Source organism: Paenibacillus sp. sgz302191 (assembly GCF_057749925.1).
Window position 1 is genome coordinate 1 of sequence record NZ_JBYLHY010000046.1, and the last position, 44,535, is coordinate 44,535.

37 protein-coding genes, 11 tRNA genes, 1 rRNA gene and 1 riboswitch are annotated in these 44,535 nt (G+C 52.0%); of the genes, 11 read left to right on the forward strand and 38 right to left on the reverse strand.

Annotated elements, in window-relative coordinates; genetic code table 11:
• Nucleotides 1-572: 572 nt before the first annotated feature.
• Complete coding sequence (locus AC3G2T_RS35775; protein ID WP_488438437.1) at nucleotides 573-2,036, forward strand: phosphodiester glycosidase family protein; 1,464 nt, start codon at nucleotides 573-575, stop codon at nucleotides 2,034-2,036.
• Nucleotides 2,037-2,048: 12 nt separating this feature from the next.
• Here AC3G2T_RS35775 and AC3G2T_RS35780 read toward each other — a convergent pair whose 3' ends face one another.
• From AC3G2T_RS35780 to AC3G2T_RS35825, 10 genes are all read right to left on the reverse strand, one after another.
• Nucleotides 2,049-2,708 carry a hypothetical protein gene (locus AC3G2T_RS35780; RefSeq protein WP_488438438.1) on the reverse strand — a complete coding sequence of 220 codons (660 nt, stop codon included), beginning with the start codon at nucleotides 2,706-2,708 and terminating at the stop codon, nucleotides 2,049-2,051.
• A gap of 169 nt (nucleotides 2,709-2,877) precedes the next feature.
• Entirely contained in the window at nucleotides 2,878-3,762 is an 885-nt protein-coding gene (locus tag AC3G2T_RS35785; RefSeq protein ID WP_474686807.1) for a C40 family peptidase, read from the reverse strand.
• A gap of 4 nt (nucleotides 3,763-3,766) precedes the next feature.
• Nucleotides 3,767-3,917, reverse strand: a riboswitch (cyclic di-AMP (ydaO/yuaA leader).
• A gap of 96 nt (nucleotides 3,918-4,013) precedes the next feature.
• The gene (locus AC3G2T_RS35790; RefSeq protein ID WP_474686806.1) at nucleotides 4,014-5,666 is read right to left on the reverse strand and encodes a hypothetical protein; all 1,653 of its coding nucleotides are present in this window, start codon (nucleotides 5,664-5,666) and stop codon (nucleotides 4,014-4,016) included.
• A gap of 25 nt (nucleotides 5,667-5,691) precedes the next feature.
• Nucleotides 5,692-7,776, reverse strand: a complete 2,085-nt coding sequence (locus AC3G2T_RS35795; protein ID WP_474686805.1) for an ROK family protein — start codon at nucleotides 7,774-7,776, stop codon at nucleotides 5,692-5,694.
• A 9-nt stretch (nucleotides 7,777-7,785) separates the two neighbouring features.
• Nucleotides 7,786-8,745 (reverse strand): sugar phosphate isomerase/epimerase family protein, encoded by a 960-nt coding sequence (locus tag AC3G2T_RS35800; RefSeq protein ID WP_488438439.1) that lies wholly within the window; start codon nucleotides 8,743-8,745, stop codon nucleotides 7,786-7,788.
• Between the two features lie 91 nt (nucleotides 8,746-8,836).
• Nucleotides 8,837-9,709 (reverse strand): carbohydrate ABC transporter permease, encoded by an 873-nt coding sequence (locus AC3G2T_RS35805; protein WP_488438440.1) that lies wholly within the window; start codon nucleotides 9,707-9,709, stop codon nucleotides 8,837-8,839.
• Nucleotides 9,710-9,740: 31 nt separating this feature from the next.
• Nucleotides 9,741-10,646, reverse strand: coding sequence for an ABC transporter permease (locus tag AC3G2T_RS35810; protein WP_474686810.1), 906 nt, complete (start codon nucleotides 10,644-10,646; stop codon nucleotides 9,741-9,743).
• A 105-nt stretch (nucleotides 10,647-10,751) separates the two neighbouring features.
• On the reverse strand, nucleotides 10,752-12,356 hold the full coding sequence (locus AC3G2T_RS35815; protein WP_488438441.1) for an extracellular solute-binding protein: 1,605 nt from the start codon (nucleotides 12,354-12,356) through the stop codon (nucleotides 10,752-10,754).
• A gap of 1,248 nt (nucleotides 12,357-13,604) precedes the next feature.
• Nucleotides 13,605-15,848: an AraC family transcriptional regulator gene (locus AC3G2T_RS35820; protein ID WP_488438442.1), complete on the reverse strand. Its 2,244-nt coding sequence runs from the start codon at nucleotides 15,846-15,848 to the stop codon at nucleotides 13,605-13,607.
• A 303-nt stretch (nucleotides 15,849-16,151) separates the two neighbouring features.
• Entirely contained in the window at nucleotides 16,152-16,742 is a 591-nt protein-coding gene (locus AC3G2T_RS35825; protein WP_474686800.1) for a permease, read from the reverse strand.
• On the opposite strand from AC3G2T_RS35825, the gene AC3G2T_RS35830 reads away from it, so the two are divergent.
• Nucleotides 16,728-17,042 (forward strand): hypothetical protein, encoded by a 315-nt coding sequence (locus tag AC3G2T_RS35830; RefSeq protein WP_488438443.1) that lies wholly within the window; start codon nucleotides 16,728-16,730, stop codon nucleotides 17,040-17,042. The genes AC3G2T_RS35825 and AC3G2T_RS35830 overlap by 15 nt on opposite strands.
• A gap of 393 nt (nucleotides 17,043-17,435) precedes the next feature.
• Here AC3G2T_RS35830 and AC3G2T_RS35835 read toward each other — a convergent pair whose 3' ends face one another.
• Together AC3G2T_RS35835 and AC3G2T_RS35840 are read right to left on the reverse strand one after the other, a co-directional pair.
• A complete protein-coding gene (locus tag AC3G2T_RS35835; protein ID WP_488438444.1) occupies nucleotides 17,436-18,302 on the reverse strand; it encodes a hypothetical protein in 867 nt (288 codons plus the stop codon).
• 124 nt (nucleotides 18,303-18,426) lie between these two features.
• A complete protein-coding gene (locus AC3G2T_RS35840; protein ID WP_488438445.1) occupies nucleotides 18,427-19,323 on the reverse strand; it encodes a LysR substrate-binding domain-containing protein in 897 nt (298 codons plus the stop codon).
• A gap of 168 nt (nucleotides 19,324-19,491) precedes the next feature.
• Here AC3G2T_RS35840 and AC3G2T_RS35845 point away from each other — a divergent pair, with 168 nt between their 5' ends.
• From AC3G2T_RS35845 to AC3G2T_RS35865, 5 genes are all read left to right on the forward strand, one after another.
• The gene (locus AC3G2T_RS35845) at nucleotides 19,492-20,490 is read left to right on the forward strand and encodes an ABC transporter ATP-binding protein (protein WP_488438446.1); all 999 of its coding nucleotides are present in this window, start codon (nucleotides 19,492-19,494) and stop codon (nucleotides 20,488-20,490) included.
• A gap of 151 nt (nucleotides 20,491-20,641) precedes the next feature.
• On the forward strand, nucleotides 20,642-21,730 hold the full coding sequence (locus AC3G2T_RS35850) for an ABC transporter substrate-binding protein (RefSeq protein WP_488438447.1): 1,089 nt from the start codon (nucleotides 20,642-20,644) through the stop codon (nucleotides 21,728-21,730).
• A gap of 8 nt (nucleotides 21,731-21,738) precedes the next feature.
• Nucleotides 21,739-23,415: an ABC transporter permease gene (locus tag AC3G2T_RS35855; RefSeq protein WP_488438448.1), complete on the forward strand. Its 1,677-nt coding sequence runs from the start codon at nucleotides 21,739-21,741 to the stop codon at nucleotides 23,413-23,415.
• Complete coding sequence (locus AC3G2T_RS35860) at nucleotides 23,415-24,710, forward strand: MBL fold metallo-hydrolase (protein ID WP_488438449.1); 1,296 nt, start codon at nucleotides 23,415-23,417, stop codon at nucleotides 24,708-24,710. The genes AC3G2T_RS35855 and AC3G2T_RS35860 overlap by 1 nt, the downstream gene beginning before the upstream one ends.
• Before the next feature lie 405 nt (nucleotides 24,711-25,115).
• A complete protein-coding gene (locus tag AC3G2T_RS35865) occupies nucleotides 25,116-25,763 on the forward strand; it encodes a hypothetical protein (protein ID WP_488438450.1) in 648 nt (215 codons plus the stop codon).
• A gap of 22 nt (nucleotides 25,764-25,785) precedes the next feature.
• On the opposite strand, the gene AC3G2T_RS35870 is transcribed toward AC3G2T_RS35865, so the two are convergent.
• From AC3G2T_RS35870 to AC3G2T_RS35955, 18 genes are all read right to left on the reverse strand, one after another.
• Entirely contained in the window at nucleotides 25,786-26,310 is a 525-nt protein-coding gene (locus tag AC3G2T_RS35870) for a hypothetical protein (RefSeq protein ID WP_488438451.1), read from the reverse strand.
• A 775-nt stretch (nucleotides 26,311-27,085) separates the two neighbouring features.
• A tRNA-Gly gene (locus tag AC3G2T_RS35875) sits at nucleotides 27,086-27,156 on the reverse strand.
• A 5-nt stretch (nucleotides 27,157-27,161) separates the two neighbouring features.
• Nucleotides 27,162-27,235, reverse strand: a tRNA-Pro gene (locus AC3G2T_RS35880).
• Between the two features lie 24 nt (nucleotides 27,236-27,259).
• Nucleotides 27,260-27,336 (reverse strand) — tRNA-Arg (locus tag AC3G2T_RS35885).
• Between the two features lie 4 nt (nucleotides 27,337-27,340).
• Nucleotides 27,341-27,415: transfer RNA gene (locus AC3G2T_RS35890), tRNA-Gly, on the reverse strand.
• Between the two features lie 136 nt (nucleotides 27,416-27,551).
• On the reverse strand, nucleotides 27,552-28,250 hold the full coding sequence (locus tag AC3G2T_RS35895; RefSeq protein WP_488438452.1) for an AIM24 family protein: 699 nt from the start codon (nucleotides 28,248-28,250) through the stop codon (nucleotides 27,552-27,554).
• 13 nt (nucleotides 28,251-28,263) lie between these two features.
• Nucleotides 28,264-28,725: a hypothetical protein gene (locus AC3G2T_RS35900; protein ID WP_474686790.1), complete on the reverse strand. Its 462-nt coding sequence runs from the start codon at nucleotides 28,723-28,725 to the stop codon at nucleotides 28,264-28,266.
• A 174-nt stretch (nucleotides 28,726-28,899) separates the two neighbouring features.
• Nucleotides 28,900-29,409, reverse strand: a complete 510-nt coding sequence (locus AC3G2T_RS35905; protein WP_474686789.1) for a ferritin — start codon at nucleotides 29,407-29,409, stop codon at nucleotides 28,900-28,902.
• Between the two features lie 110 nt (nucleotides 29,410-29,519).
• Nucleotides 29,520-29,771: a DUF1450 domain-containing protein gene (locus AC3G2T_RS35910; RefSeq protein ID WP_474686788.1), complete on the reverse strand. Its 252-nt coding sequence runs from the start codon at nucleotides 29,769-29,771 to the stop codon at nucleotides 29,520-29,522.
• A gap of 1,097 nt (nucleotides 29,772-30,868) precedes the next feature.
• Entirely contained in the window at nucleotides 30,869-31,765 is an 897-nt protein-coding gene (locus AC3G2T_RS35915) for a protein phosphatase 2C domain-containing protein (RefSeq protein ID WP_488438453.1), read from the reverse strand.
• Complete coding sequence (locus AC3G2T_RS35920; RefSeq protein WP_488438454.1) at nucleotides 31,758-32,315, reverse strand: GNAT family N-acetyltransferase; 558 nt, start codon at nucleotides 32,313-32,315, stop codon at nucleotides 31,758-31,760. Before AC3G2T_RS35920 ends, AC3G2T_RS35915 begins: the two co-directional genes overlap by 8 nt.
• Nucleotides 32,312-33,556: a Gfo/Idh/MocA family protein gene (locus AC3G2T_RS35925; protein ID WP_488438455.1), complete on the reverse strand. Its 1,245-nt coding sequence runs from the start codon at nucleotides 33,554-33,556 to the stop codon at nucleotides 32,312-32,314. The genes AC3G2T_RS35920 and AC3G2T_RS35925 overlap by 4 nt, the downstream gene beginning before the upstream one ends.
• Nucleotides 33,557-33,590: 34 nt before the next feature.
• Nucleotides 33,591-34,421 carry a carbohydrate ABC transporter permease gene (locus AC3G2T_RS35930; RefSeq protein ID WP_488438456.1) on the reverse strand — a complete coding sequence of 277 codons (831 nt, stop codon included), beginning with the start codon at nucleotides 34,419-34,421 and terminating at the stop codon, nucleotides 33,591-33,593.
• 13 nt (nucleotides 34,422-34,434) lie between these two features.
• Nucleotides 34,435-35,307 (reverse strand): carbohydrate ABC transporter permease, encoded by an 873-nt coding sequence (locus AC3G2T_RS35935; RefSeq protein ID WP_488438457.1) that lies wholly within the window; start codon nucleotides 35,305-35,307, stop codon nucleotides 34,435-34,437.
• A 33-nt stretch (nucleotides 35,308-35,340) separates the two neighbouring features.
• Nucleotides 35,341-36,693 (reverse strand): ABC transporter substrate-binding protein, encoded by a 1,353-nt coding sequence (locus tag AC3G2T_RS35940; protein ID WP_474686782.1) that lies wholly within the window; start codon nucleotides 36,691-36,693, stop codon nucleotides 35,341-35,343.
• A gap of 203 nt (nucleotides 36,694-36,896) precedes the next feature.
• Nucleotides 36,897-38,423 carry a response regulator transcription factor gene (locus AC3G2T_RS35945; RefSeq protein WP_474686781.1) on the reverse strand — a complete coding sequence of 509 codons (1,527 nt, stop codon included), beginning with the start codon at nucleotides 38,421-38,423 and terminating at the stop codon, nucleotides 36,897-36,899.
• On the reverse strand, nucleotides 38,423-40,252 hold the full coding sequence (locus AC3G2T_RS35950; protein WP_474686780.1) for a sensor histidine kinase: 1,830 nt from the start codon (nucleotides 40,250-40,252) through the stop codon (nucleotides 38,423-38,425). The genes AC3G2T_RS35945 and AC3G2T_RS35950 overlap by 1 nt, the downstream gene beginning before the upstream one ends.
• Nucleotides 40,253-40,532: 280 nt before the next feature.
• Nucleotides 40,533-41,051: a DinB family protein gene (locus AC3G2T_RS35955; RefSeq protein WP_488438458.1), complete on the reverse strand. Its 519-nt coding sequence runs from the start codon at nucleotides 41,049-41,051 to the stop codon at nucleotides 40,533-40,535.
• 125 nt (nucleotides 41,052-41,176) lie between these two features.
• Here AC3G2T_RS35955 and AC3G2T_RS35960 point away from each other — a divergent pair, with 125 nt between their 5' ends.
• From AC3G2T_RS35960 to AC3G2T_RS35975, 4 genes are all read left to right on the forward strand, one after another.
• Nucleotides 41,177-42,133: a helix-turn-helix transcriptional regulator gene (locus tag AC3G2T_RS35960; RefSeq protein ID WP_488438459.1), complete on the forward strand. Its 957-nt coding sequence runs from the start codon at nucleotides 41,177-41,179 to the stop codon at nucleotides 42,131-42,133.
• Nucleotides 42,134-42,309: 176 nt separating this feature from the next.
• Nucleotides 42,310-42,753: an SgcJ/EcaC family oxidoreductase gene (locus tag AC3G2T_RS35965; protein WP_488438460.1), complete on the forward strand. Its 444-nt coding sequence runs from the start codon at nucleotides 42,310-42,312 to the stop codon at nucleotides 42,751-42,753.
• Nucleotides 42,754-42,961: 208 nt separating this feature from the next.
• Nucleotides 42,962-43,222: a hypothetical protein gene (locus tag AC3G2T_RS35970; protein ID WP_474686776.1), complete on the forward strand. Its 261-nt coding sequence runs from the start codon at nucleotides 42,962-42,964 to the stop codon at nucleotides 43,220-43,222.
• Complete coding sequence (locus AC3G2T_RS35975) at nucleotides 43,203-43,592, forward strand: retroviral-like aspartic protease family protein (RefSeq protein WP_474686775.1); 390 nt, start codon at nucleotides 43,203-43,205, stop codon at nucleotides 43,590-43,592. Before AC3G2T_RS35970 ends, AC3G2T_RS35975 begins: the two co-directional genes overlap by 20 nt.
• Nucleotides 43,593-43,668: 76 nt before the next feature.
• Here AC3G2T_RS35975 and AC3G2T_RS35980 read toward each other — a convergent pair.
• From AC3G2T_RS35980 to rrf, 8 genes are all read right to left on the reverse strand, one after another.
• Nucleotides 43,669-43,753, reverse strand: a tRNA-Leu gene (locus AC3G2T_RS35980).
• Nucleotides 43,754-43,763: 10 nt separating this feature from the next.
• A tRNA-Lys gene (locus AC3G2T_RS35985) sits at nucleotides 43,764-43,839 on the reverse strand.
• 18 nt (nucleotides 43,840-43,857) lie between these two features.
• Nucleotides 43,858-43,934, reverse strand: a tRNA-Asp gene (locus tag AC3G2T_RS35990).
• Nucleotides 43,935-43,970: 36 nt separating this feature from the next.
• A tRNA-Met gene (locus tag AC3G2T_RS35995) sits at nucleotides 43,971-44,044 on the reverse strand.
• 66 nt (nucleotides 44,045-44,110) lie between these two features.
• A tRNA-Val gene (locus AC3G2T_RS36000) sits at nucleotides 44,111-44,186 on the reverse strand.
• Between the two features lie 38 nt (nucleotides 44,187-44,224).
• Nucleotides 44,225-44,296, reverse strand: a tRNA-Glu gene (locus AC3G2T_RS36005).
• Between the two features lie 7 nt (nucleotides 44,297-44,303).
• Nucleotides 44,304-44,379, reverse strand: a tRNA-Asn gene (locus tag AC3G2T_RS36010).
• A 5-nt stretch (nucleotides 44,380-44,384) separates the two neighbouring features.
• Nucleotides 44,385-44,501: ribosomal RNA gene (gene rrf, locus AC3G2T_RS36015) — 5S ribosomal RNA — on the reverse strand.
• Nucleotides 44,502-44,535: the final 34 nt, after the last annotated feature.

Consider the following 44,535-nt stretch of genomic DNA (forward strand, 5'->3'; position numbering starts at 1 on the left):
GTCCATGCTCCCCCGGCTTCCACTCGATTTGCACATCCTCCAGCCGGTGAATTGGGTATGCGGTCTTGACCCGGATCTGTTCAAAGCCTGCCATGGCCCTCACCTCCGTTTCCTTTACTCATCCTGTATTGGCTGTTGTTGATAAACGTAATATAGCCTTTGTGACATCATTATTCATTACCTATATGCTATATTTTGTAATATTTTGTCCCTATCGTTCCATATATTACCTTAATATGCAAAGTAATTCTGTGAATAATCTAACATTTTTGTCGGACGCTTGTTGGCAAAATGGCCCAACCCCTTTCGCGGTAAGGGGTTGGGCCATTTTGAATTTTTTTCACAAAGAGGTGAACGAATGCTCGCTGGAAATAAATCGCCAAGGTATGCCGGAAGGCATGCTTCCTAAGAGTCTATCCGATGAACTGTGTAGAAGGTATATGCAAAATGATAGTGTTGATGCAGCATGAGCGGCAGTATATACTGTCATTATTCATTGGGTATGTACAAAAGCAACTTCCGCTCGCCAGACCCCCAGTTATCCCTGCCTAAGAAAGGACGAACTCTTCCAAATGACTATGACTATCAAGCACTGCTCACTCACCGTGAAAATAGGGCTGCTCGGCTGCCTGCTCCTATCCGCAGCCTGCTATCCGGCAGGGGCCGCTTCCGCGGATGACTCCGTTCAATCCGGGAGCAAGACGCTCGCGTACAACGGCAAAACTTTTACAGCCAAGTGGGTTTCGATCGATCTTACGGACCCCACTCTGCGGGTCAAGCCCGTTACGGCCGCCGACGGCATCGGGCATGTCGAATCTTTCAGCTCCATGATGGAGTGCAATCATGCGGCGGCAGGCATCAATGGCGCGTTTTTCGACGCTTATGAAGAGGACGACACGATTCGCTATCCGAACGGGCTGCTCATCGATTCAGGCGATGTCGTGCACTCCGGCACCAACCCGTCCTTGCTCGTCCTCGCCGACAAGACGGTAAGCGTGGGGTACTTCGGAACCGGACACCAAATAAGCGTTGCCCATGCCGGCAGCGCCTACAAGTTCACCGCCTGGGGAGTGAACAAATATTACGGAGATTCCGTAGACGATCAAATCATCTGGTACACGAGAGCTTTCGGGGAACGGATCGATTTTCCGAATTCGACCAAAATCGTCGTTCAAGCAGGTGTGATCACTGCGATCACCGAAGACGGGGCCGCCATCCCTGAAGACGGGCAAGTATGCCTTGTCGGCCGCAGCGCCAACAATCTGGCCCATGTCCTGCCGAACATCCATGTGGGAGACGCCATACGCCTAACGTCAACGCTGGACGGCGGCTCGGGAACCGCTCCCGCGCTGCCCCGGGTGGACGCAGCCGTAGGTGCCGGTCCGCGCCTGCTCACCGGCGGCGCCGTCGATATCGATTACGAGAGAGACGGCTTCACCGATCCGCGAATTACGACACAGTCGAATGTGCGCAGCTTTATCGGCGTTGACGAATCGCGCCGTCTGGTGATGGGCACGATGTCTTCGGCGACGATCGACGACATGGCGCATGTGCTTCAGGACATGGGCTTGACGGATGCCATGAACCTCGATGGAGGCGCGAGCTCCGCCCTGTATGCGGATGGCGTCATGCTCACCGCGCCCGGACGACTGCTCAGCAATGCGCTTGTGGTGGAACGGCTCCGGTATCCGCAAATTCAAGTTGAAGTGAACGGGCAATTCGTGAACGAGTTCAGGGGATATTTGCTCCAGGAGACGAGCATGGTGCCGTTTCGCGGCATTTTGGAGAGGATCGGGGCGAAGTTTGACTGGAACGGGAACACGCGCACGCTAACGGTTCAGTACGGAGCCAACCGCCTGCTCCTGCATCCGGACGATCCCGTCATGCTGTGGAACGACAAGCGGGTAGTTCTGCCCGCCGCTCCCGCCATCGTGGACGGCCACATCTATATGCCGCTTCGCACCGTCATGGAGTCGCTCGGCGGGCAGGTCGCCTGGGACGCTGCGCTGTACCGCGCTTCCCTTACTTTTCCGTAACAGCCGCTCTGATCAGTGAATCCTGTTCATGCGGACAATTCTGTAAAAAAACTGGCCGCCGACTTGCTGCTCGACCTCCAGATACCCTTCCACATGGACGTAATCGCCTGTCATGTAGCCGATTGCGTCGGAAGTGTCGCTGTGAGCCAGAAAAAGCATGGCGGTCTTTTCATTGCTAACGACGAAACCCGTCTGCTCCTTGACCTGGAACTTGTCGGTAATCGTGCCGTGATGAGATCTTGCAATATGATGAAAGCGCCAGGCGCCGTCTTCCTTATTCAAAAAATAGAGCACCCGGTTCCGGACGCTGCCGCTGAATTCCCGGGTAACGCCGACTAGGCAGACGCCGCTGTTCAACATGAGAAATTCATCGATCTCGTAGTGCTTCAAACGCAGGCGCTGCAAGTTTTTATAGTGCAGATAGACTTCCATTTCGTCCACCGTGCTTTGATCGGCCGGGTCCTGCTTCGTGGCATAATACACTTCTCTAATAAAAGTATCCGTTTGGAGGTTCCGCGCGCCTTGAAAATTGTCGTATGTCTGAAAAAAACGACGGATCACGTCCATAATTTCCGGAGGGATCGCAGCGCTTATTTCCGCAGCATGATTATTGTTCATGATAACCGCTGTATTTTTTCTTAAAAACCACCGCTTCAAGACTGCTGTCAGCATGGAGATCGCCGTTCACCCGCTTCCTCTTTCTCCGAACATTTCTTCATTATAGGCGAAAAACGATAAAAATTCGATATAAATCGCAATTTTTCAACACAAAAAAGAAACATCCGTTTTCCGTGGCTTGCACAAAACAGATGTTTCTTTCATTTTTCAGACAGGCTAGCTTCTATATGATTCTCTTGGCGCCAACGTATCTCGCGCCCCAATACTTGCTCGACAAACTCTCGACGGCTACTCCTCTTGAAGAGGTGGATGAAATAAATTGATCATTCCCTAAATAAATACCGACATGATCGACAACACCGCGGCCAAAAAAGACCAAATCTCCCACCTTCAGATCGGATACCGGCGTTCCGGCATCGCTGTACATTTCGGCGGAAGTTCTCGGAAGATCGATTCCTTCCGCTTCAAACACATAACCGACAAGACCCGAGCAGTCAAATCCGCGCGGCGTCGTTCCGCCCCATTTGTACGGGACTCCCATGTAATTGCTCGCCGTCTGCACGATCAGATCGGTCATGGACGGCTGAGGCGGCGCAGGCGCAGGTGCGGGTGCGGGCGGTTCCGGCGGCGCCGTCCAGGCCGGCTTGTGGGGCTTGCCGTCCGCATTCACGATCGCGATCTGATTCGCATCGCTCCACTCGATCTTGGAACCGAACGTTTCCGTAATAAAACGAAGCGGTACGTATGTACTTCCCTGGATAAAAGCCGGGCTGCTCTCCAGGCTGATTTTCTTGCTGCCCACAAGCGCTTGCTGTTCGTCCGTCCTCAGTGAAACGACCTGATCCTTGGTCAACACCGAGACGGCGACCTCGCCTCCTTGCTTCGCCCATTTCACTTCATAGCCCAGTTTGTCGGTTACGGCCCTTAACGGCACTTGCAAATTCCCATTTTTGTCGATAAAAGGCTGCGCGTCCGTAAACTGCACGATGTCGTCGTTGACCTGGACTTTGACTGAAAGCGCTTGAGAAGCTTCCGCTTGGGCAGGCAGCAAAGCAGCGCCGGATACTGCTGCGCCGATAAAAGCGCATGAATAAACAAGACGTTTCAAAAAGATTGCCTCCCTGAGCCTCCGAGGTTAGTTGACGGGTTCGGGAAGAGGAATTCCCTTGACCGGTTCGGACATCCGAACCGATCTTTCACCCCAAATGAAGAAGTCCCCCGTACCGGAGCTTGTGCTGCTCCAAGATTCGGCATTTTTTTTTACTTTGATAGACTAGCATAGAATTCGGACAAATTTCAAATTTTGCGTCGCGGTAAAAATTCCCAAGGCCAAATCAGGCGTTTTGCCTGCTCCCAGCCTTAAGCCGGATCGCGCTCGACGCGGAGCGCAAACCTCATATGAGCGCCGGAAACTTGCGGCCGGTAGCGGTATACCACTTCAACGCGATTGTCAAAAACGTTGATTTCGGGCGCGGGCGCATCGGCCTCTACGCGGCAAGTCAGCCCAGGCATTGTCCACACATCGGGAGCTATGTCGGCGTCGTGAATATGCTTGCCCGCAATTTCGAAAAACAGCTCGATCTCCGCATTCGTCTGAAAATGAACGTCAACCGCGAGCCGGTCCTGCTCCGCTTCGGCATCGAACGCAATGCCTCTCAGATGCGTGTTCCAATGCTTGCCCGCTTCCCGGCGAATCAGCCTCATATAATACTTGTCTCCAGCGCCGGTTCGCCAGTGCATCGTCGCAGGATGCATTTGCCCGTTCGTGTTGCGGCTCCCGGTCATCCCGCCGATCATCAGATTGTCTTCGATCCAGGCCGTCGCCGTGCACAGATTCGAGTTAGCGCCGGGGCGATCCCGTTCGCACAGCTCTCTGAACTGCTTCCGGGCCAGCCGCCGGCCCTGGAACGCAGCCAGCGCCGGTTTAACGGCCGGCGGCACGTCGACCCCGACCAGAGCGATCATCGGGTCATGCTCGGATTCGCAATTGATCCCGGCGAGATACTCGTAGCCTTGGCCCAAAGCCAGATAAAGAAAGACGCCGATCGAGCTGTGGTCTCTCATTTCCATCTCATAGGCGCGCGAGAACGGCCCCGACAAATTTTCCAGATTCGGATTGTAAAATAAAGCGATGTTCGCCCACAGTCCTTGCTCGATCTCGCGGCCGATCCGCCGGAACGCATCCGTCTTGCTGTAGTTCCGCCAAAGCCCCAGCACGGTCAGATCGACGCCGTAATACGTCGTTGTATTGAACTCTGCGAACGACCCGAACTCCGCGAAAGCTTCAATGAACTTGCCCGCCTCCCGGTCGGCATGCCCGATCCAGTCCGCGATGCCGTACCGGTGTCCGAAATAGTGGCAGATGAACATATGCATAAGCTCGATGTTGGTGTTCATCGGGATGGCATCCGACAAACGCCGGTCGATGGACGCTTCCACCGCTTTGCGCATGCAGGAATCCATCCGGGTGACAAGCTCGGCGGGCAGGCTGTCCGCCCAATTTTCCAGGATGACGGCGAACGCACAGGCAATGAATTCCCGCCAGTTCGGATCATAGGTCGTCCAAACCGTCGGCAGCACGTCGTCTACAGCGGTTTGAAACGATTCTCTCGCCGCCGGATCGCCGAGCCGGTCGGATATTTTCCCGAACGTATCGGCCAAAAAGAAGGCGAAGCCCGGCGCAAAAGATTTCCAGGGAAAGCTGCCGGCCGGAGGGTGCGGCACCTGAGGGGCCGTGCGAAACGTGCCGTGATAGATTTCATCCGGACAATCGTACTGCATGTCCATCACCGTAGCGAGAACTTCGCAAGCTCTTGCCAAATCTCCCGGCGCGTTCCGGAGCAGCAGTCCTATCGCATAGTGCGCGCTCCCCCGCGTATAATGAAGCTGCTCATTGTCTTTATCCCGCAGCAGTTTCATTTCCTCATCATAGTACAGATCCATATCCGCCATGGCGTGATCGACCAGATAACGCTGTTCGTCCGTCATGCTTTCCATCATGTTTAAGCTCATACCGTCACATCTTCCCTTCATTCAGTCAGTTCCGGGTTGCAAATAAGGATACGGCCCCCAGCATGCCGGCCTCATTGCCGCAAAGCGCAGGCACGATGCGCGTCAGCCCCTGAAAATCGGCCGTTAAATAAGAGTCTACCTTGGCTGCGATCCGGTCGGTTAAAAACGTTTTTTGCGCGGAGACGCCCCCGCCCACAATAATCAGCCCGGGGTCCAGCACGTAGATGAGATCGGCAATGCCTTTGGCTACCTCGTCCATCCACCTGTCGACAGGCTCGGCCCATGCGGAATCTCCGCTTTTGACCCGTTCGAATATGGACTGGCCATTGACGCCGGCCGCCGCCGTTTCCTCCAGCTGCCTGTCAAGCACGCTCCTGACTAAGGCCGAAGTGGAAGCCCGCGTCTCATAGCTGCCGGTCTGCATACGGCTCATATGCATATAGCCGATTTCCGCAGCGCGGAAGTGCGAGCCTTTGTACAGCCTGGAGTCCAAGACGATAGCTCCGCCGATGCCCGTTCCGAGCGCGATGCAGAAAAACGTCCGCTCGCCTTTGCCGGCGCCCATCCAGGCCTCGCCCAGCGCAGCCGCATTGACATCGTTGATGACCTGCGTCTCCAGTCTCGTGCGCAACTCCAGCTCGCGCTTCAAGTTCACGCCCTTCAGGCACGGGATGTTCTCGATGCCCCCTACGATCGTGCCCGAGTCGTCGACAATGCCTGCCGTGCTAATGGCGATGCCGCTGATCGGGCCCTCTTTTTCGCGAAACCGGCGGACTTCGCTCGTCAGCTTTTCAATAAATGCCTCGCTGTCTTCCGACGCCTGTGTTGCCAAAGATCCGCCCGCCAGCACCTCGCCGGCTTCGTCGACGATCCCGTATTTCACGCTCGTTCCGCCGATATCGAAAGCGATGTAACGTTTCTTCCGCTTTTCCGCTGGCAGCGAACCGGTCTGCTGCCGTTTGAAGCCGTAGGCGACAAATACCAGCATAACAGCTCCGAGCAGCGAGCTCAACGCGCAGACCAGATTCATGGCGGAAGGGCCGCCCTTTTCCAGCAAAAAGCCGTTCAGCATATTGCCCGCGATGCCCGCAAGCCCTACGAACACCATATTGAATACGCTTTGTCCGGTGGCCTGCATCTCTTTATGCACAATCCGCGAGACGTACTCGACGGCGGCAACGTAAAAAAGGCCGAACGACAGCCCCTGCAGCACTTGCACGGCGACCATCACGCTTGGAATCGGGAACATATACTGGATGATCCAGCGCACCATATAGGCCAGCGTCGCCAGCAGCATCGTTTTTTCATTGCCCAGCCGCTTGATAACGAAAGAGGCGGCGAACATCGACGGCACATTGGAAAATGCGGCGATCATCAGCGCGACTCCCGAGAGAGCGTACGAACCGCCTACCATCTGGAACACGACGACAAAATACGTATTGAACGCCGTCAACGTCTGATTGACCAGAAAACAGGCGCCCAAAAACAAAACGAACCGCTTGTTGCCGAACAGCTCCCCGATCCCGTCGATGAAAGGCCGGCTTTTGACATGGTATTCCTTCTGGGCAGGCAGCGCAAGTACGATCATCACGCCCAGGCAGCTGAACAGCATAAACGGGATCCACAATTGATTAGGCATGTAATACGATAAAAAAAAGCCGGCTCCATAGCCGCCCAGCGCATTGCCGACGCTCTGGAAGCTGCGGATCGAGCCGTAGGAGGAGCCTGCGGATCGGGCGGCCGACACGGCGAAAGCGTCGCCGATCGGGGCCTGCGGGGCCGTGAAGACGGTAGCCGCCATATAAGCCGCTATCATCAGAAATACGGACGGCGCCTGATACAGAATCGATAACAGGGCCGGCACGGCCAGGCTCAGGAGCAGGATCGATTTGGTCATCTGGTAGCGGTCCGCTAACCGGCCCCAGAGCAGCTGCGCGCCCAGAATGGCCAGCGAAGCTATCGACATCATGATGCCGATATGGCTTTTGGCCAAACCGCCTTGCACGAAGATGGTCGTCATATAAGGGTTGAGCAAACCGCCCGCAAGCCCTGTGCATAAGTAAAGCGCCCGAAGTTTGAACAAGGTGGACAACCGCGCTCCCGCTTTCATCGGTTCACCTCATCCTTTGGCGGCCGGCAGCTGCGCGATGCGGTTCACAATGAGATTGTGGCTATCTTCAATCGCTTCCGGCTCGCAAAGCGCCTTGAGCTCGTAAACCTTCACAGGCGCCGCCTGAATGACCGGCAGGAACCGGTCAAAAAAGCTCATGTCGCCGCTGTGCACATAGGGGCACCAATGATCGGACAAGCCGATCGTTTCGTGAATGTGAACGCCGACGACACGCTCTTTCATCGCGTTCGCTTCGGCCGCATTGTCGTAGAGGCCCATCCGGTCCATCATCATGCCGTGGCCGATGTCATACCATAAGCCGAGCGCGGCACCCTGCAGCCGGTCGATGATCGCCCCCGCCTCCTGCAGCGTCGGCATCTGGTAGCAGCGGGAACGGGTTTCGATCCCGATGGCGATTTTCCAGCCCTTCTGCGCAATCCGGTCGCAAGCGGTATAGAGGCTGTCGACGATCCTGTTCGTATAGTGGCCGCTCAGCGCTTCCCTGCGCTCCAGCATGTCCCGCCACAGCTTCCGGTACGCCTCCGACTCAGGGCCCTCGTCCTTGTAAATCGCCTTGAGCGCCTCATCGATATTGTAGTCGAACGGCACTTCGCCGGGATGGACGACGACCGCCTCCGCCCCGTAACGGTGCGCGTATTCCGCCGACTGCACGAGCAGTTCGACAGCCTTGCGGCGCTTTTCTTCATCGTCAAAACCGAGCAGCACCGAATCGGTGCCGTAATCCGGATCAGGCGTGTGCGGGAACGTGTTGTGCACGCTGGATACGCCGATTTCCCCGTGTTCGATCATCGGCTCGATCGTCGCTAAAAACTCCCGGTTTACGTTATAGTTCAGTTCAACCCGGCTGAAGCCGAGCGAGCGGATTTCCTCGATCATGTCCCTTCCGTTCGTATGCTTCTTGATGTTCCAGCAGGTCGAAAACGAATATTCGCCTTTCGGTTGATGCATGTTGATTTCCTCCTCCTATGCAAGCATGGAGTCCGGCGGGCGGAGTTACTTTTGTATACCTTCTACGGAGTTCCCCCGCCAGACTGCCAGGTCAGCCTTTCACGGCTCCGACCATAATTCCCGAAACGAAATACTTTTGCAGCCAAGGATATATGATCAAAATCGGCACCGTTGCGAACATAATGCTGGCCGCCTTCAAGCTTTCCGGCAGCACCTGAACGATCTGCGCGCCTTCCATCTGCAATTGGTCGGATATTTGGCTGTTCATAATGAGTTGATACAGCTTGAGCTGCAGCGGATACAGCTTCGGATCTGTAATGTAAAACAACGTATCGATAAAACCGTTCCAGCGGTTTACCGCATAGAACAGGCCCAGCGTGGCGATAATCGGCATCGACAAAGGGAGCATGATGCGGACCAGCGTGCCGAAATGGCTGCTTCCGTCCAGCTCGGCGGATTCTTCCAGACTCTTGGGGATCGAATTAAAAAACGTGATCAAAATAATCAAATAAAACGGATTGATCATCTGCGGAAGAATCAACGACCAGGTCGTATTGATCAAATGCAATTGCTTGACCAGAATGTATTCCGGAATAATACCGCCGCTGAAAAACATCGTGACCACGATCAAATACATGAAAAACTTTCTGCCTTTAAGCTCCGTTTTCGTAAGCGGGTAAGCTGCGGCAATCGTCATGACAATACATACAATTGTAAAAAGAACCGTCAAAAAAATCGAGTACCCCAAAGAATGGAGCATCATCGGATCCATCAACACATGGGAATAAGCTTCAAAATTGAGATCGACGGGAAAAACAGTGACCTTCCCGGTCAAAATCGGCGCATTGGAACTGAGCGAAACCGAAATAATGTGCAGCAGCGGCACCAGGCTCAAAAATAAAAACAGAATCAAAAATGTGATATTGACGATATCAAAAGTGCGGTCTGCCGCTTTGGCGTTCATGCGCTCGCTCCTCCTTTCGAGATTAAAACGTTTAAATAATGCCCTGATCGGTCGTTTTCTTGGAAATATAGTTGGACGCGAGAATAAAGACAAGTCCGACTACCGCCTGGAAAAAGCCCACCGCTGTCGCTACGGAGTACTGGCCGGACTGCAGCCCCATTTTATAAACAAACGTACTGAGCACTTCCGAAAATTCGCGGACCTGCACATTGCCGATCACGAAAGGACGGTCAAAGCCAATCTGCACCATCTCGCCCAATTTTAAAATCAAAAGAACGATAATCGTCGGTTTGATGCCCGGTATCGTAATATGCCAAATTCGGTTCAGGCGTCCCGCTCCATCGACTTCAGCCGCCTCATATAGCTCTTTGCTGATGCCGGTCAGCGCCGCCAAATAAATGATCGTGCCCCAGCCTGCGCTCTGCCATACGCCCGTACCCAAATAAGTAAGCAGCCAATAATATTTATCCGATAAAAACGGAATCGGTCCGATGCCCAAATAACCGAGCATGTGATTGAGAATTCCCGTATTCGTGCTGAAAACCTGGTAGACGATTCCGCCGATAATGATCCAAGATATGAAATGCGGCAAATACAGTATCGTTTGCGAAACTTTTTTAAACCAGACGATTCTAAGCTCATTGAGCATAATGGCAAGTAGGATAGGCGCCGGAAATGAAACGATCAAATCCAGAAAATTAAGCATAAACGTGTTTTTTAACGCTGTGTAAAAATCCTGCATTTTAAATACGGCTCGAAACGTATCCAGCCCTACCCAAGGGCTCCCCGATATGCCTTGAAAAAGGTTGTAGTCTTCGAAAGCGATCAAGACGCCGTACATGGGACCATATTTGAATATAATGAAAAACACGATCGGGAGCGCAAGCAAGGCATACAGCTGCCAATATCTGTTCAAATACACGGAGAAACCTTTCAACTGCTCCACCTTCCTCCACCGTTACTCTCGGATTATCAAGCGCCGCTTCATGCATGAAAGCTCGAACTTGCCCGGACTTCCATGCATGAAGCCAGCTGCCGGAGATTACTTCTTCATATTTTTGTAGGCTTCCGTCCGTTCCTTCAGGATGGCATCGCCGCCGTTCGTCATGTAGTCCTTCAACATGTCGTCATACGTTTTGTCGAAATCGGCGGGCTTGGCCAGCATCGACTTCACGATAAGCTGCTCGTATTTTTCTTGCAGCGCTTTGCCGTATTTTCCTTCGGCTTCGATCGGGCGTTGGAACCTTACAGGCGAGAGGCCGTCCGTCGAGCCGTTTTTGTAGGCCTGCGTCGCATCCTTGCGGTTGGCTTCAATGAAAGCCAGCGACAGTGCTTCCGTATTTTTATCCGCGCTGCCGAAATCCGTTCCGTTCGTAATGATCGTGTAGTCGCCCTTGTTGTAAAAACTTTGCTTCGTATCTTCGTTATCGAGCGGAACGGGCAAGCTGTTAGTCAACGTGTAGTTTTTGCCTTCCTCGCCGTACGTCATCGCGTAAAGCACATCTTTTTGGGACATCCAATCCAAATATTGGATCGCTTCGGCGGCATTTTTGCTCGTTTTCGGAATGATAATGTTCAGTGCCGCAGGAATGTAAGCCGGCTTCGTATGCTTGCCTTCCTCGTTCGTATACGGGTCAAGCGGAGCAAGCTTGGCTCCCGGCACCGTTTTTTGCAGAACGGTATACGTATCGGGAGGGCTGGTCAAGTAAGATTCGCCTGCATCCTCTGCGTACATGCCGACTTTGCCCGTCGCAATGTCCTGGTACATTTTCTTTTTATCTTTATCGAGCGCAAAATCAGGGCTGACCAATCCTTCGTTATAAAGCTTGTTTAGGAAACGGACCCCGTCCTTATGCCCGGGCAGCAGCAGCGTATATTCGCTGGAACCAAGCTGCTGCGTCAGCGTATAGCGCTCTTCTTCGCTTACTTTTTTGATGAAAGACCAAATGATCGGCTCATAAGAAGCGTTCGTCAAGGAGAAGCCGAGCGGAATCGTTTGGTCGCCTCCCGGTTTCTTTTCCTTAAAGGTTTTGAGCGTCTGGTACACCTCATCCGTCGTTTTCGGGGCCGGGAGACCAAGCTTATCGAGCCAATCCTGGCGAATTTCCGAGGAATATTTGCCCAAATAAACCCGTTTACCCGGAATCGCATATTGTTTGCCGTCATAAGTGCCGTAAGCAAGCGTATCTTTGCCCAGGTATGTCTTCAGGTTAGTACCGTACTGATCGAGCAGCGCTCCGATCTCTGCGACTCCTCCCTGCTGTACGTACCTGTAGATGACGTTGGAATCGTAAGTGAACACAATATCCGGCGCATCGCCGCTGGCCATCAGCACGTTCAGCTTCTCAACCTCCTGCGATCTGGGCACAGGCACGAACTCGACTTTGATGTTTGTCTTTTTAGTAAAGTTGTCTTCCACATACTTCGTTAAGTAGTTGTTTGTCACCGACTTGCCCGCCGGCGAGTTGCCCCGGTCGAATACCTCGACCTTGATCGTTACAGGCTTTTTCTCCGCTGTGCCCGCTTCCTTGCCGGTCTGAACCCCCGAATTGCCGTTTGAGCTTGAACAAGCAGACAACACGCTAACGAGCGTCAGCATCATCACTGCCTGTTTGCCGAACCTGCTGTGCACCAACCTCTTCTTCATTGCCCTCAACTCCCTGTCTCCCTGATTTATCGTCGTCCCGCTTCGTCCGGGAACACCTACAGTATGTCACCGCGTCAGCAAATCGAACAATAAACTTGTTTCCGTCATATAAACTGACACAAAACTCACTCAAAACCCTTCGCATGCATCGAAAATATGCAATAAACTTTTTTCTGCGATGATTAATGGCATATTACATAACATAATAAAACAAAATCGCCTCGCAGGCGGCAAACAAATATATCCAATCGGGCTGAAAAATCGTGACTAGAAAGAACACCAAAAAACCGGATAGCCAAGACATAACCAGCCACAAGCCAAAAAACCTGTAAACGCGAGACTGTCTCAGAGAACTTACCCACAAGAGCCGGCGCATCCACTCGACTAATGAGCAGCAAGCCTGCAAATGCGAGACTGTTGGAGAAACTTGTACGTTAGGGGATAGAACATCTACCTGGCGTCACGGAGAAAACCTGCAATAGCCCAGACTGATGAAAAACCCACACGTTAGGGGATAGCACATCTGGCTGGCGTCACGGAGAAAACCTGCAATAGCCCAGACTGATGAAAAACCCGTACGTTAGGGGTAGCACATCCGTTGGCGACACGGAGAAAACCTGCAATAGCCCAGACTGCTGAAAAACCCGTACGTTAGGGGATGGCACATCCGTTGGCGACACAGAGAAAACCTGCAATAGCCCAGACTGCTGAACCCCCCCGTATGTTAGGGGTAGCACATCTGGCTGGCGTCACGGAGAATACCTGCAAATGTGCAGCTTTTTGCCCGTGCATACGCCGGCAACGAAAAATTCCTGCAAATGTGCAGGAATTTCATCAAACACACGGGCTCAGGCCCGTTTTAACAATAAATTCCTGCACTTTCGCAGGCTTTTCGCCAAAACGGGCCACTTTCACGGAAAAAGCCTGCACTTTTGCAGGTTTTCGGTACCCTGCCGTCCCAGGGCTGCAGCCCCAAGCCGACTTCGCAAACAGCGGGGTATTCCGCGCATCTAGCAACACCCCCGCGCACCGCGCGCAGCTCCCAACGCGCCGCGTTCCGCTGCATGACGGCGGTCTTCGACCACATGCGGGGGAGCTTTTTGCGCCTCTTTCATTGCGCCGTCGGGCCGCCGAATTTTTCGACATCTTCCGAAAATGCGAGGTCCGCATGCCACACTGCGCGTTTTAGCGCCGGCAAACAAAAACAGCCTGCTAAACTTCCATTTAGCAAACTGTTTCCCCGGCGAGCTATCGATACAGCGCGTGCTTTTTTCTATAATCTCCAGGCGTGACCCCCACCATGCGCTTAAACATCCGCCCAAACGTAATGGAGTTGGAATAGCCGAGCCGTTGAGCAATGTCCTGCTGCGCCAATTCGGTTTCAGTCAGCAAATGCTTGGCTTTCTCAATTCGCAAATCCATCAGAAAATCGACAAACTTCATCCCGAACGCTTCTTTAAACATGTGGCTTACATTCTTCCCGTTAACGCCGAACCTGTCGCTCAAATGTTTCAACGAGAGATCCGGGTCCTCGAAATGCTCCTCGATATAGCTTCTCATTTCGACAATAACGGCTTGATAGCTGTTTGCCTCACAGACGGATACATAAGTCCGGTACAATTCGCCCATAGAACTCGTCATATTTGCTTCAAGCTCCTGCAGTGTGGCACTCTTCCGAACCATCCCCTGCAAACTCGACCGTTCCCAAGCCAGCCGCATGCTTTCTGACGCACCAATTCCGTTTCCGATCTCCCTCTCCAGCAGTTTGATCATTGTTTCAAGCACCATCGCAATATCTTCGTCGCGCAGCTTATATTGCCTGAAGTCGGCAAACAGCTCGGCTAGCTGCGTTCTCCAGCCGTCATGGGTCAGTCGGAACGCTTTGGCAATATCGGCGGCCTTGGGCCAATAGCCGTAAGTTTCCCCCGCAGGACGGCCTGCCAGGTGATCGACCATAATCAACGCTTTGCGATCGCGCGTCAGCTTGTGGCCGAGCGCTTGCAACGCGGAACTATAGGAATGATGCAGCGCCTCCCAGCTCCTGACGGCAGAACCTCCGGCAAAAACAAAATCAATGCCCATACGCTCTTCAATCCATTGTTGGCTCGTTTCTATCATGTCGACCAGACGGTCCGGACTATGTTCGCAGTCATGCGGCACCGCGTAAATGATGCCCAACCGGCTGCCGCCGAGCCATTCGTTCCAGACAGATAGATGAGCGCCAAAAAATTCCTGCACGATATTTTGCAGCGCAAGCTTGAGCACCGTCTGATCCTCCGGCACATGCTCAGCCGTAAAGACGTCGTACCGCTCCATTTCGGCGACAATAACGCCCATTTCGCGAATCGGCGCCTGCTCTTGAAACGCCGGCACGCCGTCGTTCCATTCTTCTTCCGTAATTTTGCCCGTACCGTTCATGAGCTCGCTAAACAGTTGCCTGCGCCGAATGAGCAGATTGGCATGATGCCGTTGTTCGTAATGCTGCGCCTGCTCGATCAAACCTTCCATAGCTTGCCCTATGAAGGATAAATCATCCACATCCCGGCCTGCGGGAAGAAAGCGGAGCTGAATGGAGTCGAGCTTGTTAATCATCAATTGAATCGGCCTGTAGTTGCGTTTGGATATATAAATCAAGTAGCCGAGAGAAGCAACGATCGTCGCAATGCCGGCGGCAAGCCAAAAGTAAGAAATCAGCGAAACCCAAGCAAACAGTTGGCCGGCTTTTATTCCGCTGTGAATACTCCACCCCGTTCCCGGTATGGGAATATCCGAAATGACCTCCCCCCGGTTCGATTCGGCGTTTCCGACATTCATCGGCTCCGAAGACATAACGACAGTCCCTTGTTCGTTGACCACTTGCATCAAAGTTACCTTGTGGTCGCTGAGACTGTTCAGGTTTTCCTGGAGCGCGCGAACATCGACGTTGATGACCGCAATGCCTTGGCTGCCAAAAGGGAGCGGAAGCTTTTTCACCAAAGAAATAACGGGAATTTCCCGTTCCGAATACGACTCGCGAATGCTCCGCACATCCGACCAACGGTCCGTTTGCGGGTGAGCCGACATCGTTGTAACGAAATCCTTATCAAAGAACGCGTTCAGCGTATCTTTTCGATTTTGCATAATAATTAACCCATCGTCCGCACGGTACAAATAAATTGAATGAATCAGGTGGTTGTTCAACACAAGAGCGTTCAAAGCAGAAGATATGTTAAAAAAAAGCAAACCCTCGTCATCGGCCTGCGGCTTGTCATGCTCGGCGAACAGTTTGATTTTATCGTTAGTGGCCAACTCCTCCAGCAGCGCATACTGAATTTCATTCAGCGACCGCGACATCGTGTCCGATACATACGCCGCAGACAGACCGTTCGCCTTTTTTGTCTCTTTTTGCGAAATGTCCGAAACGACAAAAAGGCCGAGCAGCACCATGATAGAAATGGTTAGCAAAAAAAGCGGAAAATACGAAAGCAGTTGTTTTTTATACCACTTTTTCAATGAAACCGACCCCTTCCCCCATTGACGTCTATGTCAGCTTACATACAATTACTACGATCATACTTGAAATTTGTCGAAATTTCAAAAATAATATAACTTAATATGTAATATTATATAACGCAAATGGGCTACCCCCAAAGAAAAACTATACACAGATTGACGCCCCAAACCGGAAACTCTGCGGCTGCGTGCGGATCTCAGCGCGCGGTGCTGTGCTGCATGACGGAGGCATCGGTCGACCATAACAACGCGTTTAACAAAAAAAGCGAGTCCCCCTCGCTTTCGGGAACCCGCTTTGTACTATCAACCTGCCATATCCAAAATCAATGCCGACACCAGCAGCAGCGCCATCACGCCTCCGGCAATTCCGGCGCGAAGCAGGCTGCTCTTTGCCGCTTGGCGCGCCCCTGCAAGCCTCGCCCTCCGCATCGCCGAGCGGCCGTACATGACCGCGCCCGCCACGATCAGCGCAGCTTCCATCACCGCGCTGACAGCCGGCCATTGCCACAGGCCGAACCCGAGCAGCGGAAACCCGCCCGCATTACCGGGCAGGAGCGGCAAATCAGCCCGATGGACGAGCAGATCCAGAATCCAGTGGCTGAACACCATCCCCGCAATCGTCCATCCGCCCTTCCGCCCCCAGCGGCTCCAGGCCAGCAAGCCAGCGATCAGCGCAATAAGCACCGCACCGGCGAGCGAATGCGTATAGTCCGCGTGAATCACGCCCTCGCCATACCCCGTACCGTGACTGCTATCGATTGTTTCGACACCCGTCACAAAAAGAGGAACAAAAATAACATCAAGAAGCTGCGTGCTCAGCATCAAAGCCCATAACGGCACCTCAGGGCGCTTCGCTTTCACCGCGGCGGCAAGACCAAAATGTCCGGCAAACATTTACATCCCCTCCCCTTTCGCTTTTCTTTCAATCGAAACATCCAACCAGCCGCACAACCCGCAAAACAAAATCATAAACACAATAAAACTCATTCACGATCCCCTGCCTTCGCCAAAAAAACTAATTATATTAGTATTATAACTAACAATATTAGTTTCAGCAAGCACAAAAAGAAAACCGCCCGCTTTCTTTCGAAAACGAGCGGAGGAGAAGAAGAAAAACGCAAACCAAGCCAGATCGCCCATCTGCCTGCCGGCGTGACCGCCTGCTGGCATGGCCGCTCTCGCATGGCTGCGTGAATGAACCCCCTCACGTTAGAGGGGATAGCCACAATTTGCCCGGCTGCACGAAGAAAACCTGCAAATGTACATGAATTTGCACCCCTGATACGCCGGTCGCAAAGAATTCCTGCAATTGTGCAGGCTTTTTGCCGCACACAAGGTCTTAGGTTCATTTTCAGCGAAAATTCCTGCACAATCGCAGGCTTTTCGCCAAAATGAACCTTCTTCCAAGAAAATTCCTGCACTTTCGCAGGTTTTGCCAGACAGGAAGCATCGGCCGCACCACTCACCGCTCGCAGCACTCAGGCTCCCAGCGCGCGGTGCTGCGCTGCATGACGGCGGTCGGTCGCCCCCACAGAGCAGGCCGACCACCCACCATGCGGCGACGCCCCCGAGCGGCTGCGCCTCGAATTAGTAACGGTCCATGATCAGTTGGGTTTTCAGCGAGTCCTGAGGCAGGAACCAGCCTTTGCCCTGCAAGTACGCGATCAAGTCGTCATGCTTTTGCTGAGCGGTAGTGCGGCTCGTCGTTTTGAAGGATGCTTCCACGACATATTCCGTGCCGGTGCCGGACGCATTTTTAATCGGCCAAATTTCTATGTACGTTTTCAGACCGCTCCATGTGCCGATGTAACGCTTGGCGAGCACCGGACCGTAGATGCGGGAAGCGTTCAGCATGTCGGTTCCCCAACCGGTATATACCCATTTGTCCATTTTGCCGGGAACATTATTGACCAGCAGCTTGCGGGAATCGCTGGCGGAAGGCAGATCCATGCCGCTGTAGCCGGATTTGCTGTCGGTTTTCACTCTGGACAAGCTGAGCGTCTGATTTTGATAGCCCCATTCGATCTGAGCCTCGTAGTTCGTATCGCTGGAATCGAAGCCTTCCAGATTGGCTGTAGTTAATGCCGCATCGATGTTGCCGTTTGTAATCGGGTAACGCTTTTTGTAAGTCAGTTCAAAATCTTTCTCGCCCTCTGTTTTGCGGACACGGGCAACCCATCCGTTGTCGTAGATGTCTTTAGCGTTCGTGTCCATGAACTGCACGTTCATTTTGGTGACGGTTTCCGGCATGCCGAAGGCGGTGCGGACCGTGCTGTTCAGCTTGTGGTCGGAGTCAAGCACGACGCTTGGGTCGAGCAGCAGCTTAACCTCATAATCGGGCACCATGTTGCTTGCCGCCTTAGCCGACACAGGCGCACCCAGGGATACTGCCAGCAGCGCCGTACATGCCGTAGCCGCCAGAACGCCGATCCATTTGCTTCTTTGTCTCATCATTGACATCTCCTTCAAAATTGGAATGTGCTTACAACGTAGACTATAGAGAGCAATTGTAATCTTAATGTTCGTGTGATGTGTTGTTTTTGTAAATAAATGGACGCACTCACCCCCTCCGTTTGTGTTAACCGGACAACGCACTGCGCAGATGACCGATAAACCCGTCCATCAGAGCCGACTGCCGGCGATCCAGATTGTATGCGCAGTACACGTAGCGATTATACACATTTTGCGGAATTTGCCGGGTCAGCAGTTCCCCTCGCTCCACTTCCTTGCGGACGGCCAAACTGGATACGAAAGAAACCCCTTCGCCCAACATGACCGTCTGCTTGATCGCCTCCAGCGAGTCCAGCTCCATATGCGCATTCAGCTCGATGCGGTTGCTCTGCGCCCATTTTGCCGTCATTTGGCGCGTGCTCGATTCCGGACTGTGCAGCAGGAACGGAACCTGCTCCAGTTGATCGGGATACAGTTGGGCATACCGGGCCAACCGGTGGCGCGGGGACAAAATGAGCACCAGCTCGTCCTCGCACAGCGTCTCAGCCATCAACGGCGGCATCTGGAACGGCTCGCTGGAAATGACCCCGAGATCGATCTCGTGATTGAGCAGCATGTCCTTGATGACGGGGGCGGTTTTGACCATCAGCGACAGGCTTATTCGCGGGTAAGCTTTGGCGAACTCGCTTAAAATACGCGGAAGAATGTAGGTGCCCGGCACATAGCTTGCCCCGATTTTCAAAGAGCCTCTGCCGAGCTGATCGAATTCTTTGACGACCCTGACGGCTTCCTGCGCCAAGGAGTTGATTTTGACCGAATAATGGTGCAGCGATTTGCCCGCCTCCGTCAAATGCACCTTGCCCGCGCGGGATTCGAACAATTGAACGCCCAGCTCCTGCTCCAGGCTTTTCATATGAAAAGTGACCGTCGGCTGTTTCAAACCGAGCACATCGGCCACCGCCGTAATTTTTTCATGCTTCTCCAACAGCTCGACAATTTGCAACTTCAGTAAATTCATGTTCATGGCCCTCACCCTTGCCTCCAGAGATCGTTACGGAACCAGTATAGAAAAAATCTATGGAGTTGAATAGATAGCATTGATATTTTTAACAAATATTTTACTTGGCGATAATATTTCCCTGCATTTCCGCCTGTACACTGAGGCTAGATTGGCAGATGGGAAGGGAAGTTCATGGACGTCGTAATTCAAGGCTTGCAAAAATCGTTCGGACAGGTACAAGCTCTGCAGTCCACGGATCTGCGGATTCGCAAAGGCCGCTTCACCACACTTCTGGGGCCTTCGGGCTGCGGCAAAACAACGCTGCTGCGCATGATCGCCGGCCTGGAGACGCCGGATCGCGGCGAGCTGTTCGCGGGCGACGAGTGCATCTTTTCGAGCGAACGCCGCATCGACAAGCCGGCGAACCGCCGCAGCTTCGGGATGGTGTTCCAGGATTTCGCGCTGTGGCCGCATATGACGGTGTTCGAAAATGTAGCTTTCGGGCTGCGCGCAGCGCGGAAGACGAAAGATCTGAAGCGCCAGGTGCAGGAGGCGATCGACACGGTAAGGCTCGGCGGGATGGAGGACCGCTATCCGCACCAGCTTTCGGGCGGACAGCAGCAGCGGGTCGCCTTTGCCCGGGCGGTCGTGACGCGGCCGCAGCTCGTCCTGTTCGATGAGCCGCTTAGCGCTCTCGATGCTTTGCTTCGGGACGAGATGAGGCTGGAGCTCATCGCGCTGGTGCGGGACATCGGCTTGACCGCGCTGTACGTCACGCACGATCAGACCGAGGCGATGTCGATGTCCGACGAGATCGTCGTCATGAAGGAAGGGCGCATCCTCCAGATCGGACAGCCGGAGCAAATATACGGCGCGCCGGCGCACCCTTTCGTAGCGCAGTTTATCGGCAAGTCGAACTGGCTGGAGAAAGACCGTCGCATGTTTCGTCCGGAACATATCCGGTGGAAGCAAGGCAGCGACATCGGCAGCAGCAGCCCCACCGGGTCAGAGTCCGGGTACGAGACGTACACGGGCACAATCCGCAGCATCAGCTATTTGGGCGACCGCTACGAAGTGCAGTTGGACATGGGGGCCAGGGGCATATGGACGGCGTATCACCATATCCGCATGCCGGTCGGACAGCAGACGGAGATTTACATATCGCCGCAGCATATTCATCAAATTTCATGAGATAAACCTCTATCGAAGTCTATTCGAAGATGAGCGACCGCGTTCAGAGGTAGGTTTATTCGCCAATAAGAATGCTGTTCTACGCGCTTTAGCGCTGTAAAGAACTTAATCATTCTTATGTGGTAACAAATTTTAGGGAGGCTTTTTATCAATGAAAAAGGGAACAGGGTTAAAAAACGGAGCGTTACTGGTACTTACGGCCATGGTCGGTTTCGGAATCGCAGGCTGCGGAGCCTCGCAACAGACAGCAGCACCGGCAAACAGCCCAGCTCCAAAGACGGAGCAAACCGCACAGCCCGCTAAAGAGACAAAAACAGAAGAAAAGAAACTTAGCGGCAAACTTGTCGTATACAGCGCAGGCCCCAAAGAGCTGGCCGAGAGCATCCAAAAAGGCTATGAAGCCAAAACCGGCGTAAAAATCGAGATGTTCCAGGGCACAACGGGAAAAATTTTGTCCCGGATGGAAGCCGAAAAAGCCAATCCGGTAGTCGACGTAGTTGTGCTGGCTTCGCTGCCTTCCGCACAGGGCCTGAAGAAAAGCGGGCTTACCCTGGAATACAAAGAAGCGAAAAATGCCGACAAATTAATTCCGGAATGGTCGGATAAAGACGGCAGCTTCTTCGGTTACAGCGCATCGGCGCTCGGTATCGGCTACAACACGAAACTGGTGAAAAACCCGCCGAAGGAATGGGCCGACCTGACGAAGGAAGAATGGAAAGGCAAAGTGAACATTCCTGACCCGGCATTGTCCGGCTCTGCGCTGGATTTTGTGACAGGCTATTTGAGCACCAAAGGCGACGCCGGCTGGGATCTGATCGATCAATTCAAGAAAAACGGCGTTGCGATGGCCGGCGCCAACCAGGAAGCTCTCGATCCGGTCATTACAGGCTCCAAAAGCGTTGTGGCGGCAGGCGTCGACTACATGACTTACCAGGCCAAAGCCAAAGGCGAGCCGATCGATATGATTTATCCTGCAAGCGGCACCGTCATCAGCCCTCGTCCCGCAGCCATTATGAAATCGAGCAAAAACGTGGACAACGCCAAAGCGTTCATCGACTACCTGTTGTCTGACGAAGCGCAAAAAATGGTTGCCGAAACGTACCTGCTGCCAGGCCGCAAAGACGTAGCTCCTATCAACCGTCCGGGCATCGATCAAATTCCGCAAATGAAAGTGGACTGGAACTGGATGGATAGCAACGGCGATGCCGTCACGAAGAAATTTACGCAGTTGTTCAAATAGAGGCTTGCATGTACAATACACAGACAGTTTCTTATAAAAAATTAGGGATGACGCTTGCCTTGCTGATCTTGGCGATGCTGGTGGTCGTCCCGCTTTTTTTCATTTTTTTAACGAGCGTGCACTCCGGAGAGCAGTTGGATTTGCTGGCTCCGCTGCGTACGATTATGGAAAATGAGCTCGGAGAAGTGTTCTGGAACTCCATCCGGCTCGGTCTGTACGTCGTCGCAGGGACGACAGTGCTGGCGCTGCCGCTGGCCTGGATATTGTCCAGAACGGAATTGAAAAAGCATACCTGGCTCGATATCGTTCTGTTGATTCCGTTCATGACTCCGCCTTACATCGGCTCTATGGGCTGGATTTTGTTCATGCAGAAGAGCGGCTTTATGGAGCAGCTGCTGCCTCCCGCGGCCGGGTTGACGCCGGTCTTTTTCAGCGAGTTCGGCATGATTGCCATTATGAGCCTTCATTTATTTCCGTTTTTGTACCTGATTCTCCGCAACGCGCTCGTGCAGATCGGCGGCAGCAAGGAAGAGGCGGCAAGCGTTCACGGCGGCGGCTTCCTGTACAGCTTCAGGCGCGTCGTGATGCCGCTGCTGCTATCCAGCTATGCGATGGGAGCGCTGCTCATCTTCGTCAAAACGATTGCCGAATTCGGCACGCCGGCCACGTTCGGCCGCAAAATCGGTTTCTATGTGCTTACTTCGGAAATCCATAAGTACATTTCGAGCTGGCCGATCGACTTCGGCAAAGCGACGGCGCTCGCTTCGATTTTGCTGAGCACCTGCCTGCTCATCTGGTATATCCAGACGCTCGTCAGTCAGCGGTTTACGTACTCGCTCGTCGGCGGCAAAGGCTCCCGCGGCAAGGTGTACCGCCTGAACGGCTGGACGCGCACGCTTGTATGGCTGTACGTGCTCGGTTTGATCCTGCTGTCCATCGGCGTGCCGTACTTCTCGATCATTTCGGCGTCGTTGATGAAGCTGCGCGGCGTCGGCCTCGCGTGGGGCAACCTGACGCTGCACAACTACGCAGAGCTGCTCACTTGGGGCTCGAAAAGCATGCTGGCCATCTTGAACAGCTTGGGCTTGTCGCTGGTGGCGGCAACTTTGTCCGTCATTCTCGGCACCTATTTCGCCCTAATGATCGGGCGTGCCAAATCGTGGCCGCAGCGCTTGACCGACTTGTTCAGCCTGCTGCCGAATACGGTGCCGGGCATCGTTATCGTCGTCGGTCTGATCCTGCTATGGAATGCGCCCTGGAATCCGATTCCGCTGTACAATACGTACGGCATGGTCGTCCTGACGTATACCGTCTTTTTCCTGCCTTACACGGTACAGTATGTCAAAGCGAATTTCGCCCAGCTGGATGAATCGCTGTTTCAAGCCGGCCGGGTGTTCGGAGGGAGCGCCGCGTACATTTTCCGGCGGATTTTGCTGCCGCTCATCATACCGGGAATGGTCGCCGGATGGATGATGACCTTCACCATCTCGGTACGCGAACTGGTCGCATCTCTTATGATTCTTCCCCCATCGATGGAAACGTCGGCGACGTACATTTTCTCGCAATTCGAGCAGGGCAAAGTATCGCTGGGCATGGCGATGGCCGTAGTATCCGTCGGACTGACGACGCTCATGCTGCTCGGCATCAACATCTTGAGCGCAAACAAAAAGTGGAGTGTGAAATAATGCAAGCAACCGTATGGGGCGGAGCCGGAGAGCACGGCCGCTCCAGCTATCTGATCGAACATCTTCAAACCCGCGTGCTGCTCGATTGCGGGGTCAAAAAGGAAGGCACCGGGGAGTACCCCTCCTTATCCGAGCAGACCGTAGCCGCACTGGATGCGGTTTTTTTGTCCCACGCCCATGAGGATCATTCGATGGCCGTTCCTACGCTGTATAAGCTCGGCTATCGCGGCAAAGTCTGGACGACGCGGGCCACGGTCCGGCAGCTGCCTGCCTACTTCGGCGCATGGAAGCAGTACGTCGCTTCCCGCGGAGGCAGCCTGCCGTACGAGGAGCGGCATATCGAGGCGGTTCAATACGCCTATATCGAAGAAGCGGCCGCTCCGGGGGAATGGCTGGCGATCTCGCCGAAGCTGCGCGTCTGTTGGGGCCGCAGCGGCCATCTGCCGGGCTCGATCTGGCTGCTGCTGCAGCTGGAGGACCGCCTCGCCTTCTTCTCCGGGGACTATACGGCGGAGTCGGCGCTGCTCGCTGCGGATCGGCCCGCGCTGCCTCCGGCAGCGGAGCGGCGCAATATGCCGCATCTCCCCATCGATCTGGCGATCGTCGATGCGGCCTATGCAACGGACCCGGATACGCAAGCTCAAAAGCTTGAGCAGCTAAGGCATGCGACCAGCGAAGCGATCGCGCGGGGAGAAACGGTGCTGCTGCCGGTGCCGACCTACGGCAGAGGCCAGGAGCTGCTGCTGTGGGCGCAGGAGACGTTTGCGGACACTCGCATCGTCGTCGAAAAAGAGCTCGTCGACGCGCTCGGCCAAATGCTGCAGTGGACAGAGTGGCTGCAGGAAGGCGCTGCAGCGCGCATAGAGCGCGGACTGCGCCATGGGCGCATGGTCACGGTAGACCATGAGGCGCAGCGCGTACAGGCGCTGGGCGGCGCGGAGGGCGCCATCGTGTTTACGAACGACGGCATGATGCAATCGCCGCGCTGCCTCTGGTACCACGAAACGCTGCGGCAGCGCGGCGGTTACCGCGTCATTTTGACCGGCCACCTGGCCCAGGGCAGCTTGGGCCGGCGCTTGCTGGACAGCGGCGACCCTTGCGCTAGCTTCGTCCGGTACAAGGTGCACCAAGGCATGCCGGACGTAAAATCGATGTTGGCCGCACTGCCAAGCAAACAGACGGCGCTTGTCCACGCGCGCAAAGCATCTACCGACGCATTGTGCGGCATTTTAGCCGCGGAGGGGTATGCGGGGCTGCATTCCCTGGTTATCGGAGATACGTTGAGTGTAACCTGAACAAAAACGGCCAGCGCGCGATCGCTCTGGCCGTTTTTTGTTTGCTATTTTTGCTGAAGCAAGCTCATTCATGAAGTAATTCCTGATCGCTTATTGGTATGATATCACCATTTGATCCTCCAATATGAAGGCAGCGCCAGCTTACAGAGGGATTATATGAATTACAGATTGAGCTAAATATTTGAACTGATGGTGCAACGCTGGACTAGGTATTCACTCGGTAGACAAAGTCACTCTTTATAAAAATATCATCATTAAAAACTCTAATTAACAGGTGCCGGGGCATCTTGGAAATGGGCATCAGTACAAACTCATATTTTCCGATTAGGCATAGACTATTATCATCTGCAGTATCCACACTACCTACGTGGATTAGGAATAAGTGGTAAAAGGAGAAGGAAAAAGTTGAACAATGAAAGTGAACTTGCTATGGAATGGCGGCGGGTACATTTTACGAATTTTTGTGTCGGTGATTGGTCACGGCTCAGGCTGGATCGAACCGGTGAAGGGATCTGGTTTTGGCCCGAAAATATATCTCTCCAGAATACACGGAACTTTGTTAAGGGTTATATTGATAGACGTGACTTTACTACATCAATTGCCTGTTGTAACAATTGGATCAAGCCAAGTTTAATAACCGGTAACACAATAAATTTTTATCCAATTTCAACGCTTGGGCACAATTTTGTGTACGGTTGGATCTCTATCCTCGACTACGATCAAGTCAGGTGCAAGCCGCCGACCCCAGCAAGAGTAGCAGGATGTTGGGATACTAATTGGGGAAGAATGCAATTAAATCAATCAGGTGACAGCTTCAATCAATTATTCAATGTAACGGGCACATATGAATATAAAAATATTCACGGCGAAACGATAAGAGGCACAATTGTTCGAGGTTCATTATTTGATAATGAATTGACAGGGCAATGGCGTGAAGAACCGGGAGGCTCAGGAGGATTCCGTTTTAATTTTTCCGGAGACTCATTCAGTGGGTCGTGGTGGAGTGGAACAGAAACATCCGCGAACCCTTGGCATGGCAAAAGGTGTATTTAATACTCGGTCAACTGAGGTTGGCTCAACTCTGGCTTTTAAACAGCTCAATGAGTGTTGTGACATCATCGCCTATGGCAGTAACGGGTTGACCCGATTTGAGCTTTGACAAAGCGGCGTTCACATGGGTCTCGAATCCGTGATACCCGGCAAGTGCAGCGTGCTCCTTTACACGATTCAGATCACCTGTCGCCAGCGTGACAGGGAGGTTCCCTGCTCGGGCACCTTGTTGCAACCAGCCGAGATTAATTCCCAGAGAAAGGGCCTGAGCTGCCTGACCTGTTACTCCCCCTTGGAAGACCCTTACCAGCGCCTCAATTTCTGAAAGGATGCTTGCGGGAGGCTGATTGGAGTTCAACTTGCTCAGCGCGACATCGATGTAGTTATTGAAGCCGATGTAGCCAGCAGCAGCCGCGTGATTGCGAATCCGTTCCAGGTCGGCGGTCATCTCGTGAAGCGGCCGACCGCCGTACGCTGCACCCTGCTGAATCCAACCCAGGTTGATCCCCAGGGCAAGATGTTGTGCATTGCTTGGAGTGATATCTGGCATGACGAACCTCCTTTGACGCTGTTCAGACAGTAATCGATGCAGTAGGTCTCGATCTCTTCCTAAAAGGAACTGGCAAGCATCCAGTAGTATTGTGCCCCGCCACCTGACTAGCTAAACCGTTGGCAGCGTCACCAAAACAGTTACCCGAACAGAAAACCGGGTGGCTTTTTGAAACCCCTTAATTAGGTATAACTCAAGTTAGACGAAAATTTCATACAGAATGTATGTTTGGTAGAATACCTGCAGAGAAATATTTTGCCGCTGTTTATTTTATTCATGGGTAGAGCATATTCCTTTCATATTCCTTGGTTGTTTCACTTTGCAATCGGCCGATCAGCTCATTCATCATTAGCCATCCCTGATCTGTAGGATCAAATTCGAAAAATCATACAGAATGATCCTTCTTGCGTTAAAATCTATCATTCTGTTTGAAAATTCATACACAATAGCTCAAATTGAGGGAAAGAGAACCATTCTGTATGATATTTCACACACAATTGTTCTTCTCTCCGATCACTGAACCCTGCCGACTCTTCTCGCTTCCATTCTCCCGATCACTGATCAAGGCTACTTGAGGTGACCGAAGAACATACCGTCATTCCTCTGATTTGGGCCGCCCATGACCGTGCATGTAGCTGAATCAGCTCCAACTTCCATCTTTTCATGGAGTTCATGGGATGAACACTCATAGTTTATGCTTTCCTGAGCCCCAGTCGAAGTTCTTATACAAAACAAAAAACCCTTGCTCAGCAAGGGTTTCAAGCATTTCTTATGAAGCGGGTGATGGGAATCGAACCCACGCTACCAGCTTGGAAGGCTGGAGTTCTACCATTGAACTACACCCGCGCGTATCGGGACGACACGATTTGAACATGCGACCCCCTGCTCCCAAAGCAGGTGCTCTACCAAGCTGAGCTACGTCCCGATAGTATGAAGCTTAGTAAAGAAATGGCGTGCCCAGAGAGATTCGAACTCCCGACCTTTTGATTCGTAGTCAAACGCTCTATCCGGCTGAGCTATGGGCACTTAATGGAGCGGAAGACGGGATTCGAACCCGCGACCCTCGCCTTGGCAAGGCGATGCTCTACCCCTGAGCCACTTCCGCATGGGTCATTCTGCTTGCCGTTCTCGTAATGTTTCTCAGAAGCGACAAGAAATAATATATCAGTATTTGCGAGAAAAAGCAAATGTTTTTTTAAAAAAATTTTTTCCAATGTTTATTTTCATTTTAAATTGAATCGTCATTTGATAAAAACCCCGCCGAACGGGATGACTTCCCGCGCGATTCGCTTCAGCAGGCTGTCGCCCTGCATATGTCCGTCCAGCTTGCGGTCGGGCTTGCAGGGCTGCAGAAGAACGGTCCCCCTGCCTGTCATCTCCCAGTGGTAGTTCATGTGCTGGCTGGCAAGCGTGTTCCCGTACACGCACGGACGCAGGCTCGCCTGCTGCGGATAAGCGACAAGGCACGCGGTATCGACGTACAGCGGCCGTTCGGGGTGAAGCTCCATGGCATACAGCGGCCCTGTTGTCATCAGCCCCAGCATGCCCGGTCCCTTGAATTTCATTTTCACAAAATCCTGTGTCAGGAGCGAGTTTTTCACGCTTTGAATATGCGAAGAGAAGCTCACGCCGTCGGTGAAAAACAACACATGGCGGAATTCATACAGGAGGTCGTCTTCGGTGCCAAGCGTAATCACTTTCAAATAGTATCCCTCGGGAAGTCCCAGCATAAACCTCGCAGGCCCATGAATCCGCGATTGGATCAGGCGCTTTTTTCGGTACATGCCGGGAAGCTTCATCAAGGAATCCTCTCTTTGCCCTGACAGCCCCTGAAAGGCGGCAATTTGATTCGGGTGCAGGACGTGAACGGATTCGTTAGCTTCGACAGCCAAAGTGGCCATACGGGCATGTTGATCGGCTTGCTCGAATGTCAGCTCCATATGGGCCGGCCTCCTATCGTAATCTTACTCTCTTCTTCTGCCTGCGCCAGACGATAAGGCGAACGATCCGTCCCAGCGCAAAATATAACACCAGCAGCGCTATCGCCGCCGACACTATGTAGGCGATTTTCCGGTTTCGCGCTTCCTTGTCGAGGGCAAGCTGTTCCATGGCCTGCAGACGCTTTTGCAGTTGATCGTTTTCTTGCAGCAACGCTTGATTTTGCGCCAGCAGACGCTCCTCGGTTTCCTGGGAACGGCGCATCGCTTCCGACAGCTTGTCTTTTTGCTCTTCCAGCTGCTGTTTCGTAGCTTCATAGTCTTTTTGAATCTGCTCCACATTGTCAGGCAGCTGATAAATGTCCCTGATCCGGTCCAGCCAACCGGAAGCCGCAGCAGGAGCGGAATACGAGCAATTGACCGCTATGAACAGCACACATACAATAAGTCCAATTCGAAAGCTCCTACGATTTTGCACAGTATCCCCCGTCCCCCGGCATAATCCGACGTTTCATAACAATATCTTTATCTCTATCATACTGCAAAACTGCTTCTGAAACCAATGAAACAACGCCCCGCGCAAAACCAAAAAACTTGCCCTCTCTCACAAATGTGTTTGTGAAAAAGAGCAAGCTTTTTCTGAAATCGTATCTTATTCCGCGGCCGGAGGAGTGAAAGTGCGCTGTGCAAATTCGGCATCCATCATAAAGAATGCGTTGCTGTCCTGATCGATCCGCTTCAGTTTGTTGATGATGCTGTCGAACATGGCTTCCTCTTCCACCTGCTCGTCAATGAACCATTTTAGAAAATGAATCGTCGCATGCTCCCTGTCGTTCAGCGCCAAGTCGGAAAGATGGTAAATCCGCCGGGTTACCTCTTGCTCATGTTGGAAGGCATGCTCAAAAGCGTCCAAAATCGATCTATACTCGTTTTGCGGCGTCTCCATTCCGCTGAAGGAAACTTTTTTCCCGCGGTCATTAATAAATTTGAAAATTTTCATCGCATGGAACCGCTCTTCTTCGGCTTGTACGATAAAAAAGTTTGAAAAGCCGTCGAGGCTCTCCGCGGCGCAATAACCGGCAATGGCCATGTAGACGTGCGCAGAGTAAAATTCGTAATTCATTTGCTCGTTGAGAGCTTCAGTAAGTGTATCGTTCAACATCTTTGCACACCTCTCTTATGGTTATCTTTTACGTATTCCCCACACATACAAGATTACCAGAATTGCACCAAGAAATACAAACGGAAATAACAGCTTCAGCAAATCGGTATTCATGCCATCACGCTTTCCGCTCTGGATTCGGCAATGATTTGTTTGAGCTGCGCGTATAACAAGTCGGGAGAGGCCGCGCACAGCAATTCCGATTTGCCGATCATGGCGATGCATTGTTTTTTGCAGTGCTTGCAGTTGCCCAGACAGTCTTTTTTCTTCTGTTTCAAGTCCGGATATTCGTTTTTCAACGATTTATATATTTGTTTGGAGCCGAGTTTTTCATTTCTGCAGCAGTATTTGATCGTTTTCATGTATCCCTCTCCCCGCGCCTGGCTTGATACCGTCACTACTCATAATATTGATAATAATTATCAATGTCAATCAAAAAAACGGACGGCCCGGCCAACTCGCCGGCGATGAGATAAACCGTCAGGGAAATTCACCGCTCGCGCACCCTGCGGGTGACAAACGATTACATCCAACCGGAAATGGATCATCGGCATCACCGGCATAGTATAAAAACTGTGAATGACCAATATCACCAGCCACCCGCAGATACCTGTAAAAAAGAGGCTTTCCAAAAACTTGCCCACTGTCAGTTGAGCACGTAAAATCTGCGAAAGTCAGGCAGTGGAGCTCGCGCGCTGAGCCGGATGGACTAGCCACCTTGCTGTCTGGCTGCGCGGAGAAAGTCCGCAAAGTGCAGGTTTTCGTTCGTTCATACGCTGGAGACGAAACATTCCTGCAATTGTGCAGGCTTTTTACCATTATCGAAAATCCCTGCTGCACCCTGCCTACCTGCACGAAGAAAACCTGCAAAAATACATGAATTTGCGGCCCTGATCATTGTCCACGAACAATTCCTGCAAAAGTGCAGGCTTTTCACCGAACAAATGGACACAGACTCACTTTCAGCAAAAATTCCTGCGCTTTTGCAGGTTTTTCGCCAAAATAAGCCAATTTCGCATGAAATACCTGCACTTTCGCAGGTTTTCTCCCTACCAAGCCGCTTCCTGCCCAATTATGCAGTTCCACGGCCTACACCGGGAGAGGCGCGCGTTGGGAAAGAGCCAATGCTCAACGCTAGCACCACCGTCTTTGGATGGCAAATGACTTGCAAAAACGTCCTGATGGCGGTAGAAAATTGCGCGATACCTCTTTCATGACGCCGGGCTGCAGTATTCATCGAATCTATGCTTGCCAAAACCCGAGAATATATAAATTCTGGCGTGTGAGATAACCCCCTATCGAAGTCTTTCGAAGATGAGCGAACGCGTTCAGAGGTAGGTTTATTCGCCAATAAGAATGCTGTTCTACGCGCACTGTAAAGAACTTTAAACATTCTTTTGTGGTCAAAAAAACCGCACCCGGAGCACACTGCGCCCCGATGCGGTTTTTTACAAGTGTTTCAAGAGAATTCCACAATAACGGCTGTTTTATCGTCCGATTTTTTGTGGCGGGGATACTGCTCGCATAAGGAGTCGAGCTCTTCCATGCAAACAAGCTCATCCATAAAGCGTTCGATTCCTTGTTCGTCCAGCCGGGAAAGGAACCGCTCCCATTTATGCGGATCGTCGGAGTTTTCGATAAAATGGAACAATCCGTCCGTTACGGCATACAGCTTAACGATGCCCGCTCTGGAAATGCAGCCGTATTCCATCGCATATTCAAGGGCGGGATCGCCGTTCATGACGGAGTAACCGTCAAGCGTGTTCGCTTTGCTGCGGTTGCTCTCGGACAAAGGCAGCAGCAGAGCATGAATCTCTTCCTGCGTCATCGCCCCGTCTTGCTGCAGCTCCCGCTTCTTGTTCAGCGTCAGCAGGTCGAGTGCGGCGACGTGATTTCTCGTCAGCACGCGGACGCTTCCGTCCTTATACCGCGCGAAAAGCATGCAATCGCCGCTTTGGATAAATTCAACCCGTTTGCCGTCCACTTGCATCACGGCAAATACAGCCCCCCAGCACGCCAGCTTGCAGTCCGGATCGATGCCGGCCGCCTGCATCCGCTGCCGCAGCTCGGCATTCGCCCGGAGCACGGCATCCTTCAGGCTGCCGCTCCGCTCCTCCGCGTGCAGCTCGGCAGCGAGCAGCTGCGCGGCTATATAGCCGCCGCTGTGGCCCAACCCCGGGCCGGCGGAGCCGGAGCCAGAGCCGCCGCCGCTTGCCAGGGCGGAGACGCCGTCAATGACGCCATAAATATGGCGGCGATCGTCGATCACCAGGGCGTCTTCATTCGGCATCGCACTCCCCGGCCGGGTGCCCGCTTGCACGCGCAGCCCCAAATCCGGCGCATTGTCGTCATTCATGCGGTTCGCTCCTTTGCTCCAGTTCAATATTCAACTGCCGGGATACATCCCTCCACCTGTCCGGATGATTGTCATGCCGGTAAACGGGATGGAACTGCAGCTTTACGTACGTTTTTATGGCCGGCAGGCGAAAATCGTCGGTTTCCAGGACGGCTTTTTGCCTGCCGTCCTCTTTCATTTGCCGCAGCGCCGCAAGGCTCACGGCATACCCGAGCCCCTTGCCGGCGTAGTCCGGATGCACGCCCACCATATGCAAATATCCGCAATCGTCGCCCCATTCCGGTTCAAACCAGGCGGTCGCCGTCGCTACCGGGGTATCCCCGCAAAAAAGGAACAGCACGCGTTCCTCCCGAAAGTAAGGGCGATTCCCGATTTCGTCCCGAAAATCCCTGTCCCATCCAAAAGAAAGGCGGACGACGCTTTCCCAGCTTCCCTCGTCGCCCGGCACAAAGTGACGCAGGTTGAAGCCTGGCGGCAGCTCCGGGTGCGACAGCCCGGTTAAGCTTTCTCTGCGCATGACCAACTGGGGGAGCTGTCTTTCAGCCGTCATTGCCCATCCCCCCGATGCGCTTTCCGATTTTTCCTGAAATCCGGAAACGTTACAGGCTGTCCGCCCTTCGCGGCGGATTCCATCGAGAGCGGAAAAATGCTGCTCCATAGGGCCGCGTCGTATACGTCGATCGCCGGCGGGCGTTTGCCGCGAACCGCCGAAGCGAACTCCTCCAGCACGAAGAAATCGCCTCCTTCGTGACCGGACGCAAGCGCATGTTCCTCCCACCGCCTCCAGAGCGGGTGGTCGTACTGCGGCTGGTAGCGTCGGAGCGGCTCCCACATTTCTTCCCGCTCGTCATCGTGCCGCTGCCAATCTTTCAGTTCCATCCGCGGGGACCGCCCCTTGAACCAGATCAGATCGTCCTCCTGCTCATGGCGGGCCGACACGTAAGCGCCCTCCGTCCCCTGCAGCACGTAATGCTTCTTGTTGTGCGGACGCGCGGACGTCCAATCGACGCGCAGCGTGATGAGCACCCCGCCGCGGGTTCGTATCGTCGTTACCGCCGAGTCTCCCTGCTTCCAGTAGCCCTCTTGCGCGGCGGGATGGCCGGCGCCCAACTGCTCGTGAAAGTGATGGCGCAAAGCCCAAGAATTGGATACGAAAGTTGACATGTACGCCAGCTCATCGCCGCCTTGCTTGTTCAAGGCGATCCATTGCGCCAGCGGTCCGATCGAATGCGTCGGGTAATTCATCCCGTTGAAGGAGTGATGAAGCTGGCCGCGCCACGTCAGCGAACCGTCCGGACTTAAACAGATCGGCCGCAAATCGTGTATGTATCCGCCCTCCATATAGGTGATTTCCCCGAACATCCCTTGCTCCGCCATATAATGAACGGCCAAATTCGAGCGCGTATAGCAATAGTTTTCGGCCATCATGTACACAAGCCCTGTCCGCTCCACGGTTTCGACAAGCTCCCAAGCCTCTTCCAGCGTGAGGGCGGCGATGACTTCGCTGAGCACATGCTTTCCCGCTTGCAGCGCCTCGATGGATTGGCGGGCGTGCAAAGGCATCGGGCTTGCCAAAAATACGGCGTCGATGCCCGGATTTTGCAGCAGCTGCCCGTAGTCCCGGCACAATTCAATCCACGGGTAATCCTGTTTCCATTGCTGTAAAACGCCCTCGTTGATATCGCAAATGGCGGCGAGTTGGATGTGTCCGGCCAGCGCGGCGAGCGTTTGCCGGAAACGGCCTCCCCGATTTCCGCCGACAATAGCCAAGCGAAGCGGTTGATGCGTCATGAATCGTTACCTCCAGTTGCTTATGCATATTATATTACTTGACGGAGCCGACGACGAGACCTTTTCGAATATACCCCTGCAGCGCAACGTAAATGATAAGAGGCGGCAGCGAGGTCATGAACAAGCCTGCCAAAAGCAGCGGGTAATCGGTGTCGAACCGCTTCAAAATCGTCGCCACCGCAACCGTCATCGTCTTCAGTTTATCGGATTGCAAAAAGATTAACGGCGTGAACAAATCGTTCCACCAGCCGGTCGCATTAAAGATCGCCAGCGTAATAATGCCGGAGCCCGACAACGGCACGATCATGCGCAGAAGCGTTTGAAAATAGCCGGTTCCGTCTATTTTGGCCGCCTCCAAAATTTCGTTCGGGATGCCGCGCATCAGCGAAGTCAGCAAAAAAATGTTGGACGGAACGCTCGTGATCGACCACATGAGAATGACCGACCACAGATTGTCCACGAGCCCCAGGCGCGACATCAGCAAAAAATTCGGAACGATAAACGTGATGCTCGGGATCGTCATCGTGGCGATGATGAGCATGTACAGTGCGGACCGGTGCCTGAACCGTATTTTGGCGAACGCGTAGGATGCGGGAATCGCAATAAGCATCGATAGCGCGAAAGCCGCGGCGACGCAGAACAGCGTATTGCCGAACAGGCGTACCACATCGAAGCGCAAATACAAGGCGGCGTAGTTCAGCATATGCCATTGATCGGGAATGCCGCCGGGATTTTTGAAAAAATCGACGGCGGTCCGCACGCTGCTCATTCCCATAAACAAAATCGGATATAAATCGACGATGGCGATCGCGGCCAGAATGAAATAAATGACCATATTTGCAAGTAGCGATCTTTTTCTGGACATGCCGCAAGCTCCTTTATTCCTGAAACCGGTCGGACAATTTGATTTGTCCCCACGAGACGATCAATACGATGACGAACAAGACGATGGACAATGCGCTCGCATAACCGAGCTGGTCCGGCGACTGAAACGCTTTGATATAGATCATGTAGTCGATTGGCGTCGTTTCCAGCCCCGGCCCTCCCCGGGTAACGGAAAATACGAGCGAGAACAAGCCGATAAAACAATAAATGACGTTGGTTACCGTGAAATAAACGATCGTCGGCACGAGGGACGGAATGATGATATGGAACAGCCGCTGAAACCAGTTCGCGCCGTCCATGCTGGCCGATTCGAATATTTCGTGCGAAACGGACGATAGACCGGATAAAAAAATGAGCGTTCCTTGCCCAAGCGTTTGCCAGTAAAAGCAGAAGATAAGCACCATGAATGCCGTAGGCACGTACGAGAGCCAGTCCGTATTTCCGCCGGGAAGCCCGAGGGCGCGGATGAATTGATTGACAACGCCAGACTGGGCAAACATCGTCCGCATCAGCAAGCCGACTACAACCGCCGACAGAATGGTCGGGATGTAAAAGACCGATCTGAAAAAACGCCACCCCGGCACTTCCTCGAACAAAAGCACGGATACGATCAGCGAAAGCAGCAGTATTCCCGGAACCGACAGCAGGAAAATAACATTGTTGCGCAGAAGCGTCCATAATTGGCCGTTCGTAAAAATAAACTTGTAATTGTTGAGTCCGATCAAGTAGGACGTGTTTCCATCCCACTTGGTAAAGCTGTGAAACCATGTATTGACCATTGGATAAAAAACAATAACGGCCAGCCCGACAAATGCGGGCAGAAGCGATAAGTAGCCGGATAACGTTTCTTTGGTACGATAATGCATCGCAGGAAGCCTCTCTTTATAAATGAAGCCTGTTTATTTTTGGGCCAATAGCTCGTCCCGTTTCTGATCCAGTTTGGTCAGGAAATCTTGGGGAGCAAGCTGCTGCTTAATGACCAGTGTGTTCAAAGAACTGATGTATGACGACAATTCGGATGGATAAATGTTGTCCGGCCAAAAAATCGTGCTCGTCTCGTTCGCCCATTTTTGCTGCTGAATAACCAGCGGATCGTCGGTAATTTTGCTGACATCGCTTTTCTTCACGTTGAGCAGCTTGCCGTACCCGTCCTTGAAGCGGGCAGCTTGCTCTTCCTCGCTCAGCAGGAACAAAATAAATTTCATCGCTTCTTCCGGGTGCTCGGACGATTTGGATACGACGAAGTCGGCTCCGCTGCCCCCTACCCCGCCGTTATGCACAAGCGCGGTTTCGCTGTAATCGGGAATTTTGATCATGCCCAGGTTGTCGCCGAGCGCCTCGCGCGCTTCCTTGATGTAGCTGAATCCGCCGAAGATGAGCGCCACCTTGTTGTTATAAAACTGGGTTTTCGCCTGATCGGTCGTGACATAACCGCTTTTGTAAAGCTGAACGTATTGATCGACTACACTAAGCAGCGTAGGGTTGTTGAATTTCATTTTCCCGTTCACGATGTCGTTGATGCCGGACGTTCCGACCATTTGCGCGAACCAGTAGTCGAGGAAGTATACGAAATCGCCGTCGTCGCCCATACCGATCGGGGTAACGCCCTTGTCTTTCATTTTTTGCAGCATGGCCGTAAACTCTTTGGCGTTTTTGGGGTTCGCTTTTTCCGGATCGACGCCGGCGTCCGCGAACAGCTTTTTGTTGTACAAGATGCCGATTGTGCCGTCGCTGCCGTCAGGAACGCCGTAGATCGTGCCTTGGTCGGCGAAATTTTCGGTAACCGAGTTCCATCCGGTCAAGGCGTCGATGTCCTCTTTTTTCAGGAACGAATTGAGCGGCTGCAAATATTGCTTCAAATCAAGCGTATAATTGCCCGACCACAGGTTCGTAATATCGGGGCCGTTTTTGGCGATGCCCGCCGTTTGGAACTTGGTCATCGCGTTCGTGCCGTCCGGAATATCCTGAATATCGATCGTAATGCCCGGATGCGCCGCTTCATACCGTTTGATCGCTTTGTAAATATAGAAATCTTCTTTTTTCTTCGTTTTGTCGTTCTCGTCAATTGTCGGGTAGGATGTGTTCCAAAATACCAGCTTCACATTTTTCTGTGTGCCGCTGCCCGCAGCGTCGGCGTTTTGCGTTGAAGCGGGACCGGTCGTCTCGCCGGCTCCCTTGTTGCTGCTGCAAGCCGCAGTCAGACCGATGCATGCGACGAGCAGCAGTGCCATCCATTTTTTCCGTGTTACCATGCGATTTCTCTCCTCCTGTTTATCCGCTGTTCTTTGTAGGCTTGCTAGGACTATTATAGAAAAAGCGATGCCGACCGGACATTACAGGATCTGACCGATTATTTATCTTTTTATCCCCAAATCGCGGGAATGTAAATATTCCATAAAATGTTTGTAAATAACGGGTTATGCCATTTATCATGTTTAGTTATCAAGGTTCGCGGTCATGGCTGCAAATAACGGGACGGGGAAGCTCCGCGTACCTTTTTGAACATGCGGGTAAAAGAGCTCAAGTTCAAATAACCGAGTTTCTCGGAAATTTCGGTCAAGCTTTTGCCGTTTTTCATCATCATGATGGCCAGCTCTGTTTTTTCGTACAGCACGAATTCGGTAAAGCTCATACCGTTCACTTCCCGGAACAGCCTGCTCAAATAAGAACTGTTCAAGTGAAAGGTGTCGGCAATTTCCTGCTGGGATATTTCTTGATGCAAATGATTTTTAATATATTGTTTGATCAGAACGATGATTTTGGTTTTGTCGTAAATGGAATTGGTCAGCGAAAGCAGGCGTTCGGCCCGCTCCATGTCTTCGATAAAAATCGCGGCCGTTTGCTCCAGCTTTTGCGTAGCGTACAGTTGATCGACCAACTGATGGTTGGGGATCGGTTGTTCCTGAACAAGCTCTTCGCAGGCGGACCAAATTCGGAACAAAAATTCCGTAAACGTATTTTTGACAATGTTGGGGTTCAGGCGGGGGGAACGGATCAGTTCGGCTTTCAAATCGGCAATTTTTTGCTTGGCTGCGGCAAATTGCAGCGTGCCGATGCACTCGTAGATCTCTTTTTTTATTTCCTGCACTTGCTCGGACATCATTTCGCTCCAAACGATCGCTTCGTCGTAAATACGCTCGTCCGTGTCATAGTACTGCAGCTGCAGCAGCTCGCCGGCTTTGCGGTCATGCGCTTGCCATTCGTGGGGATGGAGGAATACTGCGCTCAAACCGATTGAAAAATGGATGTCCTCCTGTTCGCTGACGTTCCGCATCCAGTGCGCAATGTCCGATGCGGCGGGAAAGCCGGAGCCGATGAAATGCCATCTCTGCCTTTGCCCCTCTTTCACGCCGCCGATAATCGACTCCCCGAACTGCCGCAAGACAAGCTGCTCCAGCTTCATAAGTTTGGCGTCGGTTTGCGATTTGGCGTTCAATTGGATGACGCAGGCCTGAAATTGCCCCGCCTTCAGCGCTGGAGCCGATTCCGGCAGTTGATGGCGGATTTGATCCGCGCTCGTCACGGCCCCGTTCAGCCAGCTTTGCAAAAAAGCTTTGACCGGCAAGGCCGCTGTTTGAATCGCATCCGCCCGCAGCTCCTCGTTCCGTTTTGTCCGTTCAACGGAAAGATTTTGCAAAATGTCGCACAGCTCTTTCATATCCAGCGTCGATTTCAATAAAAAGTCGGTCACCTGCAGTTGAATGGCTTCCCGCGTATATTTCATATTGTGATGGCATGTCAGCACGATGAATTGAGTTCCCGCTCCATGCGTTTTGGCAAAGCGGATAAACTTCAGCCCGTCCATCTTCGGCATCTCGATGTCGACAAGCACGATGTCGGGAAGGTGCTGCTTGAACATTTCGTACGCTTCGATGCCGTCCTTGGCTTCGCAGACGAGGTCCATGCCGAGCGTAGACCAGGGAATCGCCTTTCTTAAGCCAAGCCTGACCAAAATTTCGTCTTCAACTATCATCACTTTCATCAAGATTCCCCCGCTTTCTCATGATCCGCCGTTCTATAGGGAAGGGTGATCGTTACTTGCGTATATTCGCCGATCCGCGAATCGATTGCGATGCCGGAAGCTTCTCCGTATTCCAGGCGGAACCGCTGCTGCAAATTAATGAGGCTAATCCCGGAAGATTGCCGGCTCGGGCGTTGTTTCCAATCGGACTGAAATAGCCGGTTGACAGTCGCCTGCTCCATTCCGATGCCGTTGTCCCGTATGACAATAGCCAGCGTCCCATCCCGAACGCGGGCCTGCACCAGCACGTGCGGTTCTTTGTCGAAAGGATCGGCAAACCCGTGAGTAATCGCATTCTCCAGTATGAGCTGCAGTGAAAATTTCGGGATCGTCGCTTGCCGCGAAGGCTCGTCCAATTCAAGCTCGACATGGATTTGCCGCATCAGCCGGATTTCCTGAAAACGAACGTAGCTCATCGTATAATCTTTTTCCTCTTCCAGCGTGCTGTAGAGCACATCCGTATTTTTCAACGTATAGTCCAGCATCCGGGTCAACGACAAAATCGCTTCCGCCATCGTATGGCTGCCGTCCAAAACAGCCAAAAACCGCAAAGCGTTCAAAGAATTATGCCAAAAATGAGGACGCATTTGCTCCTGCAGCGAATGCAGTTCCAGTCTTCTTTTCTCGCTTTCTCCGCGCTTAATCGTTTGAAATTGTTCATGGATTTGCTCGAAAAAAAGAAAAATTCCGCGGTTTAACGTCTCGATCTCTTTAAATCCTTTGTACGCATAAGGGGCGGGAGTCAAGCCGTTCCCCGCATTTCCCGCGTTTCTCACGATTTTCGATAATTGCCCGATGGGCAGCGTCACTTTCGTGTACAGAATGCAAAAGAAGGTGACGATCAACAAAATCGACAGCGCCGTCATGAACGCGGTTGTCCGCCAAATGTTGATGCTGTCCGCTTGCAGCAAATGCGGCGGGATTAGCGAAACCATCGTCCACGGCGTGGAGGAAATTTGTTTGAAAATCAAATAATACTCGGTTCCGTTCAGCCGGATTTTTTGCGTGCCCGTATCCGTGTTGCGGGTTTTTACCGTCTGGTAAATGCTCTTCAACGAGTTGGTGTCCTGAGACAGCGCCGGAGCCAAATTTTCATTTTGAAAAATTTTTTGCCCGTCCCCGGAAAGAATGAAAACCGGGTTCTGCTCGTTGATCTGAGCTCTGTTCAACATGCGTTCGATCAAGGCTCCGTTCATCTCAATAACGAGAATGCCCAGGGAGCGGTTGTTCTGGATGATATTTTTACTGACGTACATGGCGTTCGCAAAAGCATCGCGATGAAAATCCGCAGTCACGTTCCAGTGAAGATAATTGTTATCGAGCGATATGCGCTGGTAATACCAAGGGAAAGTGGACACCGTTTCTTTGAGCCGCTTCTCCTCCCAGACGTTCAAAGCCGGATAAGCGTACAGCCCTTTCTGATCGGTAAGGATTTGAATATTGATAGGAAGCCTGACATGATAATATTCCGAAAACAGGCGAATTTGCTCTTCCGTCTTTATTTTGATTTGAGTGCCGTCCGACTGCAGAGCGCCGATTAAATCCGGATTATTGGATAATGCGCGCGCAAAATCGTCCATATAATTTAAATTACTGGATATGTTGACCGACAAGGAATCCATATTTTCAACGATCATTTGGTGGTACTGCTCTTCGATCGTCCGCGTCGATTGCTTACTGATGACATAACCCTGAAAAGCTATGAGAAACAAGATCAAGAGAGAAATCAAAATAAACAGCAGCAGCCTCCAACCGGAAAAAAACGTACGAATATTATGTCCCCAGCTCAAGTGTACTTATCTCCCCGCCTTTAGTCTTAATAGTCAATTATAGCAGGCTTCAACATAAACAATTTTTAAGATTGCATTAACGAAACGTTACTCCAAGCGCAATGGGAACACGGAGTGACGGCAGGGGTATCGTAAAAACAAAAAATCACCCTGAGGGGTGACTTATAAATGTATCGATTTTGCGGCCCGCGACACCACCGGCCATTTTGCAGGCTTTGTGAACGGTCAAGCCAATCCACCGTCTTGGGACGTTACAAGTACAAGCTGTGATATGGTTCGGCTATAGCGTCCAGGAATTGGATGCCGGACCATACAAGTCACGCATGGATACCGGAAGTCCCAGCTGCTTCATGTAGGTAAACATTTGACCTCGGTGATGATAAATATGCGTCGTGATCTCCATCAACCATTTTATCTGAGCAGCAGGTTGATGTTTGGCAAAGAATGGGGCGGTTGATTTATAAAGCAGCTCCTTTTCATCCAAGGAATTCATGTAGCTTTTTAACTCATGGAATCCGCGGTGCATGACATCCGACAAAGAGGCAGCGTCTCTTAGATGCATGACCGATATGGCCAGATTCCTCACTTCCTCCTTGGATTGCTCCTGCAGGATGGCTAGTTCCAGCGCAGGGACGTGGACAAGATGACGGGCAAGCTCGAGCAAACTCCGCATATTCTCGCCGGGGCGATACTCCCATTGATCCTCTTTGATTATGGAGAGCAATGCATTGGTTGTGGTAAGAGCTAGCTCCATTTCTTGAAAAAGAAGTTCTTTGATGTGGGAAATATTTTGATTCATCCTCTCTCATCCTTTCTAATCTGCAAAAGTAGTGTCGTCAATGACTATAGCACGCAAATAAGTCAGTTCTTGGCTTATTTGCATGGTAAAATAGATGAAAATACGCGGCGAGGAATGATCTCGATTTGATAAAATCACAGCGCCTAATTCGATTAATGATGGTGATCAACGCTAAAAAATCGTTTACCGTTAGAGAACTCGCCGACGAGTTTGGTCTGTCTCCGCGCACGATCACCCGAGATTTACAGGAATTGAGCGAAGTCGGCTTTCCCATTTATACGGTACAGGGACGCGGCGGCGGTTATCGTCTGCTTCAGGAGAGGATGCTACCGCCGATTGCCTTTTCGGAGAACGAGGCAGTCGCCGTTTTTTTCGCTTGCCAATCTTTACAGTATTTCGGTTCGGTTCCTTTTGATGAGAGTGCGGCTTCGGCGATTCATAAGTTTTATCATTATTTGCCTGCCAGCGCGAAGGAACAAATCGATCGGCTCAGGAATCGAGTGGTGATCTGGAACCCTCATCGAACCATGTCCACGGATTGCCTCCAAATCTTGATGCAAGCGATCATGATCAACAGCGTTGTGACGATCGCCTATAAATCCAACGATGGAGAGACGCAAAGGGAAATCCAACCGATTGGCCTCTATGCGAGCGAAGGATACTGGTACTGTCCGGCTTACTGTTTCCTGCGGCAAACGTACCGCCTTTTCCGCGCGGATCGCATCGTCTTCGCTAGCTTGAACGATTCGTTTCCTTATAGGGAAGATTTGAGCGATAGATCGGTCTTTGATTGGATTACCCCAAATTTGGCACGTTTTAAAGATCAATGCGATTTGATTGTCGAGCTTACGGAGGAAGGCGTACGTTTGCTTGAAACCAGCGTTTGGTTTGGACCCTATATTGAGGTTCGCGAAGACGGAGGCAGAGGCGGAAAAATCAAAATTCGAATTCCTGTACAAAAAATATCTTTTTTTGCGGATTTGATCTGGCAACTGGGAGGGGAAGCGAGGATTTTGGAACCTGCAGCAGCTGTAGATTACATCAAACAAAAAATAGAAACGACCAGACAACTTTACCTTTGAACCGGCTGACGTCTGACAAAATGACCAAGGGGCACGAAACCAAAATTTGGCTCTCGGAGCTTCGTGGAACATATTTGAAAACAAGATTGTATTGTCCCATGAAAAATAATACATGCTATAATTGGAGGAGCCGACTGCTCGTGGTCTTAATAACGCCTTTTCAGGAGGAATGGATAATGGATGATACAGATGAAATTCAAGCACTCTACGAACAACTATTAGCTGCGTGGAATAATCGAAGTGCTCGTGGGATGGCTGAATTATTCTCTGAAAATGGTGAGCTTATCGGCTTTGACGGGAGTCAGGCGATTGGATCGGATGAGATATACTCACACCTGAATCCAATTTTCCAGGATCACCCCACTGCTCGATTTATAAGCAAAGTCAAAGACGTGCGATTTCTAACTTCAAATGCAGCTATACTACGAGCCATTGCAGGTATGGTGCCTCCTGCACAAACGGACATTAACCCAAAAGTTAACACACATCACACTTTAGTTGTCGGTAAAACTGGAGGAAGTTGGCGTATAGAGCTCTTTCAAAATACACCGGCTCAATTTCATGGAAGACCTGAGTTAGTGGAGCAAATGACAGAAGAATTAAGACAACTTCTCAAATGATCCAAAATTCCTTTTACGCTCATTCTTCGCGAAAGCCTGAGCATCAGGCAAAATAAAAAGGTTCCTAATCCGCATCAAAAAGCAGATCAGAAACCAAACGACCATTGATTGCTTCATTGAAACTCTCTGTTAGTTCCGAGTCGACATGGCACATCCACGGCGTTAATGGTAATATTAGTTTACTAGCTCTTAACTGGAGGTGTCCTTGATGAACTGGAATGAAGTCAGAAAACTGTACCCCGACCGTTTTGTAAAACTCCAAATCTTAAAGTCCCACATTGAAAATCAAGTGCGATATGTTGACGATATGGCCGTTATCCAAGCTTTTGATGACGAGAAAGAAGCAACTAGGGAATTGGTTCGCTCAAAGGATGACGTTCTCGTATATCATACCGGAAAAGAAAAAATTGAAATTCAAATCAAGCAATTGTTCGGGTTCAGGGGTCAATATGACAAACATCGAGTATAGAGATGGGCTCTTGTTCACTTCAATGGAGATTTTCTTTCGAGGGAAATCAATTGTAGTTGAAAATATTGTTGTTGATACCGGAGCCGCAGAAACAATCATTTCCCCCGACATTGTAGAGGAGATTGGTATTTTTGCTGAGCTAGACGATTATGTACATTCTTTTTATGGCATAGGCGGGAGTTTGCACAATTTTTTCTCCAAACAAGTTGAAGAAGTAAATCTTGGGTCAGTGAGTCTCAGCAAGGTGAAGTTGGATTTTGGAGTTATCGATCCCGAAGGAAACATTAATGGACTTCTCGGGCTTGACATTCTTATGAAGTTAAATGCTGTGATTGATTTGAAGAAGTTAGCCATAACTTTTGAGAATTAAACAGTGCGTAACAAGCCAGCGACTATAAATAAAAATAAACCCCTCAAACAATCGAAGGGTTCCGTTTTAGGTGTGATGCGGTCGAGAGGACTCGAACCTCCACGGGGGGTTAGCCCACACGGACCTGAACCGTGCGCGTCTGCCAATTCCGCCACGACCGCAAGTAAAACATGGTGAGCCATGTAGGACTCGAACCTACGACACCCTGATTAAAAGTCAGGTGCTCTACCAACTGAGCTAATGGCTCTAATTCAATTGTAAAAAATGGCGGAGCCGACGGGATTCGAACCCGCGGTCTCCTGCGTGACAGGCAGGCATGTTAGGCCTCTACACCACGGCTCCACACTGGATAAAACAACTTAACCTTTAGGAGGTTGATTGCGGGGGCAGGATTTGAACCTGCGGCCTTCGGGTTATGAGCCCGACGAGCTACCGGGCTGCTCCACCCCGCGTCATTAGGACCTTGTTAGAGTCTCCATTTAATAACGAAATATGTACCAGCTACGATATTTCATTAATGGTGGAGGCTGACGGGATCGAACCGCCGACCCTCTGCTTGTAAGGCAGATGCTCTCCCAGCTGAGCTAAGCCTCCGTGGGATATCGGAATCACCTTTGTATGGTGAAACCTTATGACCCGTAGGGGATTCGAACCCCTGTTACCTCCGTGAAAGGGAGGTGTCTTAACCCCTTGACCAACGGGCCTTGGAAATGGCTCCCCGAACAGGACTCGAACCTGTGACAACTCGATTAACAGTCGAGTGCTCTACCAACTGAGCTATCAGGGAACAGTGCTTGGCAACGTTCTACTCTCCCGGAACCCTTCGGTTCAAGTACCATCGACGCTGGAGGGCTTAACGGTCGTGTTCGAGATGGGAACGCGTGGATCCCCTCCGCCATCATCACCAAACAGTCAAAGTGCTCATTTGCACCCTGAAAACTAG

Bases quoted from the DNA above. Each gene is read 5' to 3' on its own strand.
- AC3G2T_RS35860 (WP_488438449.1), top strand. From the start codon at position 23,415: ATGCAAGCAACCGTATGGGGCGGAGCCGGAGAGCACGGCCGCTCCAGC.
- AC3G2T_RS35795 (WP_474686805.1), bottom strand. From the start codon at position 7,776: ATGAAAGCGGGAGCGCGGTTGTCCACCTTGTTCAAACTTCGGGCGCTT.
- AC3G2T_RS35910 (WP_474686788.1), bottom strand. From the start codon at position 29,771: ATGAAAACGATCAAATACTGCTGCAGAAATGAAAAACTCGGCTCCAAA.
- AC3G2T_RS35925 (WP_488438455.1), bottom strand. From the start codon at position 33,556: ATGACGCATCAACCGCTTCGCTTGGCTATTGTCGGCGGAAATCGGGGA.
- AC3G2T_RS35840 (WP_488438445.1), bottom strand. From the start codon at position 19,323: ATGAACATGAATTTACTGAAGTTGCAAATTGTCGAGCTGTTGGAGAAG.
- AC3G2T_RS35850 (WP_488438447.1), top strand. From the start codon at position 20,642: ATGAAAAAGGGAACAGGGTTAAAAAACGGAGCGTTACTGGTACTTACG.
- AC3G2T_RS35915 (WP_488438453.1), bottom strand. From the start codon at position 31,765: ATGAATGACGACAATGCGCCGGATTTGGGGCTGCGCGTGCAAGCGGGC.
- AC3G2T_RS35870 (WP_488438451.1), bottom strand. From the start codon at position 26,310: ATGCCAGATATCACTCCAAGCAATGCACAACATCTTGCCCTGGGGATC.
- AC3G2T_RS35975 (WP_474686775.1), top strand. From the start codon at position 43,203: ATGACAAACATCGAGTATAGAGATGGGCTCTTGTTCACTTCAATGGAG.
- AC3G2T_RS35905 (WP_474686789.1), bottom strand. From the start codon at position 29,409: ATGTTGAACGATACACTTACTGAAGCTCTCAACGAGCAAATGAATTAC.
- AC3G2T_RS35775 (WP_488438437.1), top strand. From the start codon at position 573: ATGACTATGACTATCAAGCACTGCTCACTCACCGTGAAAATAGGGCTG.
- AC3G2T_RS35920 (WP_488438454.1), bottom strand. From the start codon at position 32,315: ATGACGGCTGAAAGACAGCTCCCCCAGTTGGTCATGCGCAGAGAAAGC.
- AC3G2T_RS35970 (WP_474686776.1), top strand. From the start codon at position 42,962: ATGAACTGGAATGAAGTCAGAAAACTGTACCCCGACCGTTTTGTAAAA.
- AC3G2T_RS35895 (WP_488438452.1), bottom strand. From the start codon at position 28,250: ATGGAGCTGACATTCGAGCAAGCCGATCAACATGCCCGTATGGCCACT.
- AC3G2T_RS35845 (WP_488438446.1), top strand. From the start codon at position 19,492: ATGGACGTCGTAATTCAAGGCTTGCAAAAATCGTTCGGACAGGTACAA.
- AC3G2T_RS35940 (WP_474686782.1), bottom strand. From the start codon at position 36,693: ATGGTAACACGGAAAAAATGGATGGCACTGCTGCTCGTCGCATGCATC.
- AC3G2T_RS35805 (WP_488438440.1), bottom strand. From the start codon at position 9,709: ATGAACGCCAAAGCGGCAGACCGCACTTTTGATATCGTCAATATCACA.
- AC3G2T_RS35800 (WP_488438439.1), bottom strand. From the start codon at position 8,745: ATGCATCAACCGAAAGGCGAATATTCGTTTTCGACCTGCTGGAACATC.
- AC3G2T_RS35945 (WP_474686781.1), bottom strand. From the start codon at position 38,423: ATGAAAGTGATGATAGTTGAAGACGAAATTTTGGTCAGGCTTGGCTTA.
- AC3G2T_RS35855 (WP_488438448.1), top strand. From the start codon at position 21,739: ATGTACAATACACAGACAGTTTCTTATAAAAAATTAGGGATGACGCTT.
- AC3G2T_RS35835 (WP_488438444.1), bottom strand. From the start codon at position 18,302: ATGATGAGACAAAGAAGCAAATGGATCGGCGTTCTGGCGGCTACGGCA.
- AC3G2T_RS35825 (WP_474686800.1), bottom strand. From the start codon at position 16,742: ATGTTTGCCGGACATTTTGGTCTTGCCGCCGCGGTGAAAGCGAAGCGC.
- AC3G2T_RS35790 (WP_474686806.1), bottom strand. From the start codon at position 5,666: ATGAGCTTAAACATGATGGAAAGCATGACGGACGAACAGCGTTATCTG.
- AC3G2T_RS35930 (WP_488438456.1), bottom strand. From the start codon at position 34,421: ATGTCCAGAAAAAGATCGCTACTTGCAAATATGGTCATTTATTTCATT.
- AC3G2T_RS35815 (WP_488438441.1), bottom strand. From the start codon at position 12,356: ATGAAGAAGAGGTTGGTGCACAGCAGGTTCGGCAAACAGGCAGTGATG.
- AC3G2T_RS35830 (WP_488438443.1), top strand. From the start codon at position 16,728: ATGTCCGGCAAACATTTACATCCCCTCCCCTTTCGCTTTTCTTTCAAT.
- AC3G2T_RS35780 (WP_488438438.1), bottom strand. From the start codon at position 2,708: ATGCTGACAGCAGTCTTGAAGCGGTGGTTTTTAAGAAAAAATACAGCG.
- AC3G2T_RS35965 (WP_488438460.1), top strand. From the start codon at position 42,310: ATGGATGATACAGATGAAATTCAAGCACTCTACGAACAACTATTAGCT.
- AC3G2T_RS35955 (WP_488438458.1), bottom strand. From the start codon at position 41,051: ATGAATCAAAATATTTCCCACATCAAAGAACTTCTTTTTCAAGAAATG.
- AC3G2T_RS35935 (WP_488438457.1), bottom strand. From the start codon at position 35,307: ATGCATTATCGTACCAAAGAAACGTTATCCGGCTACTTATCGCTTCTG.